General features: G+C 62.8%; 49 protein-coding genes and 1 rRNA gene (1 of these 50 running past the window's edge). 24 read left to right on the top strand and 26 right to left on the bottom strand.

Annotated elements, in window-relative coordinates:
• The 3 genes from CBW66_RS22915 to CBW66_RS22905 all read right to left on the bottom strand — a co-directional run.
• Positions 1-981 carry the 5' portion of a DEAD/DEAH box helicase gene (locus tag CBW66_RS22915; protein WP_253251344.1) on the bottom strand. 2,358 nt of this gene lie to the left of the window's left edge, so only the first 981 of its 3,339 coding nucleotides appear in the window; its start codon is at positions 979-981; its stop codon lies off the left edge, out of view.
• A gap of 200 nt (positions 982-1,181) precedes the next feature.
• Entirely contained in the window at positions 1,182-2,894 is a 1,713-nt protein-coding gene (locus CBW66_RS22910; protein WP_086139374.1) for a methyl-accepting chemotaxis protein, read from the bottom strand.
• 207 nt (positions 2,895-3,101) lie between these two features.
• Positions 3,102-3,992, bottom strand: coding sequence for a LysR family transcriptional regulator (locus tag CBW66_RS22905; protein WP_086139373.1), 891 nt, complete (start codon positions 3,990-3,992; stop codon positions 3,102-3,104).
• A gap of 124 nt (positions 3,993-4,116) precedes the next feature.
• Between CBW66_RS22905 and CBW66_RS22900 the strand changes: the two genes are divergently transcribed.
• Positions 4,117-5,298 carry a serine hydrolase gene (locus tag CBW66_RS22900; RefSeq protein WP_205701162.1) on the top strand — a complete coding sequence of 394 codons (1,182 nt, stop codon included), beginning with the start codon at positions 4,117-4,119 and terminating at the stop codon, positions 5,296-5,298.
• Positions 5,295-6,485 (top strand): MFS transporter, encoded by a 1,191-nt coding sequence (locus tag CBW66_RS22895; RefSeq protein WP_086139372.1) that lies wholly within the window; start codon positions 5,295-5,297, stop codon positions 6,483-6,485. Before CBW66_RS22900 ends, CBW66_RS22895 begins: the two co-directional genes overlap by 4 nt.
• Here CBW66_RS22895 and CBW66_RS22890 read toward each other — a convergent pair.
• From CBW66_RS22890 to CBW66_RS22880, 3 genes are all read right to left on the bottom strand, one after another.
• On the bottom strand, positions 6,450-6,995 hold the full coding sequence (locus CBW66_RS22890; RefSeq protein ID WP_086139371.1) for a DinB family protein: 546 nt from the start codon (positions 6,993-6,995) through the stop codon (positions 6,450-6,452). The two genes, CBW66_RS22895 and CBW66_RS22890, sit on opposite strands and share 36 nt — an antisense overlap.
• 31 nt (positions 6,996-7,026) lie before the next feature.
• The gene (locus CBW66_RS22885; RefSeq protein WP_034781292.1) at positions 7,027-7,626 is read right to left on the bottom strand and encodes a MarC family protein; all 600 of its coding nucleotides are present in this window, start codon (positions 7,624-7,626) and stop codon (positions 7,027-7,029) included.
• 117 nt (positions 7,627-7,743) lie between these two features.
• Complete coding sequence (locus tag CBW66_RS22880; protein WP_086139370.1) at positions 7,744-8,532, bottom strand: helix-turn-helix transcriptional regulator; 789 nt, start codon at positions 8,530-8,532, stop codon at positions 7,744-7,746.
• 101 nt (positions 8,533-8,633) lie between these two features.
• Here CBW66_RS22880 and CBW66_RS22875 point away from each other — a divergent pair, with 101 nt between their 5' ends.
• From CBW66_RS22875 to CBW66_RS22865, 3 genes are all read left to right on the top strand, one after another.
• Positions 8,634-9,548: a DMT family transporter gene (locus CBW66_RS22875; RefSeq protein WP_086139369.1), complete on the top strand. Its 915-nt coding sequence runs from the start codon at positions 8,634-8,636 to the stop codon at positions 9,546-9,548.
• A 41-nt stretch (positions 9,549-9,589) separates the two neighbouring features.
• Positions 9,590-11,197 (top strand): toxin-antitoxin system YwqK family antitoxin, encoded by a 1,608-nt coding sequence (locus CBW66_RS22870; protein ID WP_139841717.1) that lies wholly within the window; start codon positions 9,590-9,592, stop codon positions 11,195-11,197.
• Between the two features lie 349 nt (positions 11,198-11,546).
• The gene (locus tag CBW66_RS22865) at positions 11,547-13,277 is read left to right on the top strand and encodes a methyl-accepting chemotaxis protein (RefSeq protein WP_086139367.1); all 1,731 of its coding nucleotides are present in this window, start codon (positions 11,547-11,549) and stop codon (positions 13,275-13,277) included.
• Positions 13,278-13,287: 10 nt separating this feature from the next.
• On the opposite strand, the gene CBW66_RS22860 is transcribed toward CBW66_RS22865, so the two are convergent.
• On the bottom strand, positions 13,288-14,430 hold the full coding sequence (locus tag CBW66_RS22860) for an AI-2E family transporter (protein WP_086139366.1): 1,143 nt from the start codon (positions 14,428-14,430) through the stop codon (positions 13,288-13,290).
• A gap of 162 nt (positions 14,431-14,592) precedes the next feature.
• The gene (locus tag CBW66_RS22855; protein ID WP_086139365.1) at positions 14,593-15,579 is read right to left on the bottom strand and encodes a hypothetical protein; all 987 of its coding nucleotides are present in this window, start codon (positions 15,577-15,579) and stop codon (positions 14,593-14,595) included.
• Between the two features lie 153 nt (positions 15,580-15,732).
• Here CBW66_RS22855 and CBW66_RS22850 point away from each other — a divergent pair, with 153 nt between their 5' ends.
• Complete coding sequence (locus tag CBW66_RS22850) at positions 15,733-16,101, top strand: hypothetical protein (protein ID WP_086139364.1); 369 nt, start codon at positions 15,733-15,735, stop codon at positions 16,099-16,101.
• Here CBW66_RS22850 and CBW66_RS22845 read toward each other — a convergent pair.
• From CBW66_RS22845 to dnaA, 5 genes are all read right to left on the bottom strand, one after another.
• Positions 16,080-17,141: a diguanylate cyclase gene (locus tag CBW66_RS22845; RefSeq protein ID WP_086139363.1), complete on the bottom strand. Its 1,062-nt coding sequence runs from the start codon at positions 17,139-17,141 to the stop codon at positions 16,080-16,082. The genes CBW66_RS22850 and CBW66_RS22845 overlap by 22 nt on opposite strands.
• Positions 17,142-17,346: 205 nt before the next feature.
• Positions 17,347-18,279, bottom strand: a complete 933-nt coding sequence (locus CBW66_RS22840; RefSeq protein ID WP_086139401.1) for a helix-turn-helix domain-containing GNAT family N-acetyltransferase — start codon at positions 18,277-18,279, stop codon at positions 17,347-17,349.
• Between the two features lie 144 nt (positions 18,280-18,423).
• Positions 18,424-20,922 carry a DNA topoisomerase (ATP-hydrolyzing) subunit B gene (gene gyrB, locus CBW66_RS22835; RefSeq protein WP_086139362.1) on the bottom strand — a complete coding sequence of 833 codons (2,499 nt, stop codon included), beginning with the start codon at positions 20,920-20,922 and terminating at the stop codon, positions 18,424-18,426.
• Positions 20,923-21,077: 155 nt separating this feature from the next.
• A complete protein-coding gene (dnaN, locus tag CBW66_RS22830; protein ID WP_034754341.1) occupies positions 21,078-22,184 on the bottom strand; it encodes a DNA polymerase III subunit beta in 1,107 nt (368 codons plus the stop codon).
• A 274-nt stretch (positions 22,185-22,458) separates the two neighbouring features.
• On the bottom strand, positions 22,459-23,853 hold the full coding sequence (gene dnaA / locus CBW66_RS22825) for a chromosomal replication initiator protein DnaA (RefSeq protein ID WP_076569276.1): 1,395 nt from the start codon (positions 23,851-23,853) through the stop codon (positions 22,459-22,461).
• Between the two features lie 624 nt (positions 23,854-24,477).
• Here dnaA and rpmH point away from each other — a divergent pair.
• The 7 genes from rpmH (at position 24,478) to CBW66_RS22790 (ending at position 29,252) form a co-directional block, all read left to right on the top strand.
• Positions 24,478-24,612 (top strand): 50S ribosomal protein L34, encoded by a 135-nt coding sequence (gene rpmH, locus CBW66_RS22820; RefSeq protein ID WP_010401996.1) that lies wholly within the window; start codon positions 24,478-24,480, stop codon positions 24,610-24,612.
• Positions 24,613-24,620: 8 nt separating this feature from the next.
• Positions 24,621-25,085: a ribonuclease P protein component gene (rnpA, locus tag CBW66_RS22815; protein ID WP_230492363.1), complete on the top strand. Its 465-nt coding sequence runs from the start codon at positions 24,621-24,623 to the stop codon at positions 25,083-25,085.
• A complete protein-coding gene (gene yidD / locus CBW66_RS22810; protein WP_086139360.1) occupies positions 25,082-25,342 on the top strand; it encodes a membrane protein insertion efficiency factor YidD in 261 nt (86 codons plus the stop codon). Before rnpA ends, yidD begins: the two co-directional genes overlap by 4 nt.
• Positions 25,343-25,353: 11 nt before the next feature.
• The gene (gene yidC / locus CBW66_RS22805; protein WP_086139359.1) at positions 25,354-27,081 is read left to right on the top strand and encodes a membrane protein insertase YidC; all 1,728 of its coding nucleotides are present in this window, start codon (positions 25,354-25,356) and stop codon (positions 27,079-27,081) included.
• A 185-nt stretch (positions 27,082-27,266) separates the two neighbouring features.
• Complete coding sequence (gene mnmE / locus CBW66_RS22800; protein WP_086139358.1) at positions 27,267-28,646, top strand: tRNA uridine-5-carboxymethylaminomethyl(34) synthesis GTPase MnmE; 1,380 nt, start codon at positions 27,267-27,269, stop codon at positions 28,644-28,646.
• 10 nt (positions 28,647-28,656) lie between these two features.
• Positions 28,657-28,962, top strand: a complete 306-nt coding sequence (locus CBW66_RS22795; protein WP_086139357.1) for a hypothetical protein — start codon at positions 28,657-28,659, stop codon at positions 28,960-28,962.
• Between the two features lie 92 nt (positions 28,963-29,054).
• Complete coding sequence (locus CBW66_RS22790) at positions 29,055-29,252, top strand: hypothetical protein (RefSeq protein WP_086139356.1); 198 nt, start codon at positions 29,055-29,057, stop codon at positions 29,250-29,252.
• 18 nt (positions 29,253-29,270) lie between these two features.
• On the opposite strand, the gene CBW66_RS22785 is transcribed toward CBW66_RS22790, so the two are convergent.
• Together CBW66_RS22785 and CBW66_RS22780 are read right to left on the bottom strand one after the other, a co-directional pair.
• The gene (locus CBW66_RS22785; protein WP_086139355.1) at positions 29,271-29,906 is read right to left on the bottom strand and encodes an Hpt domain-containing protein; all 636 of its coding nucleotides are present in this window, start codon (positions 29,904-29,906) and stop codon (positions 29,271-29,273) included.
• Positions 29,907-30,010: 104 nt separating this feature from the next.
• Complete coding sequence (locus CBW66_RS22780) at positions 30,011-30,961, bottom strand: CAP domain-containing protein (RefSeq protein WP_268992799.1); 951 nt, start codon at positions 30,959-30,961, stop codon at positions 30,011-30,013.
• 267 nt (positions 30,962-31,228) lie between these two features.
• On the opposite strand from CBW66_RS22780, the gene pssA reads away from it, so the two are divergent.
• On the top strand, positions 31,229-31,969 hold the full coding sequence (gene pssA / locus CBW66_RS22775) for a CDP-diacylglycerol--serine O-phosphatidyltransferase (RefSeq protein ID WP_227742191.1): 741 nt from the start codon (positions 31,229-31,231) through the stop codon (positions 31,967-31,969).
• Here pssA and CBW66_RS22770 read toward each other — a convergent pair.
• Positions 31,966-32,892: an aldo/keto reductase family oxidoreductase gene (locus CBW66_RS22770; protein WP_139841716.1), complete on the bottom strand. Its 927-nt coding sequence runs from the start codon at positions 32,890-32,892 to the stop codon at positions 31,966-31,968. The two genes, pssA and CBW66_RS22770, sit on opposite strands and share 4 nt — an antisense overlap.
• 53 nt (positions 32,893-32,945) lie before the next feature.
• Positions 32,946-33,509 carry a TetR/AcrR family transcriptional regulator gene (locus CBW66_RS22765; protein ID WP_205701160.1) on the bottom strand — a complete coding sequence of 188 codons (564 nt, stop codon included), beginning with the start codon at positions 33,507-33,509 and terminating at the stop codon, positions 32,946-32,948.
• Between the two features lie 230 nt (positions 33,510-33,739).
• Between CBW66_RS22765 and CBW66_RS22760 the strand changes: the two genes are divergently transcribed.
• The 3 genes from CBW66_RS22760 (at position 33,740) to CBW66_RS22750 (ending at position 37,746) form a co-directional block, all read left to right on the top strand.
• Entirely contained in the window at positions 33,740-34,432 is a 693-nt protein-coding gene (locus CBW66_RS22760; protein ID WP_086139354.1) for a gluconate 2-dehydrogenase subunit 3 family protein, read from the top strand.
• A gap of 117 nt (positions 34,433-34,549) precedes the next feature.
• A complete protein-coding gene (locus CBW66_RS22755) occupies positions 34,550-36,337 on the top strand; it encodes a GMC family oxidoreductase (protein ID WP_230492364.1) in 1,788 nt (595 codons plus the stop codon).
• 14 nt (positions 36,338-36,351) lie between these two features.
• The gene (locus tag CBW66_RS22750; RefSeq protein ID WP_170932944.1) at positions 36,352-37,746 is read left to right on the top strand and encodes a cytochrome c; all 1,395 of its coding nucleotides are present in this window, start codon (positions 36,352-36,354) and stop codon (positions 37,744-37,746) included.
• A gap of 63 nt (positions 37,747-37,809) precedes the next feature.
• Here the strand turns inward: CBW66_RS22750 and CBW66_RS22745 are convergent, their stop codons facing one another.
• The 9 genes from CBW66_RS22745 to CBW66_RS22705 form a co-directional block, all read right to left on the bottom strand.
• Positions 37,810-38,955, bottom strand: a complete 1,146-nt coding sequence (locus tag CBW66_RS22745) for a D-alanyl-D-alanine carboxypeptidase family protein (protein WP_086139351.1) — start codon at positions 38,953-38,955, stop codon at positions 37,810-37,812.
• 113 nt (positions 38,956-39,068) lie between these two features.
• Complete coding sequence (locus CBW66_RS22740; protein WP_070291993.1) at positions 39,069-39,722, bottom strand: alpha/beta hydrolase; 654 nt, start codon at positions 39,720-39,722, stop codon at positions 39,069-39,071.
• A 35-nt stretch (positions 39,723-39,757) separates the two neighbouring features.
• Entirely contained in the window at positions 39,758-40,075 is a 318-nt protein-coding gene (locus CBW66_RS22735) for a ferredoxin (RefSeq protein WP_070310269.1), read from the bottom strand.
• A 40-nt stretch (positions 40,076-40,115) separates the two neighbouring features.
• Positions 40,116-41,303, bottom strand: a complete 1,188-nt coding sequence (locus tag CBW66_RS22730) for a VanZ family protein (RefSeq protein WP_086139350.1) — start codon at positions 41,301-41,303, stop codon at positions 40,116-40,118.
• Positions 41,300-41,917 (bottom strand): ABC-type transport auxiliary lipoprotein family protein, encoded by a 618-nt coding sequence (locus CBW66_RS22725; RefSeq protein WP_086139349.1) that lies wholly within the window; start codon positions 41,915-41,917, stop codon positions 41,300-41,302. The genes CBW66_RS22730 and CBW66_RS22725 overlap by 4 nt, the downstream gene beginning before the upstream one ends.
• A gap of 12 nt (positions 41,918-41,929) precedes the next feature.
• Positions 41,930-42,889, bottom strand: a complete 960-nt coding sequence (locus CBW66_RS22720; protein WP_086139348.1) for an MlaD family protein — start codon at positions 42,887-42,889, stop codon at positions 41,930-41,932.
• Positions 42,889-43,794, bottom strand: coding sequence for an ABC transporter ATP-binding protein (locus CBW66_RS22715; RefSeq protein WP_139841715.1), 906 nt, complete (start codon positions 43,792-43,794; stop codon positions 42,889-42,891). Before CBW66_RS22715 ends, CBW66_RS22720 begins: the two co-directional genes overlap by 1 nt.
• Positions 43,794-44,927, bottom strand: a complete 1,134-nt coding sequence (locus tag CBW66_RS22710) for an ABC transporter permease (RefSeq protein WP_086139347.1) — start codon at positions 44,925-44,927, stop codon at positions 43,794-43,796. The genes CBW66_RS22715 and CBW66_RS22710 overlap by 1 nt, the downstream gene beginning before the upstream one ends.
• A gap of 69 nt (positions 44,928-44,996) precedes the next feature.
• Positions 44,997-46,517 carry a B12-binding domain-containing radical SAM protein gene (locus tag CBW66_RS22705; protein WP_086139346.1) on the bottom strand — a complete coding sequence of 507 codons (1,521 nt, stop codon included), beginning with the start codon at positions 46,515-46,517 and terminating at the stop codon, positions 44,997-44,999.
• 133 nt (positions 46,518-46,650) lie between these two features.
• Here CBW66_RS22705 and CBW66_RS22700 point away from each other — a divergent pair, with 133 nt between their 5' ends.
• The 7 genes from CBW66_RS22700 to CBW66_RS29290 all read left to right on the top strand — a co-directional run.
• The gene (locus CBW66_RS22700; RefSeq protein WP_086139345.1) at positions 46,651-48,267 is read left to right on the top strand and encodes a DUF2138 family protein; all 1,617 of its coding nucleotides are present in this window, start codon (positions 46,651-46,653) and stop codon (positions 48,265-48,267) included.
• Positions 48,264-48,929 (top strand): DUF1175 family protein, encoded by a 666-nt coding sequence (locus tag CBW66_RS22695; protein WP_230492365.1) that lies wholly within the window; start codon positions 48,264-48,266, stop codon positions 48,927-48,929. Before CBW66_RS22700 ends, CBW66_RS22695 begins: the two co-directional genes overlap by 4 nt.
• A complete protein-coding gene (locus tag CBW66_RS22690) occupies positions 48,926-53,491 on the top strand; it encodes an alpha-2-macroglobulin (protein ID WP_086139343.1) in 4,566 nt (1,521 codons plus the stop codon). Before CBW66_RS22695 ends, CBW66_RS22690 begins: the two co-directional genes overlap by 4 nt.
• Positions 53,491-55,173 carry a DUF2300 domain-containing protein gene (locus tag CBW66_RS22685; RefSeq protein WP_086153672.1) on the top strand — a complete coding sequence of 561 codons (1,683 nt, stop codon included), beginning with the start codon at positions 53,491-53,493 and terminating at the stop codon, positions 55,171-55,173. The genes CBW66_RS22690 and CBW66_RS22685 overlap by 1 nt, the downstream gene beginning before the upstream one ends.
• The gene (locus tag CBW66_RS22680) at positions 55,170-55,961 is read left to right on the top strand and encodes a YfaP family protein (RefSeq protein ID WP_086139341.1); all 792 of its coding nucleotides are present in this window, start codon (positions 55,170-55,172) and stop codon (positions 55,959-55,961) included. Before CBW66_RS22685 ends, CBW66_RS22680 begins: the two co-directional genes overlap by 4 nt.
• A gap of 10 nt (positions 55,962-55,971) precedes the next feature.
• Positions 55,972-56,724 (top strand): YfaP family protein, encoded by a 753-nt coding sequence (locus tag CBW66_RS22675; protein WP_086139340.1) that lies wholly within the window; start codon positions 55,972-55,974, stop codon positions 56,722-56,724.
• A gap of 403 nt (positions 56,725-57,127) precedes the next feature.
• Positions 57,128-57,230: ribosomal RNA gene (locus CBW66_RS29290) — 16S ribosomal RNA — on the top strand; the annotation flags it as partial.

Genomic DNA, 57,230 nt, shown 5'->3' with positions numbered 1-57,230 from the left:
GGCGAACTGCTGCATCAAACTCATGGCGTAGCTGGCGTCTTCCAGCCAGTGTCCCCGGTTCATGTTCGCCGGATTGAGCATGGCGGCCAGCGCCTGGCGTCCGGCCGGGCTGTACAGGTCGATGCGCTCATCCTGCGCCAGCGGCGTCAGATAGGCGGCGAGCGTCGCGGGCAGCTTGCCGCCACGCAAGGCGCGGATGATCTGTTCCAGGTCGTCCAGGTAAAAACTGTTGAGGATATCAATGCTCGGCTCCACCGCGTCGCCAAAGTCCAGGCTGCGGTTCGGGCTGGACGCCAGCGTATCGGCGTCCGCCACGGCGGTGCGTTTCTTGCGCGTGCGTAGTTCCAGTACGGCCAGCGGCTGGCCGGCGGACGGGCGGAAACCGGCCCAGTCCATCAGCAGGTCGGCCAATGCGGCGATTTCCATGCCGGACAGGGGCGCCGAGACATTGCCCGCCTCGTCCGTCACTTGAGGCGATAAGCGGCTGGCCGCGAAGTTGCGCAGGCTGTCCTGCAGCGCCAGCTGGCTGTCGCTGAAGGCGTCCAGGCTCAGGCCCGACCAGTCCGGCGTGCGCGCGCGGCCCAGCGCCCACGGCAAGGTCGACACGGAGACGGGATCGAACTGCGGCTCGCCCAGCGCATTGAGGTTCAGGCGGGCAAAGCACGAGCGTCCCAGCAGTTCTGTTTTTTCTGTTTCGGCCATGCTTTCCGGGCCGGATGCGGGCGGGCAGGCCTTGTTGATTTCAGCCTTGTCGAACACGCCGAGGAAGAGGGAGAAGCCGTCGATCTCGCGGTCGGAAGGCACTGGCCATTGCGTGGCGAACTGCGGCGGCAATTGCGCMAGCTGTTCGCGGTGCAGGAGACGCACGGTGGACTGGTCTTCAACGTCCGTGATTTGATTCAGGTCAAACGGGATAAAGAATTCGATCTTGTGCCAATACTCCAGGATAGCCAGGAGGCGCTGCTGTTCTGCCTGATTCATGATGACCAATATTTTGTAAAGCGAGCGAGGATTGTAAAGCGTATGCGTGCTGCACGTTTTGCACTTTTGCCTATTGCGCGGGCTTTGCCGCAAAAAAAGTGGTATTGGCGGACGAAAAAAAGCCAGGCAGCAACTTCCTGCCTGGCTTTCCCCGTTGCGATGTTGCCGGGTGTTAAAACTCTGGTATTAAAACCGGTGTTTTAAAACTCTTCCCATTCGCTCTCGGCGGCGGCGTTGCTGCGGCGCGCGGGTGTGGCCGCAACGGCCTTGCGCACGGGCGCGGGCTTGGCCGCGGGACGTGCGATGGCGGGCGCAGCCGCTGCCGGCGTGGCGCGCACAGGCGTCAGCTTGCTTACGCCGGCAACATGGTTGCCGGTTTTAAAGAAGCCCACCACGTGCGCCAGTTCGCTCGCCTGCTCCTGCATGCTTTGCGAGGCGGCCGCCGCTTCTTCCACCAGGGCCGCGTTTTGCTGCGTCACTTCATCCATCTGGGCAATGGCCATGTTGATCTGTTCGATGCCGATGGTCTGCTCGTGCGTGGCGGAGGTGATTTCTCCCATGATGTCAGTCACGCGCACGATGCTGTCGACGATGTCGCCCATGGTCTGGCCCGCTTCATTGACGAGGCGCGAACCCGTGTCCACGTTGGCGACGGAGGCGGCGATCAATTCCTTGATTTCCTTGGCGGCGCTGGCCGAACGGTGCGCCAGGTTGCGTACCTCTGTTGCCACCACGGCGAAGCCGCGGCCCTGTTCACCCGCGCGCGCCGCTTCCACGGCTGCGTTCAAGGCCAGGATGTTGGTCTGGAAGGCGATGCCGTCGATGACGCCGATGATGTCGACGATTTTCTTCGACGAGTCATTGATCGTGCCCATGGTGTCGACCACTTGCGCGACGATGCTGCCGCCGCGTACGGCCACCTCGGACGCGCTTTTCGCCAGCTGGTTCGCCTGGCGCGCATTGTCCGCGTTCTGCTTCACGGTCGAGGTCAGTTCTTCCATGGCCGACGCGGTTTCTTCCAGCGAACTGGCTTGCTCTTCCGTGCGTGACGACAGGTCGAGGTTGCCGGCGGCAATTTCGCTCGATGCCGTGGAGATCGCATCCGTGCCATGGCGCACTTGCGCCACCACGCCCAGCAGGCTGGTGTTCATGGCTTTCAGGGCGCCCAGCAGGCGGCCCGTTTCATCGCTGGAATTGACGGCGATGTGCGACGACAAATCGCCCGAGGCGACGGTTTCGGCCACGCTGACGGCCGCATTGATGGGATGGGTGATCGAGCGCGTGATGATCCACGCAACAAAAGCGCCCAGCAGCACGGCCACGCTGCCCAAGGTAATCATGGAAGCGCGCGCGCTGTTGCTCAGCGTTTCGGCGTCCGTTGCCGCCTGGGCCGCCTGCTCGCCTTCATATGCGACCAGGCTGTCGAGCGCGCCCAGCACGCGTTTCAGGCTCGGTGCCGCCTGCTGCGTCAAAAAGGCGATCGCCTCTTCCGTCTGGCCCGCATTGCGCAGCTCGATGACCTTGTTGTTCAGCGGCGCCCCCGATTTCAGGGCCGCGTCCAGTTCAGCCATCAGCGCCGTTTCCTTGTCCGTCGAAATTTTCTTTTGCAAGGTTTCCTTGGCGGCGCCGTACTTCTTGCGTGCTTCGCCGATCTTTGCCAGTTCCGCCTGCACCAGCGCTTCCGTCGGCGCCACCACAATGCTGGTAATCGCCAGGGTGATGTTGCGCACGTTGTCGCTCATGGTATTGGCGGCCGCCATCTTGACGTTTTTGTCGGCCACGATGTCGTGCGTGCGTGCGCTCAGTTGCCCCATGGAGTACAGGCCAACGAGCAAGACGGCCACCAGCAGACCGAGAACGACAGCAAATCCGATCCCGAGCCGGGTGCCGATTTTGAATTGTGTAAGTGACATGATTGCTTTCGTGTTGCGGAAGTGAGGGAAAACATCGACAGGCCAGGGCTACGGGTTTGTACGTAGGGGCAGCCAGCCTGCAATTGTTCCTCAAAATTTCGCACTGCAATACAAAAACTTGTATCAAGTCCGCGAAAAGTTTAAAAAATGGTAGCAAATTAAATAAGTTGTCGTGTGGAAACAACGAGCGCGGCGCCGGATGCGGGTTCAGTTTTCCGCAAACACGCGGGCGGCCAGGAAATCGATGAAGGCGCGCAGTTTCGGCGTCAGGTGGCGGCTGCTGGGCCACAGGATGCGAAAGGCGCCGTCGTGCCGGCGGTGCGTTTCCAGCACGGCGTGCAGGCGACCTGCTGCCAGCGCCGCGCGCACGGCAAAGTCGGGCAGGGCGGCGATACCCAGGCCGCTTTCGGCAAAGTGCAGCAGGGTGTCGACATTGTTGCAGTTGAGTACAGTCGGCAAGCCGGCCGCGTGCAGGGCTTGCCACTCGGGCAGGGGCCACGCTTCGACCTTGCCGCTGCTGGGAAATTTGTACAGCAGGCAAGTGTGATGCGCGAGGTCGGCGGGCAGCACCGGCGTGCCGTGTTGCGCCAGGTAGGCGGGCGCGGCCACCAGCTGCAGCTGGAACTGGCCCAGCTGGCGGCTCATCAAACGGCTGTCGGCGCTTTCGCCCGCGCGCACGACGGCGTCGTAGCCTTCCTCGATGACATCGACCCGGCGGTCGCTGAAATCGAGGTCGAGTTCCACCTGCGGATAGGCGCGCGCAAACGCGGCCAGCACGGGGTTGAGCAGGCTGCCCACCAGCGGCAGGCTGATGCGCAGCCGGCCCTGCGGTGCGCTCTTGCTGTTCGATAACTCCAGCTCGGCCGCTTCGATTTCTCCCAGGATGCGCCGGCAGCGTTCGAGAAACACGGTGCCCTCGCTGGTCAGCGCGATGCTGCGCGTGCTGCGGTGAAACAGGCGCACGCCGAGCCGCTCTTCCAGCCGCGCGATGCTCTTGCCCACGGCCGAGGCGGAAATGCCGAGCACCCGGCCCGCCGCGACAAAACTGCGCGTCTCCGCCGCCTGCACGAAGGCCGTGAATCCCGCCAGGTTATCCATGTCGCTTTAATTTCCTCACCTTTGATTGCGGATGCCGACGTCCGCACAGACAGAAACTATAGCCTGTTTTTCTTTGATCGCGCTTGCCTTACCTTGGCAGCCTGATCATTTGAAAGGCTACGCCATGATGTACAACTTCTCTCCCGCGGCCTTGTCCGCCCGTATCGACCCCTTGCTCGATGCCGTGCTGCGGCAGCAGCGCCTGGTGGGCGCCGTGGTGCTGGTGCGCCAGCGTGGCCAGGACGTGTACCGCCGCGCCGCCGGCTACCTGGATCGCGAGGCGGGCACGCCCATGGTGGAAGACGCCGTCTTCCGCCTGGCGTCCGTCAGCAAACCCATCGTTTCGACGGCCGCGCTGGCGCTGGTGGGACAGAACCGCCTGGGCCTGGACGACCCGGTGGCGCGCTGGCTGCCGTATTTTGCGCCGCGCCAGCCGGACGGCACGGTGGCGGCGATGACCGTGCGCCACTTGCTCACGCACACGGCAGGCCTCGACTACGGCTTTTTCCAGCCCCCGGGCGGCGCGTACGCACGGGCGGGCGTGTCGGACGGCATGGATGCGTCCCGTATTTCCCTGGAGGACAACTTGCGCCGCCTCGCTACCGTGCCGCTGGCGACTGCACCGGGCGCGCGCTGGGCATACTCGATCGCCACCGACGTGCTGGGCGCCGTGATCGAGCAGGCGGCCGGCATGCCGCTGGCGCAAGCCGTGGAACACTTGGTGACGGCACCGCTGGCCATGCGCGACACGGGTTTTATCAGCACGGACCCGGCGCGCCTGGCCGCCGCCTATGCGGACCGCGTGGCGGGAGAAGCCCGGCCGCGCCGTTTGCTGGACGAGGGGGAAGACCATCTGCCGTTTCTCGAAGGCATGGCCGGCTTTACCCTGTCGCCGGCAAGGGCGCTCGACGCGCAAGCGTATCCGTCCGGCGGCGCCGGCATGCTCGGCTCGGCGCCCGACTTCATGCGCCTGCTGGAAACCCTGCGACTGGGCGGCGCGCCGCTGCTGCCGCCTACGCTGGCGCGCCAGATGGGCACGAGCCAGACCGGTGCGTTCGAGCTGCCCTTCTGGCCCGGTCGTGGCTTCGGCCTGGGTTTTACGGTCTTGACGGACCCGCATGCCGCCGCCACGCCGGAGTCCACAGGCAGCTGGCGCATGGGCGGCACGTATGGCCACTCGTGGTTTGTCGATCCTGCGCAGGAACTGTCCGTGGTGGCGTTCACGAATACGGCATTGGAGGGCATGGCGGGGCCGTTCGTGACGGAACTGTGCCAGGCCGTATATGGCACCGGGACGCTGTCATGACGCGCCCGCACCCCATCGTCTTCCTCGCGCTGGGCCTGTTCGGCGTGTATTGCATCGAGTTTGGCGTGGTCGGCATCTTGCCGATGATCATGCAGCGTTACGGCGTGACGGCGGCGCAGGCGGGTTCGCTGGTGAGCCTGTTCGCCCTGGTGATCGCCGTGGGCGGTCCCTTCCTCGTGCTGCTGGCCACGCGCTGGCGCCGCAAGAGCGTGCTGATCGTCTCTCTGCTCGTGTTTGCGCTGGCCAGCGTGGCCTCGGCGTATGCGCCGCGCTTCGGGCTGCTGCTGGCGCTGCGCGTGGTGCCGGCCCTGTTCCACCCCGTGTATTTCTCGCTGGCCATGGTGGCCGCCGCCGCCCTGTACCCGCCGCAGCAGGCGGCGCGGGCGGGCGCGCATGCGTTCACGGGCACCAGCATGGGCATGGTGCTGGGCATCCCGCTGACGACGTGGATCGCCGCGCAGTATGGCTACGAGGCATCGTTCCTTGCCTGCGCCCTCGTCAACGCGCTGGCGGCGCTGGGTTTGTACCTGTTCCTGCCTGACACGCCGCGCGAGGCGCCGATGGCATATGGCCGCCAGCTGGCCGTGCTGCGCAAACCAGCCCTGTGGTTCACGATCGTCGCCGCCGTGCTGGTGTTTGCCGCCATGTTTGCCGTGTATGCGTATGCGGCCGCCTACCTGCAGCAGGTGGCGGGCTTGTCGGCGCGCCAGACGGGGTTGGCGCTGGTGGTGTTTGGTATCGGTGGCGTGGCGGGCAATCTGTTCGCGGGGCGCCAGCTGGGCACGCACGTGCTGCGCACGGTCTTGCTGCAGCCCATGCTGCTGGGGCTGGCGTACTGGCTGCTGTATGAATATGCGGGCGGCGGCATCGGCTGGGCGGCGCTGGCCGTGTTGCTGCTGTTCTGGGGGGCGGCGCATACGAGCGGGCTGATCGTGACGCAAGTATGGCTCAGCAGCGAAGCGCGCGAGGCGCCCGCATTTGCCATCGGCGTGTATATCGCCGCCATCAACCTGGGCGTGACCGTGGGCGCGCTGGCGGGCGGCATGGCCATCGCCCGCTATGGCATGCAGGGGGCGTTGGCCTGCGGCGCGTTGCTGGGCGGGCTGGCGCTGGCGGCGATTGGGGGGAAAGCGTGGCTGTACCGCCCGGCGTCAGTCCTCGATATGGTTCGGGATGCGAAACAGTAGATCCGTGTCGCCGATGTCCACGCCCGCCTGCGACAGCAAGGTGCTGGCCTGGCCCCGGTGGTGCGTCTGATGGTTGAAGAAATGCATGAGCAGGCTGAAGAATTCGCGCCGGTTCGGCCCCTTGCTGTTGCGGTAATCGAGCAGGTGGTCGAGGTCTTCTTCGCGGATCGACGCGGCCCAGTCGATGATGACCTGGTCCAGCCATTGCCGGTGCGCGTGCATGGCGGCAAAATCGTCGGCTGCGAACAGCGGCTGCGTGAGCGAGGCGGGCGGCGTGATGGCGCGGATGGGGTCAAGCAACGGGAAACCGGCCGGGTGCTTTGCGTAGCGCTGCAGCCACAGGGTATCGCCCACCATCACGTGGTTCAGGGTGGCCAGCAGGGAACCGAAAAAGGCGCCCCGCTCGCGCGCCAGCTCGCCGGGCGGCAGGCTGGCGGCTGCCGCGTAGACCTTGGCATTCATCCACTGGTTGTAATCGGACATCAGGCAAATGTGGGCGCAACGGCTCATGCTGGACTCCTTCAGTGGATGAATGATGATATTAAACGGATTTCAAAAACGCGCGTATACCGGCCAGCAGCATTTCAATGGCCATCGCCGTCAGGATCAAGCCCATCAGGCGCTCGAACGCCGTCATGACCCTTGGACCCAAGGCCCGCTGCAAGCGTTCGGCGCACAGGAAGACGGCCAGCCACACGACGGCCACGGCCGTCAGGCCCGCCACGTGGGCGATAACTTCGTTCATTTCATGCGAGGAAAACAGCAGCACGGTGGCCAGGGCCGACGGACCGGCCAGCGCGGGGATGGCCAGCGGCACGATGAACGGCTCGCCGCCCATTTCGTGGTCGCTATTGCCGGCGTTGGGTTGTGGAAACACCATGCGCATGGCGATCAGGAACAAAATCACGCCGCCGCCGATGCGCAGCGCCACTTCCGACAATTGCAAGGCATTCAGGAAATGGCGGCCGAAGAACATAAACAGCAGCAAGATGCCGAAAGCGATCAGGCATTCGCGCACCACGACTTTCCAGCGCCGCTCAATCGGTACCCGTTTCAGGGCATTGACGAACAGGGAAACGTTGCCGAACGGATCAGTGACGAGCAAAAGCAGGATAAAAGTCTGGAAGAAATTCTGTGTCATGGTGGTGTGGAATAAGGTCAACACCGCTGCCAGGATGGGCGCGGTGCGATAAGGCTTGCGATGATAACAAGCCCGGCGCTTATCGCCCATGATTATTGATGCATAGCAGCATTTTTTTTACGCGGCGATGACTTTAGCCTGGTAAAACGCCGTCGGCGTCGTGCCGAAATGCTTTTTAAACATGGCGGTAAACGCGCTTTGGCTCGTATAACCGTTGTCCAGGGCCACGTCGATGACCTTGCTGCCTTGCGCCAATTGCTCGAGGGCCCGCAGCAGTCGCGCTTGCTGGCGCCACTGGCCAAAGCGCATGCCCGTCTGTTTTTGGAACAGACGGTGCAAGCTGCGTTCGGTGATCGCCAGTTCCCGTGCCCAGTGCGCCACCGTCTGCTGTTCGCCCGGCTGTTCCATCAGCTGCGCGCAAATGCCGCGCAGGCGCGCGTCAAAAGGCAAGGGCAGGTACAGGGGGAGCACGGGCAGGCTGTCGAGCTCGTGCAACAGCAATTGCAGCAGATGCCAGTCGCGGCTGCCTTCCGCGAAGTCGGGCGCGATGTCGACGGCCGCCACGATCAGTTGCCGCAGCAGGGGACTGATGTCGAGCACGCAACTGTGGCCAGGCAGCAGTGGAGAATTGGCGCAGTTGACGAACAACGTGCGCATTTTCACGGCACCGCTCATGCGCACCTGGTGCGCGATGCCGGGCTGCAGCCACACGCCGCGCGTGGGCGGCACCACCCAGCGCCCGCCCTGCGCTTCGATGGTCATCACGCCCTCGATGGCATACAGCAATTGCGCATGCGTGTGGCGGTGCGCGGAAATCACGTGGCCATGCGCATAATCGACGGCCAGCGCCATGGCGCGCGCCGTGACGGGCAGCAACTCCTGAAAGGCGGGGGAGGAACAATCCATGAAAGAAGGTCAGTTTTGCGATAGATTCGGACATCTTAGCGTGAGAAGGCGCGGCGCGTCTGCGGCATGATGGTTCCCCGCAACTATTCTTGGAGTTACACATGCCTGTGCGCGCCTATCTGTATCCGTTTCTGGCCATGCTGCTGTGGGCCGGCAACGTTGTCGTCTCCAAGCTGGCCGCGTCCAGCATCGCTCCCACGGCCATCACCTTTTACCGCCTGGTGCTGGTCTTGCTGGTGATGACGCCGTTTATTGCCCGCCCCTTGTGGCGCAACCGTCATGCGCTGCGTCGCCACTGGTGGCAGCTGGCCCTGTGCGGCCTGATGTCGATGGCGCTGTTCCAGAGCCTGTCCTACCGCGCCGCTGAATCGACGACGGCGACGAATATGGCCATCGTCACGGCGCTGGCGCCGCTGATGACGGCACTGCTCAGCGTGTTGCTGCTGGGCGAGCGCTTGACGCTCGGCATGGCGGCCGGCGGCGTGCTGTCGTTTGGCGGCTTGTTGTACCTGGTGGGGCGCGGCGATGTGCTGGCCTTGTTGCATCAAGGCGTGCATGCGGGCGATGCGCTGATGCTGCTCGCTTCTCTGAGCTTCGCCCTGTACGGCGTGCTGCTGCGCCGCTGGCGTCTGTCCATTCCAGCCTGGCAAGCTATTTATTGCCAGGCGCTGGCCGCCCTGGCGTGCATGCTGCCGCTGTTCCTGCTGCTGCCGCCCGGCAGCGCCAGGCTGGACGCTACCGCCTTGCCTCTGATCAGCTATGCGGGCATCGGCTCGTCCATCGTGCTGTCCTATCTGTGGATCGAAGGCGTCAAACTGCTGGGGCCGAACCGCTGCAGCATCTACGTCAACCTGCTGCCTCTGCTGACGGCCTTGCTGGCCATCGTCTGGCTGCACGAAAGCATGCATGTGTACCACCTGGTCGGCGGCGGCATTTCGCTGCTGGGCGTGTTGCTGGCGCAGACGGTGCAGCGGCCGTTGTTTGGACGGCGTCCTCGCGTGTCCGGTCTTGCCTGAGCGGCCATGCATAATGGCGGTTTTTCGGCAGTGGTGTGGGCATGCGGCAAGCATTTTGGATGAGCACGATGGCGGCGCTGCTGGCGCTGGGTAACTTGGCGCCAGCGCAGGCAGCGCGTTTCTATGAAGGCGTCCCTATGGCCACCGCCAGCGTCGTCGAGCGCCGCGATGGCGGCGTGGTGCTGGCCTTCCTGCGGGAAAATGGCGAGGTCAACGGCTACTATTGCCAGTGCAACGGTATCAGTGAAAAACGCATGAACCTGGACAAATACGGCAAGGCCAGCATCGCGGCCGTGTTCCAGCTAGACCTCGACAGCGAAGGCGAAACCACGTTCGTGCTCAGCCGCAGTGGTAGTGCCTATGGATTGCATGCCTACCGCTACGAGCGCAGCGGCGGCCGGATGTTCAAGGTCTTGACCTTGCAGCCGGCCTTGGATGCCATCGTGCGCGGCGCGCAAACCATGGACGAGGCGCGGGTACGCGCGGCGCTGGCTCGTTTGCAGCTGATCGACTACAGCATCGCTTACGCGCCCACGGGCGTGGCCGAGTTCGACGCCATCGAGCATGCGTACGGCACCCTGGTCGGCTATTTCAATATCGATGGTGACTTGTTGCCGGGCAAGCCGGCGGATGCGCCTGCGTTTGCCTATAAAAAAACCTTCGAGGAAAAGGATGGCCATTTCCTCACGGTCACGTATTTGCTGGGCAAGGGCTGGCAAGGCGGGCGCGCGCCCAGTTATCACATCAAGTGGATCACCTGGGAAACGCAACCGCAGCGCTTTGCCGCCAGCCAGGATGGGCTATTCATCGAGTACGAAGTGAATTGCTGCAGGGGCAGCGTGTTTGCCCGCGGCCAGTATGCGCAGGGCAAGCGGACAGGGCAGTGGCACTATGAAGAGCCGCTCACCATCCGTTCATCTGGCGCATTTGTCGACGACAAGGCCGAGGGGCCGTGGACGTATGCAAGCGGCGACGAGACGACGACGGGCATGATGCAGCGTGGCCAGCGCACGGGACGCTGGGCAGTGAGTCCGGGTCTGGAGGAATGGCGCGACGAGGGCAAGGGCAACTACCAGGGCTTCGATACCTACCTCAAGGACAGGCTGGATGGACCCAGCGAGCGTCGCGTCGAAGGCGTGGTGCACTGGCAGGGCAACTATGTCAATGGCAAGAAGCAGGGCCAGTGGGTCGAACCTGGCGGTGGCGGTTTGTACGTTGACGACGTCAAGCAGGGGCCGTGGAAGAAAGCGACGCCGGATGGCGGCTGGCAAGTGTTGACCATGCTCAATGGCGAACCCGATGGCAAGCTGGAGCAGTATGCGGCCGATGGCCGGCTGGAACTGGCCGAGCATTACCGCCTCGGTGTCCTCGATGGCACGATGGAAAGTTTTTATCCGGATGGCAAGCGGCGTTATCAGGGGTCATTTGCCGAAGGCAAGCGCGATGGCGTGGAAATCCTGTTTTATCCCGATGGCGAATTGCCGCAATTTCAGCGCAACTGGCACAAGGGTGTGCTGCATGGCGTCAACATCGAGAATTTCCAGAACGGAAAACCGAAGCTGATCGGCGCCTACGACATGGGCAAGAAAACGGGCCGGTTTCAATATTTCCGCAGCGATGGCCAGCTCATCGAAGAAACCATGTATTAACTAATTGACTAGCATAAATGGCATTCCAGCGCGAGCGCGCACGATTGCGAAATGCCAGTTCTGCGCAAAAAACATCATCTACTTGTTACAAAGCGTGAAAATTCCAGACGGATGTTGCTACTGGTAATCTTTCCCTGTATCTTGCAGTCAGGAAATTAAAAATACGGGAAACCTCAACCTCGTTGCCCTGTATTGCACTCCTGAGGATATGCGCGGGCCGCCTTCCCCCTGCCGCCGCACACGCCGTATCGACCTGTCCTGAACAATTCACGTGACCCGCCCATCTGGCGTTTGCCGCTATCTCGTCCGGCATGCGCAGGCTTGGTTGCGCCCTTACCAAGGAAATTGCATGCTGTCGAATATAACAATAAAAATGCGCCTGATTGCCACCATGAGTGTGCTGGGTTTGCTGATCGCCTTGCTGGGCGTCATGAGTATCATCAGCCTGAAATCGGCCAACAACAGTCTCAACGAGGTCTACAGCAATCAGCTGGCCTCGACGCAGGCGATCGGCGAATCGCAAATTGCCCTGGGCCGCGCGCGGTTCACGATGGACCGCGTGATGGTGCACCCGGATGCGCCGGATGCCAAGGATACCCTGGCCCGCGCGGAACAATTTCTGGAAGCGTCCAACAAGTCGTGGAAGGTGTACCTGGCCTTGCCGCAGAGCGCGGAAGAAAAGCGCCTGTCCGACGACATGGACAAAAAGCGCAGCGATTACATGAACAATGGCGTGCTGGCCATGAGCAAGGCTTTGCGTGAAGGCAATATCGCGCAAGCGGACGGCTTGATGATGACGGGGCTGACACCGCTGTACCGCACCCTCGACCAGGCGGCCGAAACCTTGACGCAATACCAGGCCAGCTCGGCCGCCAAGATGTATGCGGAAAGCCAGGCCAGCTACCGCATGCAAGTGACCATGGCCATCGGCGGCATGATAGTGGGCGCCTTGCTGACCATTATTTCCAGCTTCTTGCTGCTGCGCGCCATCTTTGGCCCGCTGGACCAGGCCCTGCGCCATTTCGGCGCCATTTCCGACGGCAACCTGGCCAATGACATCGTCATCACGCGCCACGACGAGATGGGCGCCTTGCTGACGGGCTTGCAGAAAATGCAGGAACGCCTGTCGACCACCGTTCGCGGCGTGCGCGACGGCAGCGGCGCCATTGCCACGGCCAGCAATGAAATCGCCTCGGGCAACCTGGATCTGTCCAGCCGCACGGAACAGCAAGCGTCGAGCCTGGAAGAAACGGCCTCGTCGCTGGAAGAGCTGACCTCGACCGTCAAGCAGAACTCCGACAACGCGCGCCAGGCGAACCAGCTGGCCGTCTCCGCTTCGGACGTGGCCGTGAAAGGCGGCGCACTGGTGGCGCAAGTGGTCGATACCATGGGCACCATCAGCGAATCGTCGAAAAAGATCGCCGACATTATCGGCGTGATCGACGGTATCGCCTTCCAGACCAACATCCTGGCCTTGAACGCGGCCGTGGAAGCGGCCCGCGCCGGCGAGCAGGGCCGTGGCTTTGCCGTCGTCGCCACGGAAGTGCGCAACCTGGCGCACCGCTCGGCTTCCGCCGCCAAGGACATCAAGATGCTGATCGAAGCGTCGGTGCAGAACGTGGGCGCCGGCAGCGCGCTGGTCAGCCAGACGGGCACGACGATGGACGAGATCGTCTCCAGCATCCGCCGCGTGACGGACATCATGGGCGAAATCAGCGCCGCCGGCCGCGAGCAGGAACTGGGCATCGGCCAGATCAACCAGGCCGTGGCGGAGATGGATACCGTGACGCAGCAGAATGCGGCGCTGGTGGAAGAAGCGGCAGCCGCTTCGGAAGCGATGCAGGAGCAGGCGGCGGCGCTGGCCGAAATGGTCAGTATTTTTAAACTCGACGCCAGCCACAGCGGCCCGGCAGCGGCCAAGCCCGCCTTGCGCAAGCCTGTCGTGGCCGCCGCCAGCACGGCCTTGAAACGCCCGGCCTTGCGCCTGACGCCAAGCCGTACTGCCTCGGCAGCCGCTCCGGCGCAGCCACGTGCTGCCAAGCCCGCTGCAGACAGCAGCGGCGAATGGGAAGAGTTCTAATCTAGCGAGCTTACAGGGCCACCTTGCTGCACTGTTCCTGCAATAGCGCCGCCTCGGCCAGGGCCTGGGCGCGCGCTTCCTCTGCCGCCTGCTCCGCTTTTTCCAGTGCATCATGGCGCGCCTGCAAGGCCGCGCGCGCACGGACGAAGACGATCTTGATGGCCGCCATCACGGGTACGGACAGGAAGATGCCGACCACGCCCCCGAGCTGGTCACCGGCCAGCAAGCCGACGATCACCATCAGCGGGCTCACTTCCACGCCTTCGCTCATCAAATACGGGTTGACCACGTAATCCTGGAACAAACGGTAGGCGGCGATAAAGCCGATCAGCCAGAACACGTGCTCGAAGCCGCTGAAACCGGCCACGACCACGGCGATGACGGCCGCCGCCAGCGGACCTGCAAACGGGATGAATTCCAGCAAGGCGGCCGCGCCGGCCAGCAGCAGGCTGTACGGCACGCCCATCAGCGAAAAGGCGATGCTGTAGGAGACAAACGTGGCGATCGACAGCAGCAGCAGGGCGCGTACATAGCGCGACAGCAGGATGTCGAGGTCGTCGATGATGGCGCCCCAGAGTTTCTTGTTCGGGCGGTTCAGCAGGGACAGCAAGCCGTCGCGCATGTCCGGGCCTTCCTTGATCAGCAAAAAGCTCAGCACGGGCACCAGCACCAGATAGATCAGGTTGCTGGCCGCATGCATGACGGTCAAGCCCAGTTCCTTCGCCAGCGGCATGGCTTGTCCGGTGCCGCTGCTCAGCTGCGTCTGCATGAAGGACAGCAGGCGCGCGCGCAACGGCTCCATGAATTCCGGCAACGGGATGCGTTCGGCAAAATTATTCCCCTTGAGCAGGGTCGGCAGCTGATCGCTGAGCTTGATCGCCTCTTCCTCGATGCGCGCGCCGAAGATCGAGCCCAGCACCGCCACCAGCAAGATCACCACGAGAAAGACGATGCCGATGGCGGCCGTGCGCGGCAAGCGCTTCGGCCCATGGCGTTCCAGCAGCCCGATCAGCGGATACACGAGGTAGCTGAAGAAAATGGCAAAGACCACCACGATCAGGGTCGACGCGACCTTGTAGGTGAGAAAGAGCAGGAAGGCGATGAGGAACGCCGTCCACACCATCTTGGCAACACGCAAGTTAAAACCGAACATATGAATTCCTTAGGGAAGGATGCGACGCAAGCGTGGCTGGCTTGAAGGGCAGGGTGGGCAAGGCAGGGATGAGGCCGCGCCGCACGGCCGGAAATCATACCGCAAAATGCCAAAATGCCATGCTCTTGTGCGTAATGGCAATGCTTTCCCTGTTCGCTTTCCTTATTTTGTCCGCCAGCTTGCCACGGTAATGAGCACGCTGTCCTTCTTGCCCGGTTCGCGCAAGGTCACCGTGTAGCGGCCGCTCGTATCGCTGCCGGTGAACACGACCTTGTCGTCATGGCCCTGCACTTGCGCGCCCTTGGCCAGCTTGGCATAGGTGTTGAGCACCCAGTGGAAATCGGCATAGCTGCGCAGGGTGATGCTGGCATCGGGCAGGGGCTCGTCGCCGGCCTCGGCCGCTTCCGTGGGCGTGCGCATGGGCAAACCGGCGAGGCCTGCCGGTGCGATGAGCTTGCCGCCGCTGGCGCTGCTGTTCAATTCCGCGCTCGGCAGCAACAGGTGCAGCAAGCCGGGGGGAAAGCCGGGCGGCACGTCGCGGGGCTCCCAGCCGGGCTGGCCGGGACGCGTGGTGATGTATTCCACCGCAGCAATGCTTTGCCGCTGTTCCGGCGCAGCCTGTGCCAGCATGGGTGGCAACTGCCGCGCCCACACGAGCAGCGGCGCGGCCATCTCGTCCTCCGCGCCCGGCGGTACAAACACCGTCAGCACGGCGTGCGTGGACGGCAGGCATGCGGGGACGGCATCGCCGATGGCGGCCTGGCAATGACCGTTGACGAGGCCCAGCGCCAACAGCTTGCGTTGCGGATCGAACAGCATCGCGGCGCGCTGCGCGCCGTGTGCATCGGGGTTGATGGACGCCAGCACGGAACGCCCGTCGGGCAGCATGGTGCGCTGGATATCTGGCAGCGAACGCATGCTGTCGAGTACCTGGAGCGCGACCAGGGTATCGCCCTGCGTGTAGTTGCCGCGCGCATAACCGAGCAGCTTGAAGACGCCGGCGCGGATTTGCGGATGCTCGTTCAGGCTGAGCGGCGGCGAAGGCACGGAGACGGGCACGGTGGCGGCCACGAAGGCGGCGTCTTCGGCAGAAATGGCTTGTGCCATGCTGGAAAGCGGCAAGCACAGCGCGGCGCACAGTGACAGCATGTGCAGAGTGATTTTTCCTGGGGTGTTCAATGGCCATCCTGGTCGAAACGCCAGGCCGGTCCGGTTGCCGGCATGCGCGCGCCGCGATCTTAGCATTTCAGGAATGAAACGCTTTCTGCTAAGCTAGTCTATTGAATCACTGTCCCGTTTGCCATGGCCAAGATCACCATTTCCTGCAGTATTCCTGTTGACGATGAGGTCGTGACCGCGTTCTTGCACAAGTACGTGCTCCACTCGCGTGCCGGCGCGGCCAGGAGATTGCGCATGGGAGAGAAGGGCTGTTTCTATACCTGTTCTTTGTACCTGGACGACCATGCCAGGGTCAGCCAGCTGATCCGCCGCATGCTGGCCTTCTTTGAGAGCAAGAACATACCCTTGACCATCCTCAAGATCGGCGCGCAGGACAGTTGGGACGAGGTGGACCCCGAGCAGCGCGAGCCGTGGAAGATTGCGCCGCAAGCACTGCTGGCGCTGCTCGATGCAGTGCCGGACGCCGGCGTTCAGGCGGCGTTGAGCACGTAACGGTTCTTACCGCTTTTCTTGGCCTGGTACAAGGATTCATCGGCGCGCCGGTAGCTGTGCGACAAGTCCGCTTCCTTGATCAGTTCCGCCATGCCGATGCTGACGGACACCTTGCGTTCCGGCACGAAAGCCGCCTCGACGCTGTCGACCAGCTGCGCGGCAAAGGCGCAGGCCGCGTTTTTTTCGCCCAGGTAAATGACGGCAAACTCCTCGCCGCCCAGGCGGCCGCACAGGTGCTCGCCCGACAGCCCCGCGATCACGTCGGCGATCTTTTTCAGCACGTCATCGCCCACGTCATGGCCGTACACGTCATTGATCTGCTTGAAGTCGTCGATGTCGATCATCAGGAAATACGCGGGCGTGCGCGCCGTGCGCTGCAGGGTGCGGGCGCCTTGCGTAAACATGCGCCGGTTGTTGAGTCCGGTCAGGCCATCCTTGTAGGCCATCGTTGCCAGTTCGCACTGGGCCCGATAGTTATGAATGCGCAAGACGAGAAAATAGATATTCAGCGCCAGGCCGATGATCACGCTGATGGTGACGGCCAGCACGGGCCAATGCTGGTCGGCCTGGCCCGCATGCACGGGAAACTGCCCCAGCCCCAGGATGGCCCACACGCACAGCGACACGCCCAGGTAGTAGGCGATGCCGCTGAAGATGGGCGCCGTTGTCAGGGTGATCATCACCCCCAGCGGCAATACCCAGAAAGCGGGGTCTTCCGTGCCCAGCATCAGCACGCGAAAGCTGAAAGCGATGAACAGCACGCTGATGGTGCCGCTGGCGATAATCGCCTGCAAGGACTTCGCATACACGGTCAGCAGCAGCCCCACCAGCATGCCCGTCACGCCCAGCGCCGCCTGCGCATGCTCGAGCGAGGCGCGCGTCAAGGTCAGGCTGAACGTGACCAGCCAGCACGCCAGGCCAAACGTCAGGATGGCTATCGAAATGAAATGCAGTTCCTTGAAAAAGCGCTGCTGCTGCTTCCGTTCTCCTGAAAAGAACAGGTAATAGAAAGCAGGAGACAGGCTGCGCGAAGTGAACATTGCATTCGTCCAGGCAGACAACACGCCTTGCGGCAGGGACGCCTCCCGGCAACGGTAGGCGACATGGCGCGCGTACAAAACTAGTTGCGCTCAGGAACTAGTGTACTGGTTTCTTGGGGGGATGGGGGATCGGGGCGCGGAAAACGGCGGACAGTGTCCTGCTGCCGCCACAGTCGCTTCCACTCCCGGCGCCGGCAAGCGCTGCCTACAGGTCGCGCGCCAGTACCTGGCCGATCAAGTCCTTGCCAAAGCTGCGGTGCGCCTCTTCCTCGACCAACTGGAAGCCGGCCCTGTCGTAGAGGCGGCGGGCATCGGTGAGGATGCTGTTGGTCCACAACACCATTTTCGTATAGCCGACCTGGCGGCTGAAGCGCAGGCATTCATCGACCAGGCGGCTGCCGATGCCCAGGCCACGCGCGCAGGGATCGACGTACAGCAGGCGCAGCTTGGCCGTCGCGTCGTCCTGGCGCACGATGAAGACGGAACCGATCACCTTGCCGTCCTTCTCGGCGATCCAGCAGCGTTCACGGACAGGATCGAATTCCCGCACGAATTTGGCGAGGATCTCGGCAACGAGTGCCTCGTACTCATTGTTCCAGCCGTATTCCTGCGCATACAGCACGGCTTGGCGGTGGATGATCCAGCCCATGTCGCCCGGCTGGGGATTGCGCAGGATATAGTTGGGCGATGAGCTGGGCGTTGGCTCCCCCAGCAAACCCTGGATTTGGTCCATGGCAGCGACCAGCTCCTGCTGCGCCGTCGGCGGCAAGCGTTCCAGCATGGCGGCCACTTCACGCCGCGACGCCTCGACCAGGGGCGCGAGGGTGCTTTGTCCCTGTTCGGTCAGCTGCAACTGCGCCGCGCGCGCATCCGTGGGCGAGCGCGTCTTGGCGATCAGCCCCTGTTTTTCGAACCCGGCAATCACCCGGCTCAGATAGCCCGCGTTCAAGCCCAGCTCGCGGCACAGGTCCGCGCTGGTCAATTGCTCCCGGTGCGCCAGTTCGTAGAGGATGCGCACTTCCGTCAGAGAGAATGCGCTGTCCAGCAGGTGTTCATGCAGTACGCCAATCTGGCGCGTATAGAAACGGTTAAACCGCCGCACGATCTCCGTGCGTTCACTGAATTGATCGGTATGCATGTGGACGCCTTCCATTTAATTGCTTATGGCAGATTATTGATTGCTTTTGGCAAGCATGTCAATGCGGCGGCAGGATATAGGTGCACATAAAAAAAGCGGCCCCGAGAGGGCCGCCTTGGCTGCAACGCAAACCAGCAAGCTGGCTTACACGTCAATATTCCCCGCGCGCAACGCATTGTGTTCGATGAAGTTACGGCGTGGTTCCACATCGTCGCCCATCAGGGTGGTGAAGATTTGATCTGCCGCAATGGCGTCTTCGATCTGCACTTTTAACAAGCGGCGCACGGTGGGGTCCATCGTCGTTTCCCACAGTTGGTCCGGATTCATCTCGCCCAGACCTTTGTAGCGCTGTTTCGAGACGGTGCGTTCGGCTTCGTCGCGCAGCCATTGCATGGCCTGGTGGAAGTCGACCACGGCGATTTCCTTCATGCGCTCGCCTTCGCCGCGGCGGACAAACGCGCCTTCGCCGATCAGGCCTTCGAAGGTGGCGGCGCCGCTGCTCAGCACGGCGTAGTCCGGGCCTTGCACGAAGTCGGCATCGATGGCGCTGACTTTGATGTTGCCGTGGTGCATGCGCTCGATGCGCAGCATGTGTTTTTCCGACAAGTCATCGGAACGCACATGCACTTTCACGGCGCTGTCGTTGATGGCCGTCTGCAGGGCCAGGGCGGAAGCTTCCGCCAGGTCCAGGGTGGACAGGTCCAGCTGCACGCCCGTCATGATGGCCGTCAGGGCGGCGCGGTCGATGACGCGTGTCAGACGCGTCATGATGGTGTTCGACAGGTTGAACTTGCGTACCAGTTCCGTCAGGGTCTCGCCGGAAATGCCTTCCGCGCCTTCGCGCGGCACCAGCACGGCCGTGTTCAGCGCCACCGTCATCATGTAGCTTGCTTCCTCGGCATCATCTTTCAGATAGCGCTCGTCGCGGCCCGCTTTCACCTTGTACAGCGGCGGTTGCGCGATGTAGATGTGGCCGCGCTCGACCAGTTGCGGCATCTGGCGATAGAACAGGGTCAGCAGCAGGGTACGGATGTGGGCGCCGTCGACGTCCGCATCGGTCATGATGATGATGCGGTGGTAGCGCAGTTTGTCGACGTTGAATTCGTCCGGCCCGATCGAGGTGCCGAGGGTGGCGATCAGGGTGGTGATCTGCTCCGACGACAGCATTTTCTCGAAACGGGCTTTTTCCACGTTCAGGACTTTACCGCGCAGCGGCAGGATGGCCTGGAACTTGCGGTCGCGCCCCTGTTTTGCCGAGCCGCCTGCCGAGTCACCCTCGACGATGTACAGTTCGCACAGGGCGGGGTCTTTTTCCTGGCAGTCGGCCAGCTTGGCCGACAGGCCCAGGCCATCCATGATGCCTTTGCGGCGCGTCAAGTCGCGGGCCTTGCGGGCCGCTTCGCGGGCGCGCGCCGCTTCGACGATCTTGCCGCAAATGATCTTGGCGTCGTTCGGTTTTTCTTGCAGGTAATCTGCCAGGGTCTTGGCAACGATTTCTTCGACAGGACCGCGCACTTCGCTCGATACCAGCTTGTCTTTCGTCTGCGACGAGAATTTCGGTTCCGGCACTTTCACCGACAGGACGCAGGTCAGGCCTTCGCGCATGTCGTCGCCGCTGATTTCCACTTTCGCCTTCTTGGCGAACTCGTGTTCATCGATGTATTTGTTGATCACGCGCGTCATGGCCGCGCGCAGGCCCGTCAGGTGGGTACCGCCATCGCGTTGCGGGATGTTATTCGTGAAGCACAGCACTTGTTCATTGTAGGCATCGTTCCACTGCATCGATACGTCGACCGAGATATTCGTGCCCTGGTCCGACAGGCGCTCGCCCGTAGCCTGGAAAATGGTCGGGTGCAAGACCGACTTGGCTTTGTTGATGTATTCGACGAAGCCGCGCGTGCCGCCTTCGAAGGCGAAGATTTCTTCCTTGCCCGTGCGCTGGTCGGACAACTTGATGTTGACGCCATTGTTCAGGAAGGACAGTTCGCGGATGCGCTTGGCCAGGATTTCGTAGTGGAATTCCACGTGCGTGAAAATCTCTTCGTCGGCCCAGAAATGCACTTCCGTGCCGCGCTTGTCGGTGTCGCCGATGACCTTGATGGGCGACACTGCCACGCCGTCGCGCATTTCGATTTCACGGTTCTGCGGCACGCCGCGCACGAATTCCATGAAATGCACCTTGCCGTCGCGGCGGATGGTCAGTTTCAGCAGTTTCGACAGGCCATTCACGCAGGATACGCCCACGCCGTGCAAACCGCCCGAGACCTTGTATGAGTTCTGGTCGAACTTGCCGCCCGCGTGCAGTTCCGTCATGACGATTTCCGCCGCCGAACGCTTCGGATCGTGCTTGTCGTCCATTTTCAGGCCGGTCGGCACGCCGCGGCCATTGTCGGTGATCGAGATCGAATTGTCGCTGTGGATGGTGACGTGGATTTCGGTGCAGTGGCCGGCCAGCGATTCATCGATGGAATTGTCCAGCACTTCGAAGACCAGATGGTGCAAGCCGGTGCCGTCCGAGGTGTCGCCAATGTACATGCCCGGGCGTTTGCGTACGGCTTCCAGGCCTTCCAGGATCTGGATGGAGGCGGCGCCGTATTCTTCCGTTTTGGCCTGGATCGGGGTGTCTTGTGGATTCTCGGACATGGACTGCTTTCTCAAATAACGATTACTGATTGATTCGGGACTGCGGGCTTACATGCCGTAGGTCGGATTAGCGCAGCGTAATCCGACATGCCACGGCAGCAGATCGGGTTACGCCGTTCCGGCTAACCCGACCTACTTTGAGGCGCCAGGTATTCTTATATCCGCATCGGCATGACAACGTACTTGAAGTCGGCATTGTCCGGGATGGAGATCAGGGCGGACGAATTCGAGTCGCCCAGCGCGATGTTGACGTACTCGCATTTCAGGTTGTTCAGCACGTCCAGCAGGTACGTGACGTTGAAGCCGATGTCGACGGAGTCGCCGCCGTAGTCGATTTCCAGCTCTTCGACAGCCTCTTCCTGGTCCGCATTGGTCGAGCTGATCTTCATGCTGCCCGGGGTGATGATGCAGCGCACGCCCTTGAACTTGTCGCTGGTCATGATGGCGGCACGTTGCAGCGAGCGCAGCAGTTCATCGCGGCCGATGGTGAAGTCGTTCTTGTAGCCTTTTGGAATCACGCGCGTGTAGTCGGGGAATTTGCCTTCCACCAGCTTCGAGATCAGCTCGATGTCGGCAAAGGTCAGTTTCACCTGGTTGGCGGCGATGTCCAGTTGCACCGGCTCATCGTTCTCTTCCAGCAGGCGCTGCAGTTCGATGATGGTCTTGCGCGGAATAATCACTTCCTGGCGCGCGAACGTCTGCTCGGTGGCGACCTGGCAAAACGCCAGGCGGTGGCCGTCGGTGGCCACGGCGATGACGTTATTGCCATCCAGAACCAGCAGCAAGCCGTTCAGGTAATAGCGGATGTCTTGCTGCGCCATCGAGAAATGCACCATGTTGAACAGGTGCTTCAGCGTTTTCTGCGGCAGGGTGACGGACGCGTTGTAGCTTTCCGCTTGTTGCACGGTTGGAAACTCTTCCGCCGCCAGCGTTTGCAGGGCGAAGCGCGATTTGCCCGTTTGCACGGTCAGGCGCTTGTTGAGCAGGGTCATCGTGACGTCGCCCGATTCGGGCAGGGCGCGCAGGATGTCGAGCAGCTTGCGCGCGGCCACGGTGGTGCCCGTAACGTCCGCGCCGGAGCCGATTTCCGCGTGCGTGGTGATCTGCACTTCGGTGTCGGTCGACAGGAAGGAGACATTTTCACCGTCTTTGCGGATGAGGATATTGGCCAGAATCGGCATAGTGTGCCGACGCTCGACAATACCGCTCACGATCTGCAGTGGCCGGAGAAGGGTATCTCGGGTGGTTTTGACCAATTGCATATTTATCCTCAATGTATAGGTTGAACAGTACGACGTTTAACGTATTAATTTAACAATTCTTGCCATGGGGAGCCCCGACAGACCGGCTGCGGCGCCCTCCCAGATAATAAGGGTAAAGCACGTTTTGAGCCAGTCTTGCCCAGTCGTGCTTGCGACGCCTGACAAAACCGTAGCGAGCGGCAGTGAGTCGTGGCCGAGACGCGGAGCTGTGCTTTAGCACAGTGAGCATCGGAGGCCGCGAATCGCGACGCGCAGTAGATTTGGTCAGGCGTTCTTAGCCTTTCAATGTTTGCTCCAGTACATGCAATTCATGGTTGCATTCCGGATTCTTGGTGCGGTCCAGCGCGATCTTGCGCACGGCATGCAGCACCGTGGTGTGGTCGCGGCCGCCGAACAGCTCGCCGATTTCCGGCAGGCTCTTCTGTGTCAATTCCTTGGCCAGGTACATGGCGATCTGGCGCGGCCGGGCGATATTCGCGGGGCGGCGCTTCGAATACATGTCGGCCACCTTGATATTGAAGAAGTCGGCCACCGTTTTCTGGATGTTTTCCACGGAAATCTGGCGGTTCTGCACCGACAGCAAGTCCTTCAGGGCTTCCTTGACGATATCGATGGTGATGTCCTTGCCATGGAAGCGCGAATACGCGAGGATCTTGCGCAGCGCGCCTTCGAGCTCGCGCACGTTCGAGCGCAAATGCTTGGCGACAAAGAAGGCCACGTCGTCCGAGAAGGTCACGCCTTCCTGCTTGGCTTTTTTCAGCAGAATCGCCACGCGCATTTCCAGTTCCGGCGGTTCGATGGCCACCGTCAGGCCAGAGTCGAAGCGCGAAATCAGGCGGTCGTCCATGCCCGTGATTTCCTTCGGATATGTATCCGAGGTGATGATGATCTGTTTCTTCGCGGCAATTAATGCCTCGAACGCATAGAAAAACTCTTCCTGCGTGCGGCTCTTGCCGCCAAAGAACTGAATATCATCGATCAGCAGCATGTCGAGCGAGTGATAGTAGTGCTTGAAATCGTCGAAACCCTTGCGCTGGTAAGCGGTCACTACGTCGCGAACGTACTGTTCCGCGTGGATGTAGCGGATTTTCGCGCCCGGGTTGTCGGCCATTACCTGGTTGCCGATGGCATGGATCAAGTGGGTCTTGCCAAGGCCGACGCCGCCGTAGAAGAACAGCGGGTTATACGACACGCCCGGATTGTTCGCCACCTGGATGGCGGCGGCGCGCGCCAATTGGTTGGCTTTACCGGTCACGAAGCTGTCGAAGGTCAGGTCGGTGTTGATGCGGCTCTGCTCGCGGCGCGGCGCGGCGCCGATGCTCAGTTCCGGCACGCTGGGCTGCGGCTCCGCCGGGCGCGCGCTGGGCGCGCCGCCATTCGGATCGCTGGCCGGGGTGCTGGCGGCAACGGGCTTCTTCGGCAAGGCCAGGCGCGGGTCGAGCACGAACTGCACTTCCGTCGGCGCTTCGAAATACTGTATGGCCAGCGCGGTGATGCGGCTGGCGAACTGGGTCTTGACCCAATCGAGCTTGAAGCGATTGGGCGCAGCAATGCGCAGCTTGCCCTCTTCGTAATCGAGAGGGATAAGCGGTTTGATCCACGCACTGAATTGTTGCGGTGTCAGCTCCAGTTCCAACTGCGCGGAACAGGCCTGCCAGAAATTATCCATGTATGTCTATGTGAAAAGGTGTGGGAGGGCGTATCGATTCTGCCCTGCGGTCACCGTGTTGCAAGGCCGGCGTCGCGCGAGGGCTCGCCACACGTAACGCGCTATTCTACTCCCGACTGACAAAGTTATCCACAGGCACGACGCTTATTTTTCTGTGGCGGGGTGGGGCGCCATGTGTATAAGAAGCGACTTATCCCCCGGTTATCCCGTCACAGGCAGTGCTGGCGCGGCCTGCGGCGCAGGTGGGGAGCCGCGCGGAAATTTCCAGGCGATCACGGCAATCCTTGACAAGAGGGGGGCATATGCTGAATAATTCAGGGTTCCCCGCCCGTATTCCGTGTTTATTCATTTGGAACGACAATATGGACTAAGCGTGGATTAACGACGCAGTACCAAATCGTAGCGAGCGGTGATGAGTTGTGGCTGAGGCGCGCAACTGTGCGAAGGCACAGTGAGCACCGGAGGCCGCAAATCGCTCCGCGTAGTCGATTTGGTGCGCGTTCAAGCGGGCGATGAGATTGGCCAGCTTGTGCCTTGGCATAAGTGCGCGATTGTCATTGGCACCAAAAACTGACGGGACGTCAGACCCGATTTTGCATTTTTTTTGTTTTTAGCGAGACCAACATGAAACGTACTTACCAACCTTCCGTCGTTCGCCGCAAGCGTACGCACGGCTTCCGCGCTCGTATGGCTACCCGTGGTGGCCGTGATGTGCTCAACGCACGTCGCGCAAAGGGCCGCAAACGTCTGGCCGTCTAGGCTTGTCGTTGACAGCTGATCGCGTGGCTAGCTGTACTCCAGTCGGCAATCAACGCGAAGGTTCACACGACTTCGCGCGCTTTCGGCGTATCGTTAAAACGGATGAATTTTCATCCGTTTTTCGTTTGCGCCCTTCGCAAAAAACAGCGCATTTTGTGCTGTACACCCGACACAATCAATTGCCGCATGCGCGGCTGGGCGTCGTTGTGGCCAAGCGTTTCGCGCCGCGCGCGGCGACCCGCAACACGATCAAGCGCGTCACGCGCGAGCTGTTTCGCAACAGCGCGATGCCGCCGGTCGATTGCGTGGTGCGTTTGTCGCGCGCCGTCAACAGCAAGGATGGCCCGGCCACCACGACCAAGCTCAAAGCCGAGCTGCGTGAAGAATTGCGCCGCCTGTTCGCGGCGCAAATCGCCGCCCAGGCCCGCTCGTCTGCCTCTGCTGTTGCTGCCTCACCACCGTCCGCGCCATGAAAACCCTGCTGCTGTTCCTGCTGCGCGCTTATCAGTTGCTGATCAGCCCCATGCTGGGACAGAATTGCCGTTTCTATCCGAGCTGTTCGCATTACGCGATGGAAGCGCTGCGCGTGCACGGCACGGCCAAGGGCAGCCTGCTGGCTGCCAAGCGCCTGTGCCGTTGCCACCCCTGGAATGAAGGGGGCCACGACCCGGTGCCGCCGGCCGATGGCAAACAATCTTCAACGACCGCTTGCGGTTGCAACCACTCCTGACAAATACCCTAATGGATATCAATAAACGTACCATCCTGTGGATCGTGTTTTCCGTCTCGCTGGTAATTCTCTGGAACGAATGGATGATCTCGAACGGCAAGCCGTCGATGTTCTCCGCGAACACGGAACAAACCGCCAAGGCGCCTGTCACCCCGGCCAAGACGGCCGCCCTGGCTGCCGCCGGCGCGACCGCCGTGCCAGGCGAAGCGACCGATCCCGCCGCGTTCAAGCGCGAAGTGATTACCATCACGACCGACGTCATCAAGGTCGATATCGACACCCTGGGCGGCCAGGTCAAGCGTCTGGAATTGCTGAAGTTCAAGGGCGCGGGCAATCCGGGCTGGTTCGGCGGCTGCTTCGGCCTGTTCAAATGGTGCCAGCCTGATGAAGGCAAGCAAAACGAAGTGCTGTTCGACGAAGGCGCGAACCACACCTACCTGGCGCAATCTGGCCTGGTCGGCGGTCCGTTCCCTACCCACGCGAGCGGTTTCACCGTGCAGCCGGGCGTACGCACCCTCGGTGACGGCAAGCAAGTGCAACTGGTGATGGAAGCGGTCGAGGGCGGCGTCAAGCTGACCAAGACGTTTACCTTCAAGCGCGGCGACTACGTGATCGACGTGCGCCACGACGTGGCCAACGTGGGCGCGGCCCCTGTCACGCCGCAGCTGTATCTGCAACTGACGCATGACGGCAACAAGCCGGTCGGCGACTCGTTCTTCAACAGCAGCTTCACGGGTCCGACCCTGTACACGCCGCAAGACAAGTACCAGAAGCTGACGTTCGAGAAAATCGAAAAAGCGGCCGTGGAAGACGAGAAGAAGGGCAACGACAACGCCATGAAAGGCCTGCATCCGGCCACGGCGAATGGCGGCTGGTTTGCGATTTCGCAACACTTCTTTGTGTCGGCTTTCGTTCCGCCTGAAAACGCCAAGCGCGATATCTTCACGAAAAAGCTCGGCACCAATCTGTACGCCATCGGCAACGTGCTGCCATTGCCGACCCTGGCGCCAGGCGCCTCGGCCAGCATGGACAGCAAGCTGTACTCGGGGCCGCAAATCGCGCACTTGCTGGAAAATGTTTCCCCTGGCCTGGAACTGGTCAAGGATTACGGCTGGCTGACCATCATCGCCAAGCCGATCTTCTGGGTCATGGAGCACATCCACAGCGTGCTTGGCAACTGGGGCTGGACCATCATCGCCTTCACGATCCTGATCAAGCTGGCGTTCTTCCCGCTGTCGGCCGCCGGCTACCGCAGCATGGCCAAGATGAAACTGGTCACGCCGAAGATGCAGGCGATCCGCGAGCGCTACAAAGGCGATCCGCAAAAGATGAACCAGGCCACGATGGAGCTGTACAAGACGGAGAAGATCAATCCGCTGGGCGGCTGCCTGCCGATCCTGATCCAGATGCCCGTCTTTATCGCCCTGTACTGGGTGCTGAACGCGTCCGTGGAAATCCGCGGCGCGCCATGGATCGGCTGGATCACCGACCTGGCCCAGCATGACCCATGGTGCATCCTGCCGGTGCTGTACGCGATCTCGATGTACATCACGACCAAGCTGAACCCGGCCCCGGCCGATCCGATGCAAGCGAAGATGATGCTGTTCATGCCGTTGGCATTCTCGGTGATGTTCTTCTTCTTCCCGTCGGGCCTGGTACTCTACTGGGTCGTCAACAACGTCCTGTCGATCGGCCAGCAATGGGTGATCACCAAGAAATACGCGCCGTCCACTGTGTAAGCAGGGGTAGCGAAGTAAAAGCCCGCCTAGTGCGGGCTTTTTAATTCTTGTAGGTCGGATTAGCGTGGCAAGGCCACGCGTAATCCGACACTATCGCCAGCGTGTGCTGCGTCGGCCTGCGCACTGCGCGCCAAGCCGACCTACGTTGCCGCACCTTCCCTTGCCGTACCTATTACAATATCCCCATGAAACTCGACTCTTCCCCTATCGCCGCCATCGCCACCGCACCGGGACGCGGCGGCATCGGCGTGGTACGCGCCTCCGGCAAAAACCTCGCTCCATTGATGACGGCCCTGTTCGGCGCGCAGCAGTTGAAACCGCGCCACGCCACCTACCTGCCGTTCACGGATGCCGATGGCGCCATCATCGACCAGGGCATCGCCATCCACTTCAAGGGCCCGCATTCCTACACGGGCGAAGACGTGCTGGAATTGCAGGGCCACGGCGGCCCCATCGTGCTGCAGTTGCTGCTGGCGCGTGTGCTCGAAGCGGGCAAGGACAGCGGCTTGCGCCTGGCCGAACCGGGCGAATTCACGCGCCGCGCATTTTTGAATGACAAGCTGGATCTGGCGCAAGCCGAAGCCGTGGCCGACCTGATCGACGCTTCCACGGAAGCGGCCGCCAAGTCCGCCTCGCAATCGCTGTCGGGCGCGTTCTCGAACACCATCCACGCGCTGGTGGAACAGGTGACGGGTCTAAGGATGCTGGTCGAGGCCACCCTGGATTTCCCCGAAGAAGAGATCGACTTCCTGGAAAAATCGAACGCGCGCGGCCAATTGAAAGCCGTCATCGAAGCCTTGCATAAAGTGTTTGCCCAGGCGGCGCAGGGCGCGCTGCTGCGCGAAGGCCTCAATGTCGTGCTGGCCGGCCAGCCGAATGTCGGTAAATCGTCCTTGTTGAATGCGCTGGCGGGCGCCGACGTGGCGATCGTCACGCCGATCGCCGGCACCACGCGCGACAAGGTCAGCGAAACCATCCAGATCGAGGGCATTCCGCTCAATATCATCGACACGGCCGGCATCCGCAGCGCGGGCGACACCATCGACGCCGTCGAGCGCATCGGCATCGAACGCACCTGGGGCGAGATCGGCAAGGCGGACGTGATTTTGCACTTGCTCGACGCCGACCACGGCCCCACGCTGGCCGATGAAAGCATCGTCGCCGCCTTCCCGGAAGGCGTGCCCGTGCTGCGCGTGTGGAACAAGATCGATCTGTCCGGCCACAAGCCCGGCGTCGACAGCATGCCGGACGCCACCCACGTGTATCTGTCGGCGCACGAGCACATCGGCATCGATCTGCTGCGAGCCGAGCTCTTGCGCATCGCCGGCTGGCAGCAGACGGGCGAATCGCTGTACCTGGCGCGCGAACGCCATCTGATCGCCTTGAAATCGGCCGGCAAGCACCTGGACATCGCCGCCCAGCACGCGGCGCAGGACGACCAGTCGCTGGACTTGTTCGCCGAAGAGCTGCGCCTGGCGCAGGTGCAGCTGTCGAGCATCACGGGCGAGTTTTCGCCTGACGATCTGCTGGGCGTGATCTTCAGCCGTTTCTGCATCGGCAAATAAGGAGAATGCGATGAAGCTGGTGTTAGCCGTCATGTTCGCCTGCCTGCCCATGCTGGCTGGCGCACAGGAAAAACTGCCGAAAGACGTGGCGCAGTTCGCCGAGAATGCCGAGATGTGCGAGCATTTCGCCGGCGAATGGGATGACAATGACAAGGCACGCCAGCGCGAGATCACGCAAGCGATAGAGCAATCGTGCGGGCTTGCGCAACGGCAGTGGAAGCGGCTCTCCGCCAAGTATGCGGGGCAGCCGAAGTGGCGAAAAATGATAGATGAGCAGGCCAATGACGCGGTGCGCAGCTACCGAAAGTCAAGCTAGCATCTGCCCCGTTGAGAATTATCATGAAGTCCAAACTGCGCTGACGTAATCTTGCTGAGCGGCCTTGAAGTGCCGCCAGGAAAGGAAGCGCCATGGACAGCGAACAGCCGGAAGTCGTGGAAAGCAGGGGGATGGTGGCGCCGCCATTGCCTTCCCTGCCGCAATTGATCGCAGCGCTGCCGCCGAAAGGTGCATGCTGGTATTGCGACAAGCCGCTCGATGCCGTGCGCCGTTTCTGTTGCAAAAGTTGTTGCGTGGCGTATGCGGAAGAGGCGCAGTTCAACAGCTGAGCGGCAGCGCGCTGAGCGCTAGCGGCGCCGCAGCAGGGCCGCCAGGGCGCCGTCGAAATCGAACTCGTGCGCGGCAGCGGCCACTTCCTGGTAAACGTTCACGCCCAGGCTGGCGGCGAGCAGGCTGGCCGAGTTTTCCAGGATGTCGATGGCGGCGCCGTCGCCTTCGCGCAGATGGCTGGCCAGGCGCGCCAGCAGCAGCTGGATGGCGGGCGCGGCCGGGTCGGGCGCCACGTCCTGCGCCGCCGTGTGGGTTGCCTCCGGCGTGCCCAGCATGCTGCTGATGGCACCGAGCAATTGATCCTGCGCCAGTTCCAGCTGCTGCATCTGCTGGGCCAGGTCGGGCGCCTGCGCACGCAGTGCCGACTCCAGGGTTGCCGCCAGGCCATGTACGTGGCGCGCGCCGATCATGCCGGCGGCGCCTTTCAGGGTATGCGTCTTCAGGCGCGCGGAAGCGTAGTTGCCCGTGTCGAATTCGGCACGGATCTGGCACGGCGTGGTGCCATGGTCATGCAGGAAGCGGCGCAGGATTTTCAGATACAGGATGCGGTCGCCCATGATGCGGCCCAGTCCGTTCTCGACGTCGAGAATACGGACCATGTCGGATGCCGCAACGGCGGCATCATCATCGCAAGTGGCGTGTGGTTTCAGCATGCTGTGCAGAGCGCCCCAAAACTTGTCAATTGCTGTAAAGCAGGAACTGCTATTTTACATCCAGTCGTCGTCGATGCTGCGCCCGCTTGGCGAGGCGAGTCGCCCTAGCGCGTGCTGAATGACCAGCTTTGCGTGACGTCCGCGCCATTGACTTTGCCGATGAAACTCACGTCATAGCTGGTGTTCGCGTTCAAGGCCGCCAGCGGGATGATGGATGCGGCCGAGACGGGCGTATGCACATCGTTGCCGCTGGTGAGCAGGCGCACGGCCAGGTCCGCGGAGGCGCCGCGCTGGCGCACGCTGAACGCCGTCACGCTGACGGGCGTGCCGTAGTTGGCATGCACGCTGATCGGGTAGCCGACCACGTCCTGGTTCGGCACGGGATCGGGCGATTCGTTATTGCTGGAAAAACTGACGGCCACCTTCTGCTGTCCGCTGTAGGGGTAAGTGACGATCTGTCCCGCCGCCAGCCCTGGGCCATAGCTGCGGTTGCCGGCCAGGTCGGTGGTGAAATATGCATAGCCCGCGCCGCTGACGGCCGCGCCCGCGCCGGCTTCCTTGAACAGCGGCTCGAAAATGACGAAGCGGTGATAGATCGCCGTGACCAGTTCTTCGGCCAGGTAAAAGCCGGACGTGTTGCTGGCGCCGGCGATGACTTCGCCCTGCAGCGAGGTGACGACGTAGCCGGCCTTGGCCAGGCGGTCGCCCAGTGTGACGCCCGTAAAGCCGGGCTTGCCCTGCACTTGCTCGTGGGCCACCGTATTGTTGAGATTGAGATAGCTGGAATGGCCGAGGGCCGCGCTGTCGATCAGGCTATTGCGCACCAGCGGCGACAGGCCGATCTGGCTGCGCCGGTAGTTGAACCAGTTGAAGCCATCGGTGGCAATATTGTTGCTGAGGACGGGAGCACCCGGCTCCTGCGTCAATTGCCCGGCCGGGGTCGAGTTGCTCAGCGACGTATTGCCGCTATCGCTGCCGCCGCCGCAGGCGCTCAGCAGGGCTGCGCTCAGCAGGGCAGGTATCCAGTATTTCCAACGCAGTGACGAGGCAATCAAGTCGACTCCTGTATAGGTAGGCGGGCAGCGGTGGGGTCAGCGTGCTGTCCTGTAAAACGATTCTAAGGTATTTTGATCACGCGTAGAGCATCCGTGAAAAGATATGTCGTGCTCGTGCGCGGACGGTGCCGCCGCCGCGCAGGGTAGAATGGGCGCAGCGCAGCGTTTGCCGCTGCATTGCCTTACTTCCGTTTTTTTTGATTGCCCACACATTTGAACACATTGCCCAAGTCGCGCCTGCAGCGCGCCAAATACGCCTTGCCCAGCATGGTGACTTTGCTTTCGATAGCCTGCGGTTTTGCCAGCATCGTCATTTCCGTCGACAACGCCGCCGTGGGCGACGCGGATGCCTACCGTCTGGCGGCGGCGCTGCTGGTGCTCGCCGGCGTGTTTGACGCGCTCGACGGCTACGTGGCCCGGCTGACGGGGACCAGTTCGCAGTTCGGCGTGCAGCTCGATTCCATCGCCGACGTGATGAATTTCGGCTGCGCCCCGGCCGTCCTGTTGTATTGCTACGGCTTCGTGCAGATGGGCGTGCACGATCCGCTGCTGCTGCGCTTTGGCGGCATGGCCAGCTTCTTCTTTGTCGCCTGCGGGGCCATGCGCCTGGCGCGCTTCAATGTGAACGTGGGGCGTACCGATCCCCTGTATTTCGTCGGCATGCCGATCACGGCCGGGGCCGCTTGCGTGGCGGCCGTGGTGGTAGCCTGGCCGGCGCCCATCGATTCCATGCTGCACAGCTATCTGCTGATGCTGCTGCTCGTCGGCGTGGGCAGTCTGATGGTGTCGACCTTGCGTTTCCCCAGCTCCAAGCAAAAGAAAAGCCTGGCCGCGCTGCTGGTGCTGATCCTTGCCATCGCCCTGCTGGTGTGGCTGAAGACGAGTTTCTTTGCGCTGTTCTTCGCCGTCTACATCGCCGCCACCCTGCTGCTCAACCTGGCGTGGCATCTGGGTTGGCGCGGTATTGCCTTACCCCAGGTTTTTAATGACCCGGACGAGATCGACTAGGCCACCTCGTGCCCGCGCGCGGCGCGCAGGATGGCGAACCAGTCGCTGCGGCTGAGCGTAAACTGCGTGCCTTCCACGGCCACGCCCACGGCCTCGATGCGGCCCGTGCCCGTCAGCGGCAGGGGGCGGCACGGCAATTGCATGATCCACGCAAATACCACGCTGGCAAACGGCCGCTGCAGCTGGTCGGCGATCTGCTTGATGACATTGCGCAAGTTTTCCACATTCGCGTCGCCGCCCTGGAACAGGCGTCCGCCCGCCAGCGGCGACCAGATCATCGGCGCCACCCCCGCGTCCTGCAAGCCGTCGAAGGTTTCGTCGAACAGGGGCGCCACGTGCAGCGGCGAGCATTCCACCTGGTTCGTCACCAGCGGGAAACGCCGGTGCAGGCATTCGAACTGGTGGCGGCTGAAGTTCGACACGCCAAAGTGCAAGACCTTGCCATTTTGCTTCAATTGGCTGAAGGCGCCGGCGATCTCGTCGAAATCCATCAGCGGGTCGGGACGGTGGATCAGCAGCAAGTCCAGCCTGTCCGTCTGCAACTGGCGCAAGCTGTGTTCCACGGAGCTGATGATGTGCGCCGCGCTCGTGTCGTAATGCTGGATGGCGTGGCCGGGACGGTGCGGCGAGAGCAGCTTGATGCCGCACTTGCTGACCAGTTCCATCTTGTCGCGCAAGCCCGGCTGCAGGGCCAGCGCTTCGCCAAACAGCCCTTCGGCGCTGTAATCGCCATAGATATCGGCATGGTCGAAACTCGATACGCCCAGCGCCAGGCATTGCTCGATGAAGCTCAGACGCTGCTGCGCCGACATATTCCACTCGCCGATGCGCCACATGCCGGCGACGATGCGCGACAGTTCGGGACCGTTGCCGCTTAAACGGCTGCGCGGCGCTTGCAGGCTGGCGGGAAATACATGGCTCATGGGCTGGCTTTCTGGTGGTGGCGAAGAGGGTGACGCCACGATTATATCCAGAGCTACAACATGCTGCGGATAAAGCGGCAGCAACGCTCCTGCAGGGCATCGTCGAGCTGGCCGCCCAGTTGCATCTGGTACACGAGCGCCGATTGCAGCATGAAGGCGAACAGGCGCAGGTCGAGGTCGGCGCGCACGCCGATGTTGACCAGGCGCTGCACCACGAGGGTGATCCACGGCGCGACGATCTGCTCGCGAAAGCGCAGTTGCGCCGCCGCATCATTGTGGATCAGCACCAATAAATCGCAGGTGAAGCGGCCGTCGGCGTTCAGGTTGTCGAAGATGCGCGCGCAGATCGCCTCGATTTCCTGGCCGTCCGGCATGTCGAGCGCGCGCTGCAGCTTTTCCGCCGTGCGCTTGACTAGCGCGTCGAGCAGCATGTCTTCGCGCCGCGGCCAGCGCCGGTAGATCGTCTGGCGCCCCACGCCGGCCACGTCGGCCACCATCTGTATCGTCACCGCATCGAGCCCATGCTGGCGCACCAGCATGACGATCGCTTCCAATACCGCATCTTCCACGCCCGCCTTGCGCGGGCGACCACGCACCGGTGCCTCTTTTTTGATCACGTCTAGCCTGTCTCTGAATGTTTCTTTTAATTATGGTACGATGCGCACCGTAAATGCAATGCTACCGCTTGTCAATCACCTTGATCAATTAACCGGCAGGTGGATGCGCCGCGCCGCGCTATCCGGGCCATCTCGACGTGAAATCTGCCATGTCAGCGGCGCGTGTCCGCATTTTCTTTCTGACTACCACATCCATCACTGTGGCGGCTCGTGCCGCCTGAGGACAAGCTATGAAAATCATCGGGATTTCGCCCCACCGGCGCAACTTCTTGCGCAAGGCCGTCGGCGCCGCGCCTGCCGTGGCCTTGCTGGCCGGCGCCGGCGGCGGCCTGGCCATGGCCGTCTCCAAGGACCAGCCTGCCTACAAACCGCGCTTTTTCGACGCCACCGAGTGGGCCACCCTGACGGCACTGGTCGACCGGCTGATCCCCGCCGATGGCGAAGGGCCGGGCGCGCTGGAAGCGGGCGCGCATGAATTCATCGATTTGCAGATGAACACGCCTTACGCGTATGGCGCGCTGTGGTACATGCAAGGGCCGTTCCTGCCCTCGAGCGAACAGTTCGGCTACCAGTTCCACATGGCGCCGCGCGAGCTGTACAAGAGCGCCCTGGCCGGCGTCAACGCGGCCGTGCACAAGCAGTCCGGCAAGCCTTTCGTCCAGCTGAACGCGGCCGAGCGCGACGCCGTCATCACGCAATTGCAAAAGGGCAGCCTGGACATCGGCGAAGTACCGGCCAAAGTCTTTTTCAACCAGCTGCTGCAAAACACGCGCGAAGGCTATTTTTGCGACCCCGTGCACGGCGGTAACAAGGACATGCAGGCCTGGAAGATGGTGGGTTTCCCCGGCGCGCGCGCCGACTACATGGACTGGGTGGAGCAGTACGGCAAGAAATACCCGTTGCCGCCGGTATCCATCGCCTGAAAACGTCCATGGCGGCGTTGCACTGCCTGGTCGTACTAGCGTACTGCCTGCGGCAATGCGCCTTGCCCTGAACCTTTTCAGTTATTCGTAGCAGATCAAAGAAAAAGAAAAACCATCATGAGTGATATCAAACCCGATGTAAAAATGAAGCCTGTCGATGCCGTCATTGTCGGCTTCGGCTGGACCGGCGCCATCATGGCCAAGGAATTGACGGAAGCGGGCCTGAACGTGGTGGCGCTGGAACGCGGTGAATACCGCGACACCTATCCCGACGGCGCCTATCCGAAGACCCTCGACGAGCTGACCTATATCCAGCGCAGCAAGCTGTTCCAGGATATGTCGAAGAGCACGTTCACCTTCCGCCACAGCATCACGGGCGTGGCCGTGCCGTACCGCCAGATCGGCGCGTTCAAGCCGGGCACGGGCGTGGGCGGCGCGGGCTTGCACTGGTCGGGCATGCACTGGCGCGTGCTGCCGGAAGAGCTGCAAATCCGCAGCCACTACGAACGCCGCTACGGCAAGAAATTCATCCCCGAAGGCATGACGATCCAGGACTTTGGCGTCACCTACGCCGAACTGGAGCCGCACTTCGATTTCGTCGAGAAAGTCTTCGGCACCTCCGGCCAGGCGTATAAAGTCAACGGCATCGTCGTCGGCGACGGCAATGTGTTCGAGGGCGACCGCTCCGACAATTACGCGCTGGCGCCGCAAAAAGTGCCGTACACGGCCGAGCTGTTCCGCCGCGCGGCCAAGGCCGTCGGCTACCACCCGTTCGTCAACGCCTCGTCGAACGCGTCCGGCCCGTACACGAACCCGTATGGCTGCCAGATGGGGCCATGTAACTTCTGCGGCTTCTGCTCCGGCTACGCCTGCTACAACTATTCCAAGGCCTCGCCCAACGTCAACATCATGCCGGCCCTGCGCATGGTGGCCAATTTCGAATTGCGCGCCAATTGCAACGTCGTGCGCATCAACCTCGACGGCAGTAAAAAACGCGCCACGGGCGTGACCTATATCAATGCGGACGGCAAGGCCGTCGAGCAACCGGCCGACCTGGTCATCGCGAGTGCCTTTGCCTACAACAATGCGCACCTGTTCCTGCTGTCTGGCATCGGCAAGCCATACGACCCCGTCAGCAACGAGGGTGTGGTGGGGCGCAATATCGCTTACCAGATGATGTCGACCATCCAGACTTTCTTCAAGGAAGACACGAACACGAACCCCTTCATCGGCGCCGGCGGCACCGGTGTCGCGCTCGATGACTGGAATGGCGACAATTTCGACCATGGCCCGCTGGGCTTTGTCGGCGGCTCGCCCGCCTGGTGCAACCCGGCCGGCTCCAAGCCCATTTCCGGCATCGCCACGCCGGACGGCACGCCCGCCTGGGGTGCTGCCTGGAAAAAGGCCGTCAAGAAGAGCTATTTGAACACGGTCTCGTTCGATTGCCACGGCGCCAACATGACTTACCGCGACTGCTATGTCGACCTCGATCCGACCTATACGGACAAGTATGGCCAGCAATTGCTGCGCTTTACCTTCGACTGGAAGGAAAACGACATCAAGATGAGCCGTTTCGTCACCGACAAGATGATGAAGGTGGCCGAAGCCATGCAGCCGGAATCGATCAAGGTGTCCGTCAAGAACGTGGGCGACCACCTCGACTTGCGCAACTACCAGACCACGCACTGGGCGGGCGGCACGGCCATGGGCGCGGACCGCAAGACCAGCGTCGTCAACCGCTACCTGCAAAGCTGGGATGTGCACAACGTGTTTGCCGTCGGCTCCAGCGTGTTCCCGGTCGGCATAGGCTACAACCCGACGGGCCTCGCTTGCGCGCTGACCTACTGGTCGGCCAAGGCCATCCGCGAGCAATACCTGAAAGATCCCCGTCCCCTGGTCGCCTGATGAAGAACAAGAAGATGAACAACACATTCACCCATACCGTGGGCGCGCTGCTGCTGGCGCTCGCCTCCGGCGCCGCCTGCTCTGCCACGGCCGCTGCCGCCACTCCGAACGCCCAGCTGATACGCCAGGGCGAATACCTGGCCCGCGCCGGCGACTGCATCGCCTGCCATACGGCCGGCACGAAGGGTAAACCGTTCGCGGGCGGCCTGGGCATGGAAACGCCGATCGGCAAGGTATATTCCACCAACATCACGCCCGACAAGAAGGCCGGTATCGGCGACTGGAGCTTTGCCGATTTCGACAAGCTGATGCGCACCGGCGTGACCAAGCACGGCTACACCGTGTATCCGGCCATGCCGTATCCGTCGTATTCGCGCCTGAGCGAGGCGGACATGCAGGCGCTGTACGCCTATTTCATGCATGGCGTCAAAGCGGACCCGACGCCGAACAAGGCGGCCGACATTCCATGGCCGCTGTCGATGCGGTTCCCGCTCACCATCTGGCGCTGGGCCTTTGCCCCCACGCCGCAACCCTACAAGACTCCCGCCACGGGCGACGCGCAATTGCTGCGCGGCGCCTATCTGGTGCAGGGCCTGGGCCACTGCGGCGCCTGTCACACGGCGCGCGGCGTGGGCATGCAGGAAAAATCGCTGACGGACGAGGGCAATACCACCTTCCTGGCGGGCGGCGGCGTGATCGACGGCTGGTCCGTGCCATCGCTGCGCAATGAACATGGCGGCGGACTGGCGCGCTGGAGCGCGGCGCAGATCGCCGAATTCCTGAAGACGGGGCGCAACAGCCATACGGCATCGTTCGGCGCCATGAACGACGTGGTGGCCCATTCCATGCAGCACATGACGGATGGCGACCTGGCAGCGATGGCGAAATACCTGAAATCCCTGCCGCCGTCGAACCCGGCCACGCCCGCGTTCGTGGCCGACGACAAGCTGGGCAAGCAATTGTTCAGCGGCATCGTCAACTCCACCGGCGCGCAGTTGTACCTGGACCGCTGCGCCGGTTGCCACCGTTCCGACGGCAAGGGCTACGACAAGGCTTTCCCTGCGCTGGCCGGTAACGCCGTGCTGCAGACCAACGATCCTACGTCGGCCATCAACATCGTGCTGTCGGGCGGCGCCGTGCCGGCCACGCGCACGGCGCCGTCGGCGCTGACGATGGCGCCGTATGCCGACATTTTCAATGACGAGCAAACGGCGCAGGTGGTGACGTTTATTCAGACCAGCTGGGGCAACCGCGGCGCGCCCGTGACGGCGGCGCAGGTGGCCAAGGTGCGCAAGGTTTCCGTGCCGGTGCAGGCGTCGCAGACGGAAGCGACGTTTGCGGCAGGGCGCCACGGCACTTTCCCGCCTGTGGCGCGCCAGCCGCACCTGAAGGATGCGCCGCTGAAGTAAAGTGGCTGGACGAAAAAAATGCCCGCAGCGCTGCGGGCATTTTTTATGGGAGACAATAAATGCTTATTTCATCCACAGGCGCATCGAATCCCAGGCGCGGCCGAAGATCGTGGCCTGGTTGATCGGTTCCAGCGCCACGACAGGCAGTTCCAGCAGGACCTTGTCGTCGACCATCATTTTCAGCTTGCCGACAGGGGCGTTTTCAGCCAGCGGGGCGACCAGCGGGTCCTTGCGCTCCAGCACAGGTTTCATCTTGGCAGCCGTGCCTTTTGGTACGGTAACGAGCACATCGCGGGCGAAACCGATTTTCACGGTGCCTTTCGAGCCTTTCCACACTTCCGGCGTGGCCACGGCCTGTCCCTTCGAGTACAGCTTGACCGTATCGAAGTTCTGGAAGCCCCAGTTCAGCAGCTTCTGGCTTTCCTGCGTGCGGGCCTGGTCGGACGAGGTGCCCAGCACCACGGAGATCAGGCGGCGCTCGCCGGTGCCGCCAGGACGGCGGGCCGAGGCGATCATGCAATAGCCGGCCGCTTCCGTGTGGCCCGTCTTCATGCCATCGACGGTTGGGTCCAGCCACAGCAGGCGGTTGCGGTTAGGCTGGGTAATCTTGTTGTAGGTAAAACTTTTGATCGAATCGATTTTGTAGAATTCCGGATAGTCGGCGATCACGCGCTTGGCCAGCACGGACAAGTCTTGCGCCGTGGAATAGTTATCAGGGCTAGGCAAGCCATGCGGATTGGCAAAACGCGTGTTTTTCAACCCCATGCGCTGGGCTTCGCGGTTCATCAGCACGACGAACGTGCCTTCATCGCCGGCGACAGCTTCTGCCAGCGCCACGGCGGCGTCGTTACCCGATTGAATCATCAGGCCGTGCAGCAAGTCGTCGATCGATACTGGCGTGGCCGGATCGATGAACATCTTCGAGCTGCTCGAATCGACTTTCCATGCGCGCACGGACACGTTTACTTTTTGGTCCAGCGCCAGTTTCTTTTCGCGGATGGCGGCAAACGTCAGGTAGGCCGTCATGATCTTGGTCAACGAGGCCGGCTCGATGCGCGCGTCAGGATCTTGCGAGGCAATGATCTGGCCACTGGTGGCGTCGAGCAGCAGCCAGGACTTGGCGGCGATGGTCGGGGCTGGAACGGTTTGCGCGTAGGCGGCGGATAGGAAAAGTACACTGGAGGCCAGTGCCGCTAAAAGTTTTTTCATGGAGGCTGGTCTGCGAAAAAGATGAAGGCTGAGGGCCACGCAGTTGCTGCGTACGTGGCCGCGTGGAAAAAACGGATCAATTATAGCCGTGGAGGCGCTAGTAAGCCCACACTTCAATGATCATCTGCTGCGATTGCGGGTTTGTCACCATGCCACAGCGCAATCACGAGGTTCTTGATGTGGTTGAGCTTGCGGTGGAAAAAGTGGTCGGCGCCGGGGATCACGATGACGGGAATGTCTTGTGGACGGGCCCAGTCGAAGACGGCGGACAGGGGGATCGTGTCGTCCAGTTCGCCGTGGATCAAAATGGTGTCGGCCGGAATGTCGGCCATGGCCCACTTGCCGGCCGCACTGCCGATCAGCGCCAGGCGCTCGGCTGGCGTGCCGGCGGCGGCCAGGCGTTCCTGCAGTTTCGATTGCACGAAGGTGCCGAACGAGAAACCGGACAAGGCCACGGGCAAGCCCGGGTACAGGCCGACCATGTGTTCATACAGCAATTGCATGTCGTCCGTCTCGCCCGCGCCATGGTCATGCACGCCTTCGGAAGCACCGACGCCGCGGAAGTTGATGCGCGCCACCACGTAACCGAGGGCGACAAACGCGCGCGCCAGGGTTTGCGTGACCTTGTTGTCCATCGTGCCGCCATACAGCGGATGCGGATGGGCAACGAGGGCGATGCCGCGCGGGGTGTCTGCCGGGAAATCGAGCAAGCCTTCCATGCTGCCTGCATGGCCGGCGAGGGTAAATTTTTCCGAGTTTCTGTTCATGATGCTCATACTGGTGGCTATCTCTTAAATTGGCATTAAATCTTGAGGCGTTCGACAACCTTGCCGCCCACCAGGTGCGTATCGATGATTTCATCGATGTCGCTGGTGTCGACATAGGTGTACCAGGTCGCTTCCGGGTAGATCACCAGCAGCGGGCCTTCCTCGCAGCGGTCCATGCAGCCGGCCTGGTTGATGCGGATCTTGCCCGCGCCATTCATGTCGAGCTCCTTGATGCGGCGCTTGCAATGCTTTTGCGCCGCTTCCGCGCCATGGTCGCCGCAGCTGTTGCGGCCATCTTCACGTTTGTTCATGCAGAAAAAAACGTGGCGTTCAAAATACGGTGCGTCGCTCATACTATGCTCCTGCTGAATCATCAATGCGCCATGATAACGCTTATGGGTGGTCTTCGCGACGCTGGCGCTGCACGTCATCCTGCCGGTTCAGGCGGTGCGAGGGCAGGCACAGGAACCACAGGGCCATGAAGGGCCACAGCAAGGCGAGAAATTGCGCCGCGCCATTGAAGTTGAGGAACTTGCCCTGCACCCAGCCTTGCAAGGTTGACATGAAATACGGGTTGATCGGCGTCGTGTTCACCATCACCAGACTCAGCAGCAAGGTGGCGGCCGCGATGCGGCGCTGCGCCACGTGGGGGGCGAAGGCCAGGCCGCCCAGCATGATCAGGCCGATCAAGAAGCCGCCCTGGGCGCCCGGCGTGATCCAGACGAAGGCGTTTTGCGGTGAAAACAGCAGCGCGCTGGCCATCGAACGCACGGCCAAGGCGGCGGCGATCAGGGTCAGCATCAGGGTGGCGCGCGGCGCGGCGCGGCGTAGCAGGCATAGCAAGGTGAGCACGGCGCCCGTCATGCCGCAAGCCGTGATGATTGTTTCTGAAAGCCAATATTGCTCAACCGTTAAGATCACGTCGGGACGCAGATACGTGGCCAGGTCGATGTCGACGCCCGCCAGCTGCGACAGCCAGTCCGACAGGATGGGCAGCAGCTGGCCCAGGCCGAACAGATAGCCCTGCGGATAAATCTGCGCCAGCGGCCATAGGGCCACCAGCACCAGGCCCTGGCTGGCGTGCTGGGCAAACCAGCGCTGGCGCAAGCGGTACAAATGGCTGTGATCGAGCAGCTTGCGCGCCGTCAGGGCGCCGATGATGGAACCGATGCAGCAGCCGGCCGCATTCGTATAGAAATCGAGATTCGACGAGACGCGGCTGGGCAGATAGGTTTGCACGGCTTCCATGCTGCCGGAAATCAACATGCCGCACAGGCTGGCAACGATGACGGCAAAGAAACCCGTGATCCTTGGAAACAGCGAATACACGATCAAGGCGCCGAGCGGGATGTAGCCGACGATATTCACGCCGACATCGAAGCCCGTCCAGTAACGGGGCATGCGCGTGTTTTCCAGGAAGGTCAGCGGCGACAGGCCATTGCTGTGCCAGCCCGTGAACGGAAACCAGCTCGCGTAGACGATCAGGAAGACGTAGGCGAGCAGGGTCGCGCGCGAGACGGGCGAGGAACGGACGGGCGGCAGCGGCGCCGCCGGGCTGGCGGAGGGTGCGGGGTCGGTCATTCTTTCGGGATATTCAGCGTGCCCAGCCAGGCGAGCAGGTCGGCGGCGATGGCATCCGATGCCGCCGCCAGCGCCTGCGCGCCGCCTTGCGCGTCGGCGCTTCCGGCCGGACCGCTGCGGCTGAAGGTTTTCTGGTCAATCAGGCGGTGGCCGCGGAACAGCGAGGCGCGCAGCGACACATGGCCGCTGCTTTGCGTCTGCGTGTCAAACGCTTGTGAAAAATCGTCGACGTCGATGCGCAGCAGCGGGATGCCGGCGGCCGCGTCCGTGGTCGACAGCACTTTCACGCCGCTTTGCGCCACGCGCGTTTTCAGGCGCTGGCTCAGCAGTTGCAGCGGCGGCGTGTTCCAGCGGTTGTAGGCGTACGGCCGCGATTGCTGCGCATCGGCGTAGAGCAAGCGGTAATACATGCGCTGGCTGTCCAGCCACGAAGGACCGTTGGCGTCGGCGATCACCAGCACGGGCACGGCTGGCGCAGCCGCAGGGGCTGCCGCCGCCTGCGGCGCGGCCGGGCCGAAATCATAGAAAGTCGGGACAGGGCCGCGGCTGGCGCAGCCGCCCAGCAGGAAAGCGCCGGCGACGATGAGTGCGCTGAGATGACGAGGAATAGGCATGCGGTGTTCTCCTTATTTGCCCGGTGCCGAAAAACCGGGCTCGCCCGGGCCGGGCGGGATGTCTGGGGCGCCGAACAAGATGCTCTGCGGCTGTTCATTGAGCGTGCTCATGGTGGTTTTCAGGGCGCGCATCGAGGACCGCGCTTCGCCGCTCAGCTCGATTACCTGCGGCAAGACTTCCAGCGAGACGCCATTGGCCACCGTTTCCACGGAATTGCCGACCCGGTCGACCGTGCCATTGACCTTGTCGAGCACGCCGCCGGGCGCCTGGATGTCGTTACCGAGCTTTTTCCACGTGACCGTCAGGTCCGACACGTTCTTGCTGGCCGTGCTGACGGCCGTCAGGGTTTGCCGCGTTTGTTCCGTCAGTTGCGGCAATTGCGTCAGGGTCGGTTCCAACTGCCGCGGAATGGCGCCGAAGGCCTTGGCCGCCTTGCCGACTTCATTGAAGGCGCCCAGCATGGCCGCCTGGTTGTCGGGGCTGAGCAAATTATTTACTTTATTGGTGATCTGCTCGGCCTGGTCGAGGATGCGCTTGCCCCGTTTTTCCAGCTGGTCGAGCAAGCCCGCGCGCAGGGGAATCAGCGACGGCTTGTCCTTGCTGGTGCCCAGCAATGTCGAACCCACGTGCTCATCGTCGAGCTGGATGTAGGCGATGCCCGTCACGCCCTGGTAGCCGAGCGTGGCAAAGGTGGTATTCGTGACGGGGGTGTCGGGCGCCACACTGATGTGCACGAGGATTTGCCCCGCCTTTTGCGTGTCGAAGTCGATGGCGTCGACCTTGCCCACTTCCAGGCCCCGGTAGCGCACGGTGGCCTGCGGGTTCAGGCCCGGCACGGACAGGGTGGTGGCAAGCAAATACGGGACTCTTTCCACGCGGTCGCGGTTGAACCAGACGCCGAACAGAATGGCGGCCACCAGCAGGGTCAGTGTAAAAAATCCCGTCATCAGGGCATGTGATCTGTTTTCCATTACTTCTCCGCTTTCGTGTCTGTGCCGGCGTCGTCGCCTGGCTGCGCCGCATTGCTTGCCGCCGCCTGTTTTTCATCGAGGACGGCCAGCGCGCGCTTGCCGCGGTCGCCGAGGAAAAATTGCTTGATGAACGGGTGGTCCACTTCGATCACCTCGCGCGTGGGGCCGATGGCGATCACGTGTTTTTCCGCCAGCACGGCGATGCGCGTGGACAGGGCGAACAAAGTGTCGAGATCATGCGTGACCATGACGACCGTCAAGCCCAGCTCGCGGTGCAGCGACTGGATCAAAGAGACAAAACTTTCCGACAGGTCCGGGTCCAGGCCCGCCGTCGGTTCGTCGAGGAACAGCAGCTTCGGCTCCAGCGCCAGCGCACGCGCCAGGGCCACGCGCTTGATCATGCCGCCAGACAAGTCCGACGGCATTTTCAGCGCATGTTCCGGGCCCAGGCCCACCATGTTCATCTTTAATAATACCGCGTCGTGCACCAGCGCTTCGGGCAGCACGCGCAATTCGCGCATGGGCTGGGCCACATTGTCGAACACGGTCAGCGCGGAATACAGGGCGCCTTGCTGGAACAGCATGCCCCAGTGGTTGCGCAACTGCTGCAACTGGTCCGAACTTGCCTTGTTGATATCTTCGCCAAAGACTTTGACGCATCCGCGCGCCGGATGTTCCAGGCCCAGCATCTGGCGCAGCAGCACCGTCTTGCCCGTGCCGGAGCCGCCCACGATGGAGAGGATTTCGCCCCGCTCGATTTCCAGGTTCAAGTCCTGGTGCACGACCGTGCGGCCGAATTTGGTCCACAGATTGGTGATTTCCACCACGGGCGCGCTGCCGTGCAGGTTGAACTGGCCGTCCTGGCCCTCGCTCGCCTTGCAGGCGATGTCGTTGTCGTTCGCCATCAGTAGCCCACTCCATTGAAGACGATGGCGAACACGGCGTCGGCCAGGATCACGACGGTAATGGCCGTGACGACGGCGGTGGTGGTGCCGCGCCCCAGGCTTTCCGTATTCGCCTTGATGCGCAGGCCGAAGTGGCAGGAGACGAGGGCGATCAGCATGCCGAAGATGGCGCCCTTGCCCAGGCCGATCATGTAGTTGGCCAGCGGTACGGCATCGGGCAGCTTCTGGATGAAGTAGCGCGCCGACAGATTCAATTCCACCTTGGCCGCCACCATGCCGCCGATCAGCGCGGCCGTATCCGTCCAGATGACGAGCAGGGGCATGGAAATGGCCAGGGCCAGCACTTTCGGCATGATCAGGCGGAAACCGTGCGAAATGCCCATCACCAGCATGGCGTCGAGCTCTTCCGTGACACGCATGACGCCCAGCTGGGCCGTGATGGACGAGCCGGAGCGGCCGGCCACCAGGATGGCGGCCAATAAGGGCCCCAGTTCGCGGATGACGCTCATGCCCAGCAGGTTGACCAGGTAAATATCGCCGCCAAAGGCGCGCAGTTGCTGCGCCGACAGATAGGACAGCACGACGCCGATCAGAAAGCCGACCAGGGCCGTGATGCCCAGCGCCTGGAAGCCCGCATGGAAGATATTGGCGGAAATTTCACGCCACGGCCCGCGCATCGGATGGCGCGCGAAGCGGCCGATATCCTGCGTCACCTGGCCCACGAGGGCGATAAACCCCTTCAAATGCTCGAAAAACAGCAAAATGGCCATGCCCAGTTTCATCACGGGCGTGAGGCGGTTGGCGCGCGAGGGCGGCGTTTGCAGCGGCCCCGTCTCTTCGATGCGCCGGAAAAATTCTTCCTGCGCCGGCGCCAGGGTCAGTTGCGCGGGGCGCTGCTTGCCCCAGGCATTCCAGAACAGCTGGGCGCCGATATGGTCCATGCTGTCGATGGCCGACAGGTCCCACTGCACCTTGGCATCGCCCTGCAGGGGCTTGAGCTGGGCCTCGATGGCCTTGATGGCATTCTCATGCGCCAGCGCGTGCACCTGCCAGGTGCCGCTGGCAGTGACAAGGGCTCCCTGTTGGGAGCTGGTCTGGGAGAGGGTCAGTTTCGGCGATTGGACAGTCGGCATCGTGCCAGTTTAAGGGAGAATGGCGCAGACCGCCACCGCTGTTCATGCGTCTATGTTTCCTGGCGCACCCTACGATGCCAGGTGGCGCGCCTGCCGCTGCGGCAGGGCGACGTCCGGACGCACCTTGGCGTTGCCAGTACTCACTTCGGCTGGTTTGGCATGCCCGTTGGCCTGTGCGCCGCCCGCATAGTCGCTGGCCACGAGGGCATTGGCCTCGACCGCGCTCATGCCGCGTGTCTGCAGCCATTGCGCCACCAGCTTGGCCAGGCGCTCCATGGCGATGCGGTGGGTGGCGTCCGTATGGGCGTACAGCCAGTTCGAAAAATCCATGAAATTTTCAAACGGCGCATCGCCGAGCATCCATTGCACGGTATTGGCAAAGCGGCCCGAATTGGCGACCAGGTCCCAGTAGCGGGCAAAGCGCACGAGGCGCTGCATGCTCATGAAGTCGAGCTGCTTGTTCGCCAGGATGGTGTACGGCGGGTGCGGGTCGAACACCATGCCATAGTTTTCCGTGTGGCGGATGATGGGCGTGCCGCGCAGCCGCTTCAAGATGCCGAACTGGATTTCATGCGGTTTCAAAGCCACCAGCTTGTTGAAGCCGGCCGCGAAGCTCGCTTCATCCTCGCCCGGCAAGCCGGCGATCAAGTCCACATGCAAGTGGGCGTTCGATTCCTCGCACAGCCAGCGGATGTTGTCGGCCGCCTTTTGATTGTCCTGCTTGCGGCTGACCAGCGATTGCACTTCGGGATTGAAACTCTGGATGCCGATCTCGAATTGCAGCGCACCGGGCGGGAATTTGCTGATGCCTTCTTTCAAGGCGTCGGGCAGGTGGTCGGGCACCAGTTCGAAGTGGGCGTAGATCGGGTCGTCCGGATTGGCCTCGATCTTATCTAAGAAGAACTGCATGATCTTCAAACTGGTCTTGATGTTCAGGTTGAAGGTGCGGTCGACGAACTTGAACAGGCGCGCACCGCGCGCATGCAGGGACTCCATCTCGGCCAGGAAATTCTCCAGCGCGAAGGGCCAGGCCGTCTTGTCCAGCGCCGACAGGCAGAATTCGCACTTGAACGGACAGCCGCGCGACGCTTCCACGTAAATCGTGCGGTGGCGGATATCGTCGTCTGTATACAAGGAGTAGGGCAGCTGCAGTTCCGCCAGCGGCGCCTGCACGCCCGCATGGATTTTCATCAGCGGCTTCGGCCCGTTGAGGATCTCGCCGCACAGCTTGGGGAAGGTGACGTCGCCCCAGCCCGTGATCAGGTAGTCGGCCAGCCTGACGATTTCCTGCTCGCCCGCCTCATGCGACACTTCCGGCCCGCCCAGCACGATGATGATTTCGGGCGCCACGCGCTTGAGCATGGCCACCAGCTTGGTGGTTTCCTCGACGTTCCAGATATACACGCCAAAACCGATGATACGGGGCTTGTTGACGAGGATGCGTTCGACCAGTTCCGTGGTTTTCGTGCCGATGACGAATTCTTGCAGCCGCGTCTGCGCCTGCAGCGGGCCCATATTGGCCAGCAGATAGCGCAATCCCAGCGAGGCGTGGGTATAGCGGGCGTTCAGGGTGGAGAGCAGGATGGTCATGAGAGGCGTTTGAATCGGCGAAACCGCTATTTTACGCTGTCGCGTCAGCGGTGCGCTGCGGCCGCCCATGCCATGTTACCATTTGCAATAATTACTAACTTGTCAATGCTTCGGCAAGCAAAAGGGATACACGGTGCTGGCGAAAAAAGTACTCACGAAAAAAGTCCTGCTCGGGACGCTGGCCGGCGTGGCCGTGGTAGCCGCCGCGCTGGTCGGCTACCGGGTCTTCGGCTGGGGCGCGCTGGGGCCGGTCAACGGCCTGAAGCTGGACTTGTCGCGGCCCGACGCGCTGGTCCGCACGAAAAGCCTGTCGGCCTTGCCGCGCGACCTGCTGACGGTGCCGCTGGCGCGCGACGTGCTGCGCGAGGATTTCCTGTTCTATTACGAGCAGAGCGAAGACCGGCTGGGCCTCAAGGGCAGCTTGCGCCGCATCGCCTATGAGCATGAATTGGGCTGGGGCGACCAGCTGTTGCGCATGGTGCTGGACCAGCCGGCGGAAGTGGCCCTGTGGCGCGACGCCGACGGCTCGCTCAAGCATTTCGCCATCGCCGTCTCGCGCAGCCAGCTCACGCGTTTGTTGGAAGAAGCAGGCAAGATCGCCTTGAAGGATACGCAGATGCGCGTGGCCGGCAGTTTGCGCGTCGATGGCGGCCAGGTGCCCGTGTATGCGCTCAACTACGCCTACCAGCGCACCTTGCTGTTTGCCGCGCACGGCCAGCGCCTGGTCATCCTGTCCCATCCCGGTATGCTGTATGGCGGCAGCGACGGCAAGCATGGCGATGGCACGGCCGAGAAAACCGTGGCCAGCCTGCTGGCGCCGGAGCCGGCCAAACAAAACGTCTTTCATGCGCAATTCCATCTCGACCCAGCCGCGCCCGAGGGCCACAGCATCGCCGTCAAGGCGGACTTCCTGTCGTTCGGCTACCAGCCCTTCTTCGGCGCGCTCGAAGCGCTGCGTTTCGATTTTCAAAAAGGCGCCTGGCAGTCGAAGGTGCTGCTCAATGCCGACAAGCTGAAAAATAGCGGCTACGACAGCAGCGCCCTGTGGCCGCAGCTGCCGCACAACCCGAGCGCCTGCTTCAGCGTGCCAGTGGACTGGGCCGCGCTGCAGCCCGTGCTCAAGCGCCTGGGCGACAAGACATCGGAGCCGGTGGTGTCGCTGGCCGGGCACTTGCAAGGCCCCGCCGCCGCCTGCTGGTACGGCACTTCGCGCCTGCATACGCCCGTGTTTGTCGCCACGCGCAGTGCGCAGGCAGGCGACGACGCTGTCTATGGCAGCCTGTTCGCGGCGGCCATCGGCGGCAAGGACCCCGTGCGCAAGACCACCGGCAAGGATGGCAAAGGTGAGTTCGTTCGCTGGGAGCGCAGCGTCGCCACGGCCCTGGGCCAGTCCAAGCCGGCGTTGGCCGTGGCAGGCAATACCGTTGTCTTCTCGGCCGACGGCAAGCTGGTCGACCAGGTGCTGGCCGTGCGCCGCAAGCAGGCGCCGGCCGCGAGCGACTTGCTGCCGGATGGCGCGCACACCATCGGCCTGATCGCGCCGGCATCGCTGGCAAAGCTGATCCAGCTGGAAGCCTTCGATACCCTGCCGGCGAATAACGAACCGGTCTTGCGCGCAGCCGCCAACGAGCACCTGGTGCCGCGCCTGGACGCCTTGAAAAAATATCCGCCGCTGCGCATGCTGCTCAAGCGGCAGCCAGCCAGCGGCACGTCATGGGAAACGCTGGAATGGCAGGAGACGGCGCGATGACGGTGTCGCATGGACGGCGCGCTGCGCTGGCGGTGTGCGTCGCTGCTGTCGCCGCACCCAAGGCCTGGGCCCTGCGCGCGGCCGCCGGGGGACAAGTACAGCTGTCGCAAGCCCAGAGCCGCGCCTTCCAGGCCTGGATGCTGCGCATCGTCAACGCGCAGATCGAACGGGGACCGTCGCCGCGCTGGACGCACCGCGATTGCGCCGGCCTGGTGCGCTTTGCCGTCAACGAAGCGCTCACCGTGCATGACGCGAAATGGCTGCATGCGAACGGCATCGCCACCGACCGGCGATTGCCGCCCGAACTGGAACTCGATGCGAACCAGGCAGCCTTGCGCAACCGCTGGGTGCAGACGGATGGCAAGGTCGGCCACTTCGTCACGGCGCTGGCGCTGGTGCAGCACAACAGCCGCTTTGTCGCCCGCGAAATCAGCCAGGCACTGCCCGGCGACCTGCTGTTTTTCGACCAGGGCGACGAACAGCATCTGATGGTCTGGATGGGAGCGCGCATCGCCTACCACACCGGTACCGTCACCCCTGACGACAATGGTCTGCGGACCGTCGATATCAAAGAACTCACGAGCTGGAAGGACACGCGGTGGCAACCTGTGGTCAACAATCCGAATTTCGCCGGGGTATTCCGGCTGGCGTTTTTATCATGAGGCCAATTTTTGTCATGAAGCTGTTCTTTGCCAGCCTGCTGGCCTTGGTCCTCATGGGCGGCGCCTCCGCGCAGCAGCGCGAACCGAGCAACTACAGCACTTTCAAGGGCGAGCCCTTCTTTTTGCTGTCCGACGCCAGTTACGGAAGCAATGACGAGGCGCGCGTGCGCCTGGAAGTGCCGGGCCGCGACATGGGGCGCATGAACCTGGAAGCGTATTCGGGCGCCGACATCGTGGTCTACCGCGTGCCCGAACCGATGGAGTTTTTGAAAAAGCAGCGCAATCTGCACCGCATCCAGGTCGAGGGCAATTACCAGGGCGAGGGTTTGGCCAATACCCTCAGCTTTTTATGGGACAGCTGGTGGAAGCAGTCGCGCCTGGCGTGGCGCAAGCTGTTTTCCGGCGACGCGCGCCTGGCCGTCACCAAGGAACAGCCGCAGCTGGCGACCAATGACGCGATCCGCCGGCGCACCGTGTTCGCCAATCATCCGCAGTACAATCCGATCAAGGGCATGGAGCTGGTCGACAGCTTCCGCTATCCGATCTGGCAGGCCAAGGCCATCACGCCGCCCAAAGGCGTGAAACTCGATGGATCGAGCAGCGACTTCATCGTCGCCGGCGCCGGCAACGTGATGATCCCGCTGGGCAAGCGCAAGCCGGGCCTCTACTTGGTTGAAGCGATCATCGGCGAGCACCGCGCCACCACCCTGGTGTTCGTGTCGGACACGGTGGCCGTCACCAAGGTCTCGTCCGGCCAGATGCTGGTGTGGACGGCGCGGCGCGATACCAGCGCCGCCGTGGCCGGCGCCAGCGTGGCGTGGACCGACGGCACCGGCGTGCTGCAGTCGGCGACCACCGGTGCCGATGGCGTGGCCTCGCTCGAGCGCGGCAGCCCGGAGCACACGTATGTGCTGGGCCAGGACGGCGCCGGCGGCGTGTTCGTGTCCGAGAATTTTTACTACGACAGCGAGATCTACAACACCAAGATTTATGCGGTGACGGACCGCCCCCTGTACCGCCCCGGCGACGAGGTCAACGTCAAGTTTTTGGGACGCGAGTTCACCTCCGCGCGCGCGTCGCAGGCAGCAAGCGCCGCGCCGATCAGCTTGAGCGTGCTCAATCCGAACGGCACGCCGCTGCTGACGCAAACGCTGCAGCTGTCCGCCGACACGGGCGCCGACACGCGTTTCCGCCTGCCGACGGAAGCGACGGCCGGCGGCTATGAGCTGCGATTCACGTACAAGGGCGGCGTATATGGCGCGGCCTTCCGCGTGGCCGAATACGTCAAGCCGCACTTTGAAATCAACGTCCAGCCTTCGAAACCGGAATTCAAGACGGGCGAGGCGGTCAAGGGCAGCATTGCGCTGCGCTACCCGGATGGCAAGCCGGTGAAAAACGCGAAAATGACCCTCTCGCTGCGTGGCCAGCAAAACACCATGGTCGAAGGCGAGCTGCGTTACAGCGGCCTGTTCCCGGTGGCCTTGAAGACCGAGGAAGTGACGAGCGACGGCAGCGGCAATGTGGACTTCAGCTTGCCGCCCGCCGCCGATCCCTCGCGCTATATATTGACCGTGCTGGCGACCGATGGCGCGGCCTACCGCGTCAAGGCGACGCGCGAGCTGATGATCGAACGCTCGATCACCACCTATCAGTTGAAGGCCGCGCGCCAGTTTTCCGATCCCGGACAAAACGTGCATTTCGACTTGCTGGCCGATGGCCAGGGCGCGGCCAGGCCGGTGCGCTGGGAGATGGTGCAGCTGGAAAAACAGAGCAAGACCGACGGTGCTTTCGATCCCAACGCCAAGGGCTGGGACGTGACATTCCCTGCCTCCGGTTCGTATCAGCTGGCGCTGCGCGACGAACGCGGCAACCTGCTGGCCGCCGCCAGCCACTGGGTGTCGGGTGACGGCGTGCAGACGACGCCGGGCAGCATCGAGATCGTGCTGGACCGCGCCCGCTATCGTCCCGGCGACACCGCCGAGGCCTTGATCACCTTCTCCGACAAGGTGGACCAGGCCCTGCTGACGCTCGAGCGCGACAAGGTCGAACACCATGGCCTGATGGCCGGCGCCGCCGATTGGTATCAGGCCAAGCGCGTGGCGCCGCGGCAGTGGAGAGTGTGCATCCCGGTAAAAGAAGAGCATGGCCCGAACATGACGTTCTCGGTGGCGTACACGCGCAATGGCGACTTCGTCTTCGAGAACGCCGGCCTGCAAGTGATCGAGCCGCGCATCGCGCTGCAGTTCAAGAGCGACAAGGAGGTCTACCAGCCCGGCGAGAAGGTCACGCTGGACGTCAGGGCGACTCTCGATGGCAAGCCTGTGAGCACGATGCTGGCGCTGGGCGTGGTCGATGAGATGATCTATGTGCTGCAGCCGGAAATCGCGCCGGACATCGGCGACTTCTTCTACCATCCGCGCCGCAACAACGTGCGCACCACGGCCAGCCTGTCCTTCATCAGCTACGACATGGCGCAGGGCCGCACGGCCGGCGCGCCCGCGCGCCACAACTACAATGAGCGCGGCGTCAAGGTGCTCGAACGTCCGCGCCGCGACAATATCGATACAGCCTACTGGGCGCCATCGCTGAAGACCGACGCCAATGGCATGGCGCGCGTAAGCTTCACCATGCCCGACGCGCTGACCCGCTGGCGCATTACCGGCCGCGCCATGGATGAGCAGGGGCGCGTGGGCCAGCGCACCGGCTATGTGCGGTCCGATAAAAACTTCTATGCCAAATGGACGGCGCCCGACTGGATGCGCGCCGGCGACGCGCCGCGCGCCTCGGTGGCCGTGTTCAACCAGAGCGGCAAGGAGCAGGCGCTCGACGTCGTCCTCTCCGGCGGCGCAGTCGGCACGCAAGCGAAGACGGAAAAGCTGTCCGCCAAGCCCGGCGTCAACTATGTCGAATTCCCGCTGGCGGCCGGCAGCGGGCCGCTGCGCCTGGAACTGAAACAGAATGGCAAGCTGGTCGACGCGCTCGATACCGCCATGCAAACCTTGCCTGCCGCCTGGAGCAGCCCGCGCACGCTGGTGCTGCCGCTCGATGGCTCCACCGGTGAGATTGCCCTCAAGCTGCCGGCCGACGCGCGCAATCTCCGCGTCTCGTTCGCTCAGGGCGCGGCCAGCCAGTTCGCGCGCATCGCCGACGATCTGATCGACTATCCGTATGGCTGCGTCGAGCAGACGGCCAGCCGCTTGATTCCGCTGGCGCTGGCCACCCAAAGCCTGGGGCCGGACGCCGGCGCGCCGTATGAACGGCTGCAGGCGACGCTGACCGCGCAGCGTTTGCGGCTGGTGTCGATGGCCGGCCCGAAAGCCGTCTTCGGCTGGTGGGGCAATGCCACCGCCGACAATGCCTTGATGACGGCGTATGCCTATTACGCCGACTGGTACGCCGCGCGCGCGCTGCGCATCGAGCTGCCGGCCGAGCACTGGAACAAGCTGCTGGCCGTCTACAGCGAAAGCGGCTTGAAGGACCCGCTGGGCGACCGCGCGCTGGTGCTGTGGATGGCGCACGAGATGGGCCTGCCGACGCAGACGCTGGCCTCGGGCCTGGTCGACGACAGCGCCATCGCTACCCTGGGCGGCAAGCCGCGCCAGCCTGGCGACAGCGGCAGCCTGCTGCTCGGCGGCGCCGCTGACCGCGAGGCGCAGGCGATGAGCTTTGGGCTGGTGGCGCTTGTCGCCGCCCAGAACGGCGTCGCCTTGCCGCACTCGCTGCAGCTGCAAGTGGCCAGCGCGGTGCAGGTCTTGCGTGAATCCAAAGCGCCGGTGGCGCAGGCCTTGCTGATGCTGGCCGGCGAAGTGCCGGCTACCCAGGCCGAGGCGGTGCTGGCCAGCGTGCGCGCCGAGATGCCGACCCTGGACCGCGCGATGACCTTGATGTGGGTGCAGAAGAAACTGGGTGGCGTGGCGTTTGGCAAAGGGCCGGCCATCACCCTGGACGGCGCATGGCAAAAGCGCGACAGCCGCAGTGGCCAGCCGTTATGGCGCTGGACCGATGCCAAGGGGCTGCCTGACAAACTGCGCCTCGCTGCATCGACCCCGACGCCGGCCGGCACGGTGGCCGTGGTGCAGTACGACAGCCATGCCGCCGAAACGCAGACCTTGCCGGTCACCGTCGAACGTCGCATCCTGCGCATGAAGGCGGGCAAGGGCGGCTACACGACGGAGCTGGTCAAGCCGGGCGAGACCATCAGCACGGACGCGCTGTATCTCGATGAAATCACCCTGAAAGCGGCGCCGGGCACGAAACACCGTTTCGGGCTGCTGGAAGTGGCGCTGCCGCCGGGCGCGATGGTCGAATCGACCACCTGGGGCATGGTGATGGCGGGCGACAAGCCGGCCGCGCTGGAACGCGCGCGCCATACGGAGCGCCGCGACGGCTACGCCGTGCCGGTCGAGCCGTTGGAAGGCGACGTCACCGTGCGCCATCTGATCCGCTTTGCGCAGAAGGGCAGCTACGTGCTGCCGCCGGCGCGCTTCTACCGCATGTACCAGCCGGAACAGAAGGCCTTCGAGGGCGGCGGCAAGAACACGCGTGCGCTGAAGGTCGAGTGATGGGCTTTGCACGTCCAGCCTTGATGCTTGCCACCTTGCTGGCCGCGCCTGCCTGGGCGGCTTCGCTGGACGTGGCCTGGTGGCGCGACGGCAAAGTGGAAGTGCGCCAGCTGCGCCAGGGCGGGCCGCCGCCGCCATCGTTCGACGGTACGCGGCAAGTGCCGCTGGCCAGCCTGTGGAAGCTGTTCGTGTATGTGTATGCGAGCGATACCAAGGTGGCGATGCCGGACTACCGCTGCGGCGGCCGCGACCCTGAAGAAGTGTATTGCTGCGATGCCGGCCAGAGCATCGGCCACGACGCGGCGCTGGCGCAGTCCTGTGGCCTGTTTTTCTCGCCCAAACGCCTGATGATTGCAAACGCGCCGTGGCGCAAATACTGGACCGGCCGCCTGGGGGCCGCACCGGCGGGTGAGTTTGCCTGGCTGGCCGACACGGCACAACTGGCGCCAGGGCGCATGGTCAAACTCGACAGCCTGCTGCGCGCGCTGGGCAGCATCCCGGCCGCCAGCCGCCAGGATGCCGAAGCGGCGCTGCTGCGGGTGGTGCTCGATGGGCGTGTCGGGCGCGGCGCCGGCACGGCCCGCTGGTTCGGCAGCCAGCTGCGCGTCAAGACTTACTCCTGGCATCAGGCGGGTGGGCGTATCGGCGGCGCGGCAGGCTGGCTGGCCGACGGCACCCCGATCTGGTTTGGCGGCGCGGGCGGCAGCAGCAATGTGTTCGAACAGTGGGCGCCCAAGCTGGCCGCCAGCCTGCCGCCGGTCGGCGCGGCCGACGATGGCGGCTGCGTGGTGGTCGATTACTTCAAGCGTTATCCGATCCGCGCCGTGCGCGGCGAGCGCGGTATCGCCGCACCCGGCCCGCTCAATGGCCGCTACCATGTGCGCTTTGAAAATGGCCAGAACCTGGCCTTGCGCAGCAATGGCGAACTGATGCTGGTGCAAGACAAGGGCGGCCGTCCGCAATTGCGCGGCCGCTTCGGCGTCAATGACTACGTGGCGCGCGTGCTTGACCGCGAAGCCAATGCGAATGAACCGGAAGCGGCCAAGGCATTGGCGATTGCCGCGCGCACCTATCTGCAGCAGAACGCGGTGATGGTGGCGGGCTGCCAGCAGATCGCCGACAGCAGCGCCACCCAGCGCGTCAGCCCCAGCTCCGCCACGCCGGCTGCGCTGGCGATCGCGCGCTGGACCGATCAATTGATCGTCGATGGCGTCACCGTGCGCTATCACAGCACCACGCCGTCCGAGGGCACGATGGCGTGGAGCGAAGCGGTGCGCCAGGCCAAACAGGGCAAGCAATATGATGAATTGCTGGCGGCGGCCTACCCGGGCGGCGCGCTGAGCACCTTTGGCAATACCGGCGCGCGCTGCCAGCGCCTGGCGCAGAACGAGGACTGGCTGGCGCGCTCCCTGCCGCGCTGGCGGCGCGTGCTGCAGCGCGAGGCCGGCTACGAGGCGCCGGCGCAGGCGCCGCTGGTGTGCGCCCTGCAAAGCGGCGCGCCGTATTCCGAGCAGTCGCGCAACCGCATCTACATGCGGCCCTTGGCCACGCGCGAGGACCGCATCACCCTGGCCCATGAATACCTGCACCTTGGCCTGCGCAATCATCCGCGCGGCCAGGATGAAGATTACGTGGAACAGCTGGCGCGCCGGCTGGTCGACCTGAACCTGGAGGCGATATGAAGGGCTGCGTGCTGATGGCTGCCGCGATGGTGCTGGCCGGGCCTTGCGTGCAGGCCGCCGACAAGAGCATGAGCACGCCCATCGGGGGCTGGAACCGCGCGGGTTTGACTGATAAGTCCGATGAGCTGGCGGTCAACTATCCTTATTCGCTGATCGATCGCGGCGCGCAGAGTGGCCGGCGCATGATCCGCGGCGAGCTGGAAAAAGCAGGCAAAACCCGGCCCGTCCACAAGCTGGTGGTCAATGGCAATCCGACCCCGCTGTACACGGACGATGACGGCCGCTATGCGCGCGCCTATTCCTTCGGTTCCGGCTCGAACAGCATCGAGATCCGCTCGCCGGACGGCAAGCCGGTCAAGCGGGTGCAGTTCTACGAAGCGGACCGCAGCCGGCCGCAGCCCATGATACGGATTATCGCCGCATGGGACGACAGCCAGGCCGAGGTCGACCTGCATGTGGTCACGCCCGATGGCCAGCATGCATTCTGGTCGCATCCGACCCTGACCAATGGAGGCGGGCTTGACGCCGACACCGTCGACGGGCCTGGGCCGGAAAACTTCATGATGACCTCGCCCATGCGCGGGCTGTACCAGGTGTGGATCAATTACTGGGGCAATTTCAGTGGCGACGGTTATCACTTCGACGAAAAAACGCGCCAGCGGCCCGTCATTACCAGCCGCATCACCCTGGTATTCAATGAAAACACGGCGCGCGAGCGGCGCGAGGAGTTTGTCGTGCCCTTGCGCGGTATCGGCGAGCTTACGCTGGTCAAGACTTTCAAGTATTAAGATCGAGATAATGAAGATACTGCCGATTTCCTTGCTGCTATTGCCACTGTGGGCGCAGGCCCAGGTCACCATCGATGCGCCCAAGGGCGGCTGGCGCAATTCGGCCGGCGCGCAAGAGGAATATACGCAAGCGGTCAATTACCCTGCCGCCTCGGTCAACCTGCAGCCGGGCCAGAGCGAAACGGCGCAGATACGCGGGCGCATCGCGGGCGCCGTGAAGGGCAAGCCGGCCACGCTGGTGGTCAACGGCGTGGCGATGCCGATGGAAGTGGGCGAAAACGGCGCCTACGCCCGGCCCTATGGCTTCGGCAGCGGTTCGAACAGCGTGGAAGTGCGCTCGCCCGACGGTAAAAGCCGCGCGCGCACCCAGTTTATCGACAGCTACCAGGGCAAGACGCAGGCGCGCCTGCGCATCGTGCTGTCGTGGGACAGCGCGGGCACCGACCTCGATCTGCACGTGGTCACGCCGGACGGCGGCCACGCCTGGTACGGCAATCGCGTGCTGAAAGACGGCGGCGCGCTGGACGTGGATGTGACCACCGGCTATGGCCCGGAGATCTTTTCCAGTGCGGCGCCCCTGAAGGGCAACTATCACGTCTACGTGAACTACTACGGCAGCGGCGAGAACACCTCGGTGCTGACGGTGGCGCGCCTGTCGGTCATTACCAACGAAGGCACGCCGCGTGAAAAGCTGCAGAGCTTCCAGGTGCCGATGCGGGCAGCCGGCGAATTGACTTTGGTGAAGTCGTTCGTGCTGCCATAAAAGCCCCTTGCGTAGCCGCTGGCGCTTGGCTATAATTCGCCCCCTCGCTGAACGACGCATGCACATGCAGCGTAAAGTGAGAAAAAAGAAGGAGTTGACGGACGTAGCAAATTGCTTCATACTCTTCCTTCTTCGCAGCTGACAAACACAACGCTTTGTCGATAGCGCGAGTGCAGTAAATAAGCAGTACCGAATACCGTTCTTTAACAATTAACAGTCGATAAGTGTGGGCATTTGATGTAAGTGCAGCGCTGCGCAAGCAGCGTCAAACTTAAAATATCAAATGTTCACGAAGAAATAAATGAAATAGGACGCTACGCAAGTAGTGGCCTGTCAGTTGTTTTTGAAGTGAGCGACCCGCTAGCAATAGCGGTGCCGGTAAAACGGCAAAGTAACAGAGATTAAACTGAAGAGTTTGATCCTGGCTCAGATTGAACGCTGGCGGCATGCCTTACACATGCAAGTCGAACGGCAGCACGTACACATGCAAGTCGAACGGCAGCACG

The sequence above is a fragment of the Janthinobacterium sp. GW456P genome, from assembly GCF_002127655.1.
In the GTDB taxonomy this organism is placed as follows: Bacteria; Pseudomonadota; Gammaproteobacteria; order Burkholderiales; family Burkholderiaceae_D; genus Janthinobacterium.
The sequence above is the reverse complement of the archived record's forward strand: the minus strand, read 5'-3'. Positions and strand labels throughout refer to the sequence as shown.

What these genes read in the sequence shown, in the direction of transcription:
- CBW66_RS22855 (WP_086139365.1), bottom strand. Translation starts at nt 15,579, where the DNA reads ATGCTGTCACTGTGCGCCGCGCTGTGCTTGCCGCTTTCCAGCATGGCA.
- CBW66_RS22755 (WP_230492364.1), top strand. Translation starts at nt 34,550, where the DNA reads ATGAGTGATATCAAACCCGATGTAAAAATGAAGCCTGTCGATGCCGTC.
- CBW66_RS22885 (WP_034781292.1), bottom strand. Translation starts at nt 7,626, where the DNA reads ATGACACAGAATTTCTTCCAGACTTTTATCCTGCTTTTGCTCGTCACT.
- CBW66_RS22845 (WP_086139363.1), bottom strand. Translation starts at nt 17,141, where the DNA reads ATGTTCACTTCGCGCAGCCTGTCTCCTGCTTTCTATTACCTGTTCTTT.
- CBW66_RS22720 (WP_086139348.1), bottom strand. Translation starts at nt 42,889, where the DNA reads ATGGAAAACAGATCACATGCCCTGATGACGGGATTTTTTACACTGACC.
- CBW66_RS22770 (WP_139841716.1), bottom strand. Translation starts at nt 32,892, where the DNA reads ATGAGCCATGTATTTCCCGCCAGCCTGCAAGCGCCGCGCAGCCGTTTA.
- rpmH (WP_010401996.1), top strand. Translation starts at nt 24,478, where the DNA reads ATGAAACGTACTTACCAACCTTCCGTCGTTCGCCGCAAGCGTACGCAC.
- CBW66_RS22695 (WP_230492365.1), top strand. Translation starts at nt 48,264, where the DNA reads ATGACGGTGTCGCATGGACGGCGCGCTGCGCTGGCGGTGTGCGTCGCT.
- CBW66_RS22735 (WP_070310269.1), bottom strand. Translation starts at nt 40,075, where the DNA reads ATGAGCGACGCACCGTATTTTGAACGCCACGTTTTTTTCTGCATGAAC.
- CBW66_RS22870 (WP_139841717.1), top strand. Translation starts at nt 9,590, where the DNA reads ATGCGGCAAGCATTTTGGATGAGCACGATGGCGGCGCTGCTGGCGCTG.
- yidD (WP_086139360.1), top strand. Translation starts at nt 25,082, where the DNA reads ATGAAAACCCTGCTGCTGTTCCTGCTGCGCGCTTATCAGTTGCTGATC.
- CBW66_RS22705 (WP_086139346.1), bottom strand. Translation starts at nt 46,517, where the DNA reads ATGACCATCCTGCTCTCCACCCTGAACGCCCGCTATACCCACGCCTCG.
- dnaN (WP_034754341.1), bottom strand. Translation starts at nt 22,184, where the DNA reads ATGCAATTGGTCAAAACCACCCGAGATACCCTTCTCCGGCCACTGCAG.
- CBW66_RS22875 (WP_086139369.1), top strand. Translation starts at nt 8,634, where the DNA reads ATGCCTGTGCGCGCCTATCTGTATCCGTTTCTGGCCATGCTGCTGTGG.
- CBW66_RS22795 (WP_086139357.1), top strand. Translation starts at nt 28,657, where the DNA reads ATGAAGCTGGTGTTAGCCGTCATGTTCGCCTGCCTGCCCATGCTGGCT.
- CBW66_RS22865 (WP_086139367.1), top strand. Translation starts at nt 11,547, where the DNA reads ATGCTGTCGAATATAACAATAAAAATGCGCCTGATTGCCACCATGAGT.
- CBW66_RS22890 (WP_086139371.1), bottom strand. Translation starts at nt 6,995, where the DNA reads ATGAGCCGTTGCGCCCACATTTGCCTGATGTCCGATTACAACCAGTGG.
- CBW66_RS22675 (WP_086139340.1), top strand. Translation starts at nt 55,972, where the DNA reads ATGAAGATACTGCCGATTTCCTTGCTGCTATTGCCACTGTGGGCGCAG.
- CBW66_RS22685 (WP_086153672.1), top strand. Translation starts at nt 53,491, where the DNA reads ATGGGCTTTGCACGTCCAGCCTTGATGCTTGCCACCTTGCTGGCCGCG.
- CBW66_RS22895 (WP_086139372.1), top strand. Translation starts at nt 5,295, where the DNA reads ATGACGCGCCCGCACCCCATCGTCTTCCTCGCGCTGGGCCTGTTCGGC.
- CBW66_RS22750 (WP_170932944.1), top strand. Translation starts at nt 36,352, where the DNA reads ATGAACAACACATTCACCCATACCGTGGGCGCGCTGCTGCTGGCGCTC.
- CBW66_RS22745 (WP_086139351.1), bottom strand. Translation starts at nt 38,955, where the DNA reads ATGAAAAAACTTTTAGCGGCACTGGCCTCCAGTGTACTTTTCCTATCC.
- CBW66_RS22905 (WP_086139373.1), bottom strand. Translation starts at nt 3,992, where the DNA reads ATGGATAACCTGGCGGGATTCACGGCCTTCGTGCAGGCGGCGGAGACG.
- CBW66_RS22760 (WP_086139354.1), top strand. Translation starts at nt 33,740, where the DNA reads ATGAAAATCATCGGGATTTCGCCCCACCGGCGCAACTTCTTGCGCAAG.
- CBW66_RS22880 (WP_086139370.1), bottom strand. Translation starts at nt 8,532, where the DNA reads ATGGATTGTTCCTCCCCCGCCTTTCAGGAGTTGCTGCCCGTCACGGCG.
- gyrB (WP_086139362.1), bottom strand. Translation starts at nt 20,922, where the DNA reads ATGTCCGAGAATCCACAAGACACCCCGATCCAGGCCAAAACGGAAGAA.
- CBW66_RS22715 (WP_139841715.1), bottom strand. Translation starts at nt 43,794, where the DNA reads ATGGCGAACGACAACGACATCGCCTGCAAGGCGAGCGAGGGCCAGGAC.
- dnaA (WP_076569276.1), bottom strand. Translation starts at nt 23,853, where the DNA reads ATGGATAATTTCTGGCAGGCCTGTTCCGCGCAGTTGGAACTGGAGCTG.
- CBW66_RS22910 (WP_086139374.1), bottom strand. Translation starts at nt 2,894, where the DNA reads ATGTCACTTACACAATTCAAAATCGGCACCCGGCTCGGGATCGGATTT.
- CBW66_RS22840 (WP_086139401.1), bottom strand. Translation starts at nt 18,279, where the DNA reads ATGCATACCGATCAATTCAGTGAACGCACGGAGATCGTGCGGCGGTTT.
- mnmE (WP_086139358.1), top strand. Translation starts at nt 27,267, where the DNA reads ATGAAACTCGACTCTTCCCCTATCGCCGCCATCGCCACCGCACCGGGA.
- pssA (WP_227742191.1), top strand. Translation starts at nt 31,229, where the DNA reads ATGGTGACTTTGCTTTCGATAGCCTGCGGTTTTGCCAGCATCGTCATT.
- CBW66_RS22900 (WP_205701162.1), top strand. Translation starts at nt 4,117, where the DNA reads ATGATGTACAACTTCTCTCCCGCGGCCTTGTCCGCCCGTATCGACCCC.
- CBW66_RS22850 (WP_086139364.1), top strand. Translation starts at nt 15,733, where the DNA reads ATGGCCAAGATCACCATTTCCTGCAGTATTCCTGTTGACGATGAGGTC.
- CBW66_RS22690 (WP_086139343.1), top strand. Translation starts at nt 48,926, where the DNA reads ATGAGGCCAATTTTTGTCATGAAGCTGTTCTTTGCCAGCCTGCTGGCC.
- CBW66_RS22740 (WP_070291993.1), bottom strand. Translation starts at nt 39,722, where the DNA reads ATGAACAGAAACTCGGAAAAATTTACCCTCGCCGGCCATGCAGGCAGC.
- yidC (WP_086139359.1), top strand. Translation starts at nt 25,354, where the DNA reads ATGGATATCAATAAACGTACCATCCTGTGGATCGTGTTTTCCGTCTCG.
- CBW66_RS22860 (WP_086139366.1), bottom strand. Translation starts at nt 14,430, where the DNA reads ATGTTCGGTTTTAACTTGCGTGTTGCCAAGATGGTGTGGACGGCGTTC.
- CBW66_RS22710 (WP_086139347.1), bottom strand. Translation starts at nt 44,927, where the DNA reads ATGCCGACTGTCCAATCGCCGAAACTGACCCTCTCCCAGACCAGCTCC.
- CBW66_RS22785 (WP_086139355.1), bottom strand. Translation starts at nt 29,906, where the DNA reads ATGCTGAAACCACACGCCACTTGCGATGATGATGCCGCCGTTGCGGCA.
- CBW66_RS22725 (WP_086139349.1), bottom strand. Translation starts at nt 41,917, where the DNA reads ATGCCTATTCCTCGTCATCTCAGCGCACTCATCGTCGCCGGCGCTTTC.
- CBW66_RS22790 (WP_086139356.1), top strand. Translation starts at nt 29,055, where the DNA reads ATGGACAGCGAACAGCCGGAAGTCGTGGAAAGCAGGGGGATGGTGGCG.
- CBW66_RS22680 (WP_086139341.1), top strand. Translation starts at nt 55,170, where the DNA reads ATGAAGGGCTGCGTGCTGATGGCTGCCGCGATGGTGCTGGCCGGGCCT.
- CBW66_RS22730 (WP_086139350.1), bottom strand. Translation starts at nt 41,303, where the DNA reads ATGACCGACCCCGCACCCTCCGCCAGCCCGGCGGCGCCGCTGCCGCCC.